Raw genomic sequence first — 56,857 nt, forward strand, 5'->3', positions numbered from 1 at the left:
CCGCCGCCAGCCCGAACAGGGCGCGGAAGAAGCCGATGACCAGCGGATGCACCTCGCCGGCCAGCAGCCGCACGATCACCGCATCCAGCCCGGCCAGCACCGCCGCGGCCAGCATCAGCCCGGCGGCGAGCAGCCCCGAGCGGCCGGTCATGCCCCGGCGGCAGCCGGGACCGGGATGCCGGGTCACTGCCGGGACAGCGGCTCGGGCGCCGCGACGCCCAGCCGCTCGGCATGTCTCGCCAGGCGTTGCCAGTCGTTCCCGGCCACCGGCACGCCCAGCCGCAACGCCTCGCGCCGCCTGGCCGCGGCCGCGTCGCCCGGCACCCGCACCGCGCCGCTGTTCCAGGGCGCCGGCGGATTGCTGCGGCAGGCCTCGGCCAGCCAGTCGGATTGTCCGGTAAAGGCGTCCAGCCCGGCGAAGAAAGCCGGGTCGATGACCTGCAGGAAGGCGCTTTGCGCCAGCGGGCCGGGCGCCTGGGTATTGGCGCGGCCCTTGCCCGACAGCCCCTGCCCCAGCAGATCGACGATCAGCGCCAGGCCATAGCCCTTGTGCCCCTTCGACGCGCCGCCCAGGGGCATCATGGTGCCGCCGCGCTCGGTGATCTCGCGCGGGTCGTCGGTGGGCTGGCCCTCGGCGGTCAGGCCCCAGGGCTCGGGATAGCGTTCGCCCCGCTTGGCCAGAAGCTGCGTCATCGTGGTGGTGGTGATCGACGAGGACAGATCCACCAGGATCGGATCGCCCGAGGTCGGGAAACCCATGGCCAGCGGGTTCGGCGTCAGCACGGCCCGCGTGCCGCCATAGGGCGCCATCCGCCGCGCCGCCGGGTTCGACACCGACAGCTGCACGATCAGCCCCCGATCCGTCGCCCGCCGCATATAGGCCGAAAGCGCGCAGGTATGGTGGCAATTGCGGATGGCGGCGCCGACGATGCCGTGGTCGCGCACCCGCTCCATCGCCTGAGCCAGCGCGCGGGTCAGCAGCCAGGCGCCGGGCAGCAGCCGCCCGTCCCAGACGAAGCCCGCGCCCTTGTCGGCCACCACCTCGTAGCTGCCGATACCGTTCAGGCTGCCCTCCGCCAGGCATTCCAGATACCAGGGCATCAGCTGCAAGCCATGGGTGTCGTGGCCGATCATGTCGCCCTCGATCAGGATCTCGGCGGTGACGGCGGCCTTGTCGGGCTCCATCCCGGCGCGGGTCAGCAGGGCTTCGGCATAGGCCAGCAGCTCCGAGCGGTCATAGCGCATCGGCATCTCCTCTCACGGGGGCGGGCCGGGCGGTCCCGGCCCGGCTGCCGGTTACCTGAAGCGGATCTGCTGCAATTGCAGTTCCGAATTGGTGGCGATGGTCGGCTTGAAATCCAGCCGCGGCGAGACGCGGGTGAAGCCGACCATGTGGAACATCGGCACATCGGCGATGATCTCGGTATTCACCTTGGTGAACAGCTGCTGCCACAGCGTCGTGCGCGCCTCGCCGGTGGCGGCGCTGGCCTCGGCGATCAGCCGGTCCACCTCGGGGTCGCGGACCATGGAATGCGCGCCGTCCGAGGCGTATTTCACATGCGCGGTAAAGACCGGATCGCCGGTGGCGTTGTCGTGCTGGGACTGGGTCAGCGTCGCCCCGGCATCGGCCACGAAGGGCGAAACGAAATAGTTGTTCCAGACCGAGACGTCATAACTGTCCAGCGCGACGTTCAGGCCGATGTCCTGGAACATCGCCATCATCGCCTCCATCGTCTCGGTGCCGTTGGGATACATGCCGTTGCGGCCGATGATGCGGATGGGCGCGTCGACGTTCACGCCGTCGGCCTTGGCTGCCTCGACCAGGTCGCGGGCGCGGTCGGGATCATAGGGCCAGGCGGGAACGTCCGGATTGTAGCCGATGGTGGTCGGCACGACCAGATGCGTGGCGATCTGCGCATCCGCCGGGAACAGCGTGCCGATCATCGCCTGCCGGTCCACGGCCAGGTTCAGCGCCTCGCGGATGCGACGGTCGTTCGTGGGCTCCACCCGGGTGTCGATGCGCAGCGAGGTGGTTTCCGAATTCGGATAGCTGAAATCCGTCTCCGGGTTGTTGGCGTCCTGCAAGGCGATCGAGGGCACGATATCCGCCTCGCCCGTCTCGACCATCGCGGCGGCGACCGCGCTGTCCGAGCGGAACAGGTAGGTGGCCTTTTCCACCTGCGGCTGCTCGCCCCAGTAATCGGGGTTGCGGGTCAGGTTGATCGACTGGCCGTTCTGCCAGTCGCTGAAGACATAGGGGCCGGTGCCGTTCGGCTTGCGGTCGAACTCGCCGGCCGGCGTGGTCGCGGCCGATTGCACCGGCATCACCGACAGCAGCAAGGGCAGGATCGGCTGCGGCGGGGTGGTGGTGATGCGGATCGTGTGGTCGTCCGGCGTCTCGAAGCCGAACTCCATGCCGCCGAAATACTTGCCGCCGGTTTCGCAGGACAGGTCGGCGTTCTTGTTCCGCTCGATGCTGAACTGCACGTCCTTGGCGGTGAAGGGGCTGCCGTCGTGCCATTTGACCCCGTCGCGCAGCCTGAACTCCCAGGTGTCGGCGTCGACCTGGCTCCATTCCGTCGCCAGGCGCGGCTTCAGCCCGCCGTTCACATAGTCGAACTCGATCAGCATCTCGTTCACGTTTTCCGAGATGACGCGGCCGACATCCTGGCGCGCGGCCATGCAGGGCTCGACCACGCTGACGGTTTCGGACAGCACGACCGTCACGTCGCGGCCGCCCTCCTGCCCCAGGGCCGGCGACAGGCCGGCGGCCAGGATCGTCCCCGACAGAAAGATGGCTTTGGTGTTCATGGATCCTCCCTTGCCCGGTTGGGCTGTTTTCATGGCCCGGCGCGGCGGCTGCTGGCGTCCGCTCGCCCCGATTCCGTTTCGCAGTCTAGCCTGTCCCGTATTTACATACATTAATATTTCAGTTTTGCGGCAATCCGGCGCGACGCAGGAAGTCGGTCATGCGCCGCTGCTGGATCTCGGTCAGCGGCCAGGCGGCGGGCGGGCGGGTCGGGCCGCAATCCTGGCCCATGGCCTGCAAGGCCGCCTTGACGCCGGTGACATTGGTGCCGTTCAGTTCCTGCGCGCGGATCTCCTCGAAAGCCGCCATGCCGGCGATCAGCGCCCGGGCCGCGGCATAGTCGCCGCTCTCAAGCGCGGCATGGATCGCCAGCGAGCGTTCGGGCCAGATGTTGACCAGCCCCGAGGTGAAGCCGCGCGCCCCGACCGCGTAAAGCGCCGGCGCCCAGACCTCGGCCAGCCCGCCGACCCAGATGATGCCGGGGACGGCGCAAAGCGCGGCGATGGCCGCGGTGCCGATGGCGTCGTTCCTCAGATACAGCATCAAGGGCAGGCCGCCGCCCGCATCCGCGACGCGGCGGACGTAATCCACCACGCCGCGCGGCGCCGCGAAAGGATCGGGCGGCTGATGCACCATCAGCCCCGCCGCCCCGGCCCGCGCCGCCGCCGCAGCCAGCCGGCAGGCGTCCTTGACCGACCGCCCCACCCCGGCCAGCACCGGCGCCCGGCCATCGATCATGGCGCAGAGCTCGGCGCAGATCGCCTCGGCCTCGTCCACGGTCAGGCTGTAGAATTCGCCGGTATTGCCGTTGACCACCGGCACATGCAGCCCTGCCGCCAGCGCCCGGTCAAGGATCGGTCCCAGCCGCGCCGGCGCGATCCGGTCCTCGGCATCGAAGGGCGTGACCAGGATGCCCGAGATGCCGGTCAGCGCGGATTGCAGCGTCATGGCGCGCTGTCGATCAGGGCCTGCATCATGCCCATCTCGTCCTCGGTCAGGTCGGTCAGCGGCGCGCGCACCGGGCCGGCATCGAAGCCGCGCAGCCGCACGCCCGCCTTGACGGCCGCCACCGCATAGCCGGCCTTGCGGTCGCGGATCTTCGCGAAGGGATAGTAGAAATCGCGCAGCATCCGTTCGCAGGTGGCGTCGTCGCCCGCGGTAAAGGCCGCATGGAATTTCAGCGCCGTTTCCGGAACGAAGTTGAACACCGCCGAGCTATAGGTCGGCATCCCCGCGCCCTTGTAAGCCTGGGCGAACAGCTCATGCGTGGGCATGCCGCCGATATAGGACAGCCGGTCGCCCAGCAGCACCGTGACGCGGCGCACCATGTCGATATCGCCGGTGCCGTCCTTGAAGCCGATCAGGTTCGGGCATTCGTCGGCCAGCTGCGCCAGCTGTTCGGCGCTGACCCGCGCCTGGCCGCGGTTGTAGACGATCACGCCCATCCGGGTGGCGTTGCAGACGGCACGGATGCGGTCGGCGATGCCCTCGGCCGGGGCCTCGGTCAGGTAATGCGGCAACAGCAGGATGCCGTCGCCGCCGGCCGCCTCGATCTCGCGCGCCATGTCGCAGGCGATGCGGGTGCCGTAGCCGCAACCGGCGATCACCGGCTGATCGCCCGAAACCTGCCGCGCCGTCCGGACCACCTCGACCACCTCGCCCGGGGTCAGCGAGAACAGCTCGCCCGTGCCGCCGGCGACGATCAGCCCGGCCACGGGATAGGAGGACAGCCATTCCAGATGCGCCGCGAAGGGCCTGGGGTTGAAGCGGTCCTGATCGTCGAACGCGGTGACCGGAAATGACAGCAGGCCGGTGCGGATGATCTCGCGCAGCTGGTCGGGGGCGATCATGGGGACATCCTTCATTGCAGATCCTCGGGCAAGAGTTCTTCGGGGAAGTTCTGATAGGCGACGGGGCGCAGGAAGCGGCGGATCGACAGGGTGCCGACCGAGGTGGCGCCGAAATTCGTGCTGGCCGGATAGGGGCCGCCATGCACCATGGCGTCGCAGACCTCGACCCCGGTCGGGAAGCCGTTGACCAGCACCCGGCCGGCCTTGCGTTCCAGAACCAGGCGCAGCGCCTGCGCCTCGGCCAGATCGGCCGCGTCCATGTGGATGGTCGCGGTCAGCTGGCCCTGGAAGCCGCGCGCCAGCCGCAGCATCTCGGCCAGGTCGCGCACGCGCACCACCAGACCCAGCGGCCCGAACACCTCCTCGCCCAGCGCGGGGTCCTGCAGCCAGGCCGCGGCCGTGGTCTGGTAAAGGTTCGGGCTGGCCGCGCGGCCATGGCTGTCGGTGGTCAGGACCGGCGTCACCGCATTGCGCGTCTCGAAGCGCGCCTGGCCGTCGCGATAGGCGCGCGCGATGCCCTTGGTCAGCATGGTCTGCGGGGCAACGGCTTCGAGCGCCGCCTTGGCGGCGGCGACGAACCGGTCGGCATCCGCGCCGTCGGCGACCACCGCGATGCCGGGATTGGTGCAGAACTGACCCACGCCCATGCTCAGCGAACCGGCCCAACCGCGGCCCAGATCCTCGGCCCGGGCGCGGGTGGCATGGGGCAGCAGGAACATCGGGTTGACCGAGCCCAGCTCGCCGAAGAACGGGATCGGCTCGGGCCGCGCGGCGCAAAGATCGAACAGCGCCCGGCCCCCGGCAACGGAGCCGGTGAAGCCCACCGCCTTGATCAGCGGATGCTGGACCAGCGCCGCGCCCACCTTGCGGTCGCCGCCCTGGATCAGGCTGAAGGTGCCGGGATGCGTGCCGGTCTTTGCGATGGCGGCATGGATGGCCTCGGCGACGATCTCGCCGGTGCCGGGATGGGCGGAATGGCCCTTGACCACCACCGGGCAGCCGGCGGCCAGGGCGGCGGCGGTGTCGCCCCCCGCCGTCGAGAAGGCCAGCGGGAAGTTCGAGGCGCCGAACACCGCCACCGGCCCGATCGGGCGCTGCACCATGCGGATATCCGGGCGCGGCAGCGGCTGGCGGTCGGGCAACGCGGCATCGTGGCGGCGGTCGAGATGATCGCCCTTGCGGATATGCTCGGCGAACAGCCGCAACTGGCCGACGGTGCGGCCGCGCTCGCCCTGCAGCCGCGCCTCGGGCAGGCCGGTCTCGGCGCTGCCGATCTGGGTGATCGCCTCGGCGCGGGCCTCGATCTCCTCGGCGATGGCCTCCAGCAGCGCGGCGCGGGTCTGGCGCGAGGCATTGCCGTAGCTTCGGAAGGCATCCTCGGCGGCCGCGCAGGAACGGTGCACCAGATCGACGGTGCCGACCGAAAAGCTGCAGGCCGGGCCATGGGCCGGCTCATTGGGAAATTGCCGTTCCGTGGCGATCCAGTCGCCGGCGATCAGGTGCTTGCCATGGGGGGTGTAACGCATCGGAAGTCCTTTCCGCGGCTGCGGGCGGCCAAGGGCTCAGCGGCCGGTGCGGGCGCGCCAGTCCTGGTATTTCTGCCGGTTCTCGTCCCTGGTGCAGGGATAAAGGCCGATGATCGCCGCGCCGCCCTGCACCTGTTCCAGCACGAAATCCTCATAGCTTTCCATGCCGGTGCATTCCTCGGCGATCTCGTCGGCCAGATGCGCCGGGATCACCATCACGCCGTCCTTGTCCCCCACCATGATGTCGCCCGGAAACACCGGCGCGTCGCCGCAAGAGATCGGCACGTCGATGTCCAGCGCCTCGTGCAGCGTCAGGTTGGTGGGCGCCGAGGCCCGGGCGAAATAGGCGGGCATGTCCAGCCTGCCGATGCCTTCGGCGTCGCGCATCCCGGCATCGGTGACCACGCCCGCCGCGCCGCGCAGCGCCAGCCGGGTGATGAGGATCGAGCCGGCGGTGGCGGCGCGGGCATCCTTGCGCCCGTCCATGACCAGCACGTGACCGGCCGGGCAGGTCTCGATGGCGACGCGCTGCGGGTGGTCGGCGTTGCGGAAGACGGTGATCGGGTTGCGATCCTCGCGCGCCGGGATATAGCGCAGGGTGAAGGCCGGGCCGACCATGTTCTCGTCCTTGGGCGCGACCGGCACCACGCCCTGGATGAACTGGTTGCGCAGGCCCCGCTTATACAGCGCCGTGGCGATGGAGGCGGTCGAGACCGTCTTCAGCTTGGCGCGGGTTTCGTCGGAAAGCGGGTGTTCGGTCATGGTCATGCCTCAGAAAATGTCGGGCTCGCCGGCCGGGCGGCCGAAGTCGGTTTGCAGGAAATCGAAGTCGCAGCCCTGGTCGGCCTGGGTGACGTGCTGCAGGAACATCCAGCCATAGCCGCGCTCGAACCGGGGCTGCGGCGGGGTCCAGGCGGCGCGGCGGCGGGCCAGCTCGGCCTCGTCCACCAGCATGTCCAGGCGGCGCGCGGGCAGGTCCAGCCGCACGGTATCGCCGTTCCGCAACAGCGCCAGCGGTCCGCCGACATGGCTTTCCGGCGCGACATGCAGGATGCAGGCGCCGTAGCTGGTCCCCGACATGCGCGCGTCGGAAATCCGCAGCATGTCGCGATGGCCCTGCCTGATCAGCGCCTTGGGGATCGGCAGCATCCCCCATTCCGGAAAGCCCGGCCCGCCCTGCGGCCCGGCATTGCGCAGCACCATCACCGTGTCCGGCGTCACGTCCAGGTCGGGGTCGTCGACGGCCTTCTTCATCTCGGGATAGCTGTCGAAGACCAGCGCCGGGCCCTCGTGGAGGTGAAAGCGCGGATCGCAGGCGGCGGGCTTGATGACCGCGCCGTCCGGGCACAGGTTGCCCTTCAGCACCGCGAGCGAACCTTCGCGATAGACCGGGTTCGACAGCGGCCGGATCACGTCGTCATTATAGATCGCCGCGCCTTCCAGGTTCTCGCCCATGGTCTGACCGGTGACGGTCATGCAGGACAGGTCCAGCCGGTCCTCGATCCACTTCATCAGCGCGCGCAACCCGCCGGCGTAATAGAACCCACATTCTCCAAGTAAGTCGCTGATTTCGCTGTCGTAATCGTGATATTTCGCATATAAATCATGGCGTTGACGGCTGCGAGGGGCGCGTTTCATGGATCACCTGGAGGGTGCGGGCTTGGCGCGGGGAGATCGGGTTGATTTCGACCGCCGTGTGCGTCTGGAGTTCCGTGGTGCGCAGATCAGTTCAGACGGTGGCCTGCTGGTGATGCGCGAGCTTGATGACGTGCTCGGCCTGTCCAATCTGGCGTCGGAGGCGCTGCGAGACAGCCGCACCGGGAAGAACACGCTCCATCGGCTTGACGGATTGTTCCGGCAATCGGTGTTCGGACGACTGGCCGGATACGAGGATGTGAACGATGCCGACCGCTTGGCCCTCGATCCCGTGATGCGTCAGGTCGTTGGCGGCAGGGCCGTCGAGGCGCAAGCTGCTTCGGCATCGCAGATGGGACGGTTCGAGACCGAGACGCTGGCTCTGGCCGCGAACCGGGCGGCGCTGGCCGATCTGAACGGCCAATGGATCGACCGGTTTCATGACCGCAACGGGTTGAAATACATCGTGCTGGACATGGACAGCTCGGTCAGCCCCACCCACGGCGATCAGGAAGGTGCTGCCTGGAACGGGCATTTCGACTGCACCTGCTATCACCCCATCTTCTTGTTCAACCAGTTTGGCATGCTGGAGCGCTGCGCCCTGCGTAACGGCAATGTCCACAGCGCCGATGGCTGGCGGGATGTCCTTGATCCCGTCATTGCCCGATATGCTGGCCGCGACCTTGGTGGACGCTTCTTCCGGGCCGACGCTGCCTACGCGATCCCCGCGATCTATATGCGGCTGGAAGAAGCCAGGTTCTTCTACGCCATCCGTCTGCCCGCCAACGCCGTCTTGCGCGAGAAGATCGCGCATCGGCTGACACGGCCCGTGGGACGGCCTTCGCTGACCAAGGTCAAACGGTTCTTCGAGGACTTCGAGTATCAGGCGGCGTCCTGGGACAAGCCGCGCCGCGTCATCGCCAAGATCGAATGGCATCCGGGCGAGCTGTTCCCCAAAGTCGGCTTCATCGTCACCAACCTGCCGATGGAGCCAGACTGGGTGGTGAGGTTCTACAACCAGCGCGGCACCGCAGAGCAGCACATCAAGGAAGGCAAATATGCCTTTCGCTGGACGCGGCTGTCATGCCGGAAGTTCCGGCACAACGAGGTGCGGCTGCAACTGCACGCGCTGGCCTACAACCTGGCAACCTTCCTGCGCTGCATCGAACTGCCCGAGGCCATGGCGGACTGGTCGTTGACCAGCCTGCAACTCAAGCTGATCAAGATCGGCGCCCGCGTCGTCCGCCACGCCCGCGCCATTACCTTCCAGTTGGCCGAGGTCGCCGTCACCGGCCCGATGGTGCGGGCCGTCCTTGCCGCCATCCGCCGTCTTCGAACGCCTCCGTCATGCGCATGACCACGATCCATGCCCAAGCTGAACGAAAGCGGCAGGACAGGTCCGTCTGCCGCGCGGAAAAGCGGCTCTGCCGGGCCAGAATGCTGCGGGTTCGAGGCTTGATCCACCCGACTTCGGCCGTTTGCGCGACGACAGACACCGCTCGGGGCGAAAAACGCTTGCCCAGCGAGCAAAATCAGGCGATCTTGAAGTCAAGCGGCAGGCCACTTGGGGAATGTCGGATAGAAATCCTCCATCAGGTAGTCCTTGCCCGAGGGCCGGACATTGGCGATCAGCGGCGTGGTGCGGCCCAGCGCGTCCATGTCGTCCAGCGTCAGGTCGATGCCCGCGCGCCGCGCCATGGCGATCAGATGGACCACGGCATTGGTCGAGCAGCCGGTCGCCATCGCCACCACGGCGGCATTCCTGACCGCGGCCTCGGTGACGATCCGGTCGGGGGTCAGATCCTCCCACACCATCTCGACGATGCGGCGGCCACACTCGGCGCCCATGCGCTGGTGGTTGGCATCAACGGCAGGGATGGACGAGGCGCCCGGCAGGGTGATCCCCATGGCATCGGCGATGGCGGTCATGGTCGAGGCCGTGCCCATGGTCATGCAGACCCCGGCCGAGCGCGCGATGCCGCCCTGCAGCCCGATCCATTCCTGATCGGTGATATTGCCCGCCCGGCGCTCGTCCCAGTATTTCCAGGCATCCGACCCGGACCCCAGGATGCGCCCGGCATAATTGCCGCGCAGCATCGGGCCGGCCGGCAGATAGATCATCGGGATGCCCGCCGAAATCGCGCCCATGACCAGCCCCGGCGTGGTCTTGTCGCAGCCGCCCATCAGCACCACCCCGTCCAGCGGGTGCGAGCGGATCATCTCCTCGGTCTCCATCGCCAGCATGTTGCGATAAAGCATCGAGGTCGGCTTGGTGAAACTTTCGTCGACCGACAGCGACGGCATCTCGACCGGCAGGCCCCCCGCCTGCAGCACGCCCCGCGCCACGTCCTTGGCGCGTTCGCGGAAATGCGCATGGCAGGTGTTCAGCTCGGACCAGGTGTTCAGGATGCCGATCACCGGCTTGCCGTGGAAATCCGCCTCGCCATAGCCCAGCTGCATCATCCGCGACCGGTGGCCGAAGCTGCGCAGATCGTCCGGCGCAAACCAGCGGGCCGAGCGCAGCTCGCCGGCGGCTTTTTGTCTCGACATGACCCCTCCTTCGCGCCGGAATCACTTGGCGCCTCGTCAGGAATACTAATATTTCAGTTCAACAACTATATCAATAGCGTTATTTCTGTTGTTGACGCCCTGCCCAGCGCTTAGGCTTCGGGCGATCGAAGGAGTGTTCGGAATGGCGACATCGCTTGCGGCCAGCCTGGGCTTGCCCGCCACCCCCAGCCAGGCGGGGGGCGGCACCGTGCAGCGCGTCTATGAAAGCCTGCGCAAGCGCATCATCACCCTGGAACTGCCGCCCGACACCACCCTGTCGCGCACCGACCTGACCGAGACCTATGGCGTCAGCCAGACCCCGATCCGCGAGGCGCTGCAGCTGCTCAAGCAGGAAGGGCTGGTGCATATCTTCCCGCAATCCAAGACCACGGTGACGCGGATCGACATCCCCCGCACCTACGAGGCGCATTTCCTGCGCGTGGCCCTGGAAACCGAGGTCTGCCGCCGGCTGGCGGCCGAGCGCGACGCCGAGACCGTGACCCGCGCCCGCTCGATCGTGCGCATGCAGGAAGCGATCGCCGACGATTCCAGCCAGATCGCCGTGTTCCAGGAACTGGACGAGCTGTTCCACCAGACGCTGTTCGCCGGCCTCGGCCGCGCCGGGCTGCATCAGCTGGTGCGCGAACGCTCGGGCCATCTGGAGCGCATCCGCCGCCTGCACCTGCCCGAAAAGGGCAAGGTGCTGAACATCCTGGCCGGGCATTACGCCATCCTGGACGGCATCGCCTCGGGCGATCCCGAGGCGGCGATGGCGGCGATCCGCGACCATCTCAGCCAGACCGTGGCCAAGGTCGAGGAATTGCGCCAGGAATTCCCGGCCTATTTCGACTGAGCCTGCCGCGCCTGCGCCTTGCCGCCGGGCTCGGCCGTGGCACCGATGCGGTGCCGGCCGATGGGCAGCATCATCGGCCGGCCCGAGATCGGATCGGTCACCACGCGGCTGTCCAGCCCGAAGACGGCGCGCAAGGTCTCGGCGGTCAGCACCGTCTCGGGCGGGCCCGAGGCGTAAAGCCGGCCCCGGCGCATCGCCACCAGCAGGTCGGCATAGCGCGCCGCCAGGTTCAGGTCGTGCAGCACCATGACGATGGTGGTGCCGCGGGTCAGGTTCAGATCGACCAGCAGGTCCAGCACCTCGACCTGGTGGCTGACATCCAGGAAGGTCGTCGGCTCGTCCAGCAGCAGGATGCCGGTCGCTTGCGCCAGCGCCATGGCGATCCAGACCCGCTGGCGCTGGCCGCCTGACAGCTCGTCCACCGGCCGCTCGGCCAGCTCGGCGGTCCGGGTGGCGTCCAGCGCCGCGGCGACGGCGCGGTCGTCCTCGGCGCTCCAGCGGCTCATCAGACCGTGATGCGGGTGGCGGCCGCGGCCGACCAGCTCGGCCACGGTGATGCCCTCGGGGGCGATGGGCGATTGCGGCAGCAGCCCCAGCGTCCGCGCCAGCTCGCGGGCCGGGATGCGGTGGATGGCGCGGCCGTCCAGCGTCACCTGGCCCTGCGCCGGGGCCAGCAGCCGCGCCAGGCTGCGCAGCAGCGTGGACTTGCCGCAGGCATTGGCCCCGACGATGGCGGTGATGCGGCCCGGCGCGACGGCAAGGTCCAGGTCGCGCAGGATGGCGGCCTCGCCATAGCCGGCGGTCAGCCGCTCGGCGATCAGTCGGTTCTCGGCGGTCACAGCGAGCCTCCTGCGCGGTTCACCCGCACGATCAGGTAGATCAGATAGGGCGCCCCCAGCGCCCCGGTGACGACGCCGACCGGATAGCGGCCCGGCATCAGGAACTGCCCGCAATAATCGCCGGCCAGCACCAGCGCCGCGCCGACCAGCGCCGAGGGCAGCAGCAGCGAGCCGCCGCTGCCGACGATCCGCGCCGCGATCGGCCCCGACAGGAAGGCGACGAAGGCGATGGGCCCGGTGATCGCCGTCGCCACGGCGATCATGCCCACCGCGCAGCCGATCACCAGCGTCCGCGTCGGCCCGACCCGGACGCCAAGCGCGGCGGCCATGTCCTCGCCCATGCGCAGCGCCTCGAGGTCGCGCGACCGCGCCAGCAGCGCCCCGCCCGCCAGCACCAGCACCGCCAGCAGCGGCAGCGCCTGGTCCAGCCGGGCGCCGTTGACGCTGCCGGTCAGCCAGCGCAGCGCCTGCTGCAGATCCCAGGCCGGGGCGCGCGACAGCGTATAGGCAATGACGCTGTGCAGCATGGCGGCGACGCCGATGCCGACCAGGATCAGCCGGGTGCCGGCGACGCCGCCGCGAAAGGACAGCCCGTAGATCGCCAGCGCCACCGCCAGCCCCGCCGCCACGGCCAGGATCGGCACCGCCGGCCCGCTGATCCCCAGCACCACGATGGCCAGCACCGCCGCGGCGCTGGCGCCTGAGCTGATGCCGATGATGTCGGGGCTGGCCAGCGGATTGCGCAGCATGATCTGGAAGGCCGCACCGCCCATGCCGAAGCACAGCCCGGCCAGCACCGACAGCACCGCGCGCGGCAGCCGCAGCTGGCGCACGGTGAAGCCGGCGCCCGGCACCTCCTCGCCGGCCAGCACGCGGATCACCTGCCCGGGCGGGGTGAAGGATTGGCCCAGCATCAGCGTCAGCCCCAGCATTGCGGCGATCAGCAGCGCCAGCCCGGCCAGGATGGCCCGGCGCCGGCGGCAGCGGCGCTGCCGCGCGGCGGCGATGGCGGCAAGCGTAGGGGTGTCGGCCATGGTCACAGCGCGCGCAGCCGCTGGCGGCGCACGATCCAGATGAAGAAGGGCGCACCGACGAAGGCGGTGACGATGCCCACGTCCAGCTCGCCCGGCCGGGCCAGGATGCGGCCCAGAATGTCCGAGACCAAGAGCAACCCCGCCCCGGCCAGCGCCGAGAAGGGCAGCAGCCAGCGGTGATCGGTGCCGACCAGCAGCCGGCAGCAATGCGGCACCACCAAGCCGACAAAGCCGATGGGGCCGCAGACCGCCGTGGTCGCGCCGCACAGCAGGATGGCGCCCAGCCCGGCGATGGCGCGGGTGCGGGCGACATTCTCGCCCAGGCCGGCGGCCAGTTCGTCGCCCAGCGCCAGCGCGTTCAGCTTGCGCGCCCAAAGCAGGCTGATCGCGAAGCCCGCCGCCAGGAAGGGCAGTACCGGCGCCAGCCGCGCAAAGGTGGCGCCGCCGACGCCGCCGATCTGCCAGGACTGGATGCCCCCGGCGATGTCGCCGCGCGGCAGCACCACCGCGATCACCAGCGACGAGAAGGCCACCGAGGTCGCCGCCCCCGCCAGCGCCAGCTTCAGCGGCGTGGCGCCGCCCCGGCCCAGCGAGCCGATGACATAGACGAAGACCGCCGTCAGCCCGGCGCCCAGGATCGCCGCCCAGATATAGGCCTCGGCCGAGGTGATCGAAAGCCAGGCCACGCCCACCACCACCGCCAGCGCCGCGCCCATGTTGATGCCCAGAATGCCCGGATCGGCCAGCGGGTTGCGGGTGACGCCCTGCAGCAGCGCCCCGGACAGGCCCAGCGCCGCCCCGGCCAGACCGGCCAGCGAGGTGCGCGGCAGCCGCGCGGCGACGGCGGCCTGGCCGATGGTCTCGGCCCGGCCGGCCAGCGCGGCGGCGATGTCGTCCCAGCCCACCTCGCGGGTACCGATCGCCACCGACAGCCCGCAAAGCAGCGCCACCAGCAGCAGCGCCGCCGCCAGCCCCAACGTGTTGCGCGCCGTCCGGCGGCACGGCAGGACGCCGGCCTGCATCGTCATCGGGCCTTGCCGGCGGCGGCCTCGGCCAGCCGCGCCACGTAATCGTCCAGCACCCAGGGGATCGACAGCGGCGTCGGGTTGGCCGCCGTGCCCAGGGGATCGCTGCCCAGCATCACCAGCGCATCGTTCCGGACCGCCGGCATGTGCGAGATCAGCGGATCCTGCCGCATCGCCTCGAACAGGTCGCGGCTGCCATAGGTCACCAGGATGTCCACATCGTCGAAGCTGTCGATCCGCTCGGCGCTGACCTGACCCGAGAAACTGCCATCCGCCGAGGCCGCGACCACGCTTTGCGGCGAGCGCAGCCCCAGATCGGCGAAGAACTGCACCCGCGTGTCATGGGTGGTATAGAAGCTGACCAGGCTGAGATTGGTGGTGTCGAGATGGGTCACGAACATCGCCGATTTTCCGGCCAGCTGCGGATGTTTGGCCAGCGTGCCGGCGATCCGGCCCTCGATGCGGGCGATCAGCGCCTCGCCCTCGGCCTGCAGGCCCAGGCCGGCGCTGTTCAGCCGGATCATCTCGCGCCAGTCCGTCGCCCAGGGCGTCTCGGGATAGGCGACGACCGGGGCGATCTGGCTCAGCGTGTCGTAATCGGCCCGGCTGAGCCCGGAATAGGCGGCCAGGATGACATCGGGGCGGCTGGCGGCGACCGCCTCGAAGTCGATGCCGTCGCCCTCGTCGAACAGGGCCGGGGTTTCGGCGCCCAGCTCCTGCAGCCGCGCCTCGACCCAGGGCAGCACGCCGTCGCCGTCGTCATCGCCGAAACGCGCCGCGGCGAAGCCGACCGGCACGATGCCCAGCGCCAGCGGCACCTCGTGATTGGCCCAGGCCACGGTGGCGACCCGCTGCGGCCTGGCGGGGATGGTGGTGGTGCCGAAGGCGTGGCGGATCTCCAGCGGAAAGCCCGCCGGCGCCGGGGTCTCGGCGCGGCCGGCCATCGGTGCCAGCGCGGCCAGCAGGGCCCAGGCCAGCACGGGGCGGATTCGGTCTCGGGGCATGATGCGGTTCCTTCCACGGGCGGCGGCCAGGGGCGGTTTCATGCCGCCCGGCGCGAGTCAAGACAGGGCCGGTCCGGACAAGGACACGGATCCGCGTCCCGGCCGGCGACGGGCCGCCATCGCAGCGGCGACACGCAGATCGGATCCTACCAGCGGTGGCGCAAGGTGGCCTGCACGCTGCGGCCGTCGCCATAGAAGATCGAGGTGTTGGTGAAGTTGTATTCCGAGATGTATTTCCGGTCGAACAGGTTCGACACGTTCACCGCCAGCTCGGTCTTGTCGGTCAGCGGATAGCTGGCCATCGCGTCGAAGACCACCGCCGAACCGATCTTGACCGTATTGCCGTCATCCGACCAGCGCGAGCCAAGGAAACGCGCCCCGCCGCCCAGCCGCAGCCCGGCCGCCGGGCTGTTGTCCGCGAAGGTGTAATCCGCCCAGACCGAGGCCAGATGCTTCGGCGTCAGCTCGGGGGAGTTGCCGGCATTCGGGCCGCCGACGATCTCGGAATCCCAATAGGAATAGGAAAACAGCAGGTTGGCCTGGTCGCCGACGGGCATGCGGCCCTCGATCTCCAGCCCGCGCACGTCGATGCGGCCGACCTGCGAATAGGTGAAGTCGTCGTTCACCCGCGGCACGTTGGTCTGGCTCAGGTCGAACAGCGCCGCGCTCAGCAAGGCATCGCCCCCGGCAGGCCGGTATTTCATTCCCAGTTCGTATTGCCGCCCCTCTTGCGGCTCGGGCGCGTCGGTCAGCGCCGGCACATAGCCCGAGGAGACCGGCTCGAAGGATTCCGAATAATTGGCATAGACCGCCAGGTCGGGATTGATCTTGTGGGTCAGGCCCAGGCGCTTGGTGAAGGCGTCCTGCTCGTTCGTGCCGGCAGCGGCGCCGGTATCGGTCCTGACCGTGTCGTAACGCCCGCCCAGCGTCAGGATCCAGCGGTCGCCGAAGGTCAGTTCCTGTTGCAGATAGATGCCGGTCGACTTCTGCGTCATGTCGTAGATGGTGCCGCCCGCCGGGGCAAGGCAGCGCAGGCCGCAGGGCACCGGGTCGTCGATATCGACCGAAGGCACGGTGAAATAATCCACGGCCTCGTCAAGGTCGTCCTTGACATATTCCACGCCCAGCAGCGAACGGCTGCCGACATTGCCGAAGTCGCGGTCGTATTGCAGCTGGTTGTCGATGGCGAAGCGCTTCAGCTCGCCATCGACCTCGTAGGCCGAGCGCAGGACGTCATCGCCGCTGAGCCCGCTGACATAGGCCTGCTTCAGGTTCATGTCGAAAGAGGAATAGCGCGCGTTCTGGCGGAAGGTCAGGCCGTTGCCGAAATCATGGCTGAACTCATAGCCGAAGCTGCGCTCGATCCGGTCGAGCGCATTGAAATCCGGCTCGCCGAAATAGGTGTCGCGCGACACGGCCGAGCCGACGGGAATGCTGTTTCCGGCATTGCCGTCGATGTCGTAGTAATTCGCCAGCAGCGTCAGCGCCGTCGCATCGCCGGGCTTCCAGGTCAGCGCCCCGGCAAGATAGGCGCGGTCGTCGTTCAGCGCCGGGCTGCCATCCTCGCTGTCCTGCAGTTTCGCGGTCAGGCGATAGGTCCAGGTCCCGTCCGCGTCGATCGGGGCGCCGAAATCCACGCCGGTCTCGGCGATGCCGTCGCCGGCGGTCACGAAGACCTCGCCGAAAGGATCGCTTTGCGGCCGCTTGGTGATGACATTGACCAGCCCGCCCGGCCCGTTCAACCCGAACAGGCTCGAGGTCGAGCCTTTCAGCACCTCGATGCGCTGGACCGAATAGGGCTCGATCCGGCCGCCGGTGAAGTTGAAGGTGCGCAGCGGCAGGCCGTCGCGATAGGTGCCGGATGCCGAAAAGCCGCGGATGCGATAGAAGTCGTAACGGTTGTCGGAACCGTATTCGTCAACCGAAACGCTGGACGTATAGGACAGCGCCTGCATGAGGGTCCGCGGGTCGCGGGTCCGAAGATCGTCCTCGGTCACCACCGAGACCTGCGCCGGCACCTCCACCAGTTCGGTCGGGGTTTTCGAGCCGGTGGCGGTATGGCCCTCGACGATGGAATTGTCCGCCGCCCGGATCGCGCCGCCGGTCAGGGTCACGGTCTCCAGCACGATGGGTTGGGATTCCACGCCGTCCTGCGCCATTGCGGTGCCTGCCAGCACAAGCGCGGTTCCCGACCAGAGCAGCGACCGGGCGGCACGATGGGACAGGGGTTTGTTCCGGGCGAAGCCGGTTCGTTGCACGGCCATGAGGCACTCCTGTAGTATGATCCTGCTGGCAATGCTGATCTGGCTGGCTTCGACAGGAACGAAGGACTGGCTGGGTCGTTTACCGCAAGCCGGGCGGTTAACCGTCTTGCCGGCACCCGTCTTGAAGGATGCTGCGGTTTTTGTCCAAAGCTGCGGTCCCGGCCGGGATTGGCAGGGCCTGTTGCACATCTACCACCGCGTGTTCCCCCTGCCCCGCCAGCCGCGCCCGCCGCCACGCCGCAGGCGGCGTGCCGCAGGATTTGCGGAACACCCGCGTCAGATGCGCCTGGTCGGAAAAACCCAGCTGCGCGGCGATGTCGGCCAGCCGCAGCTCGGGATCCAGCAGCAGCCGCTGGGCCAGCCCGATGCGCTGGCCCAGTTGCCATTGCAGCGGCGTCGTGCCGGTGGTGGCCTTGAACACATGCGCGAACCAGCTGTCCGACAGGCCGACGCTCTCGGCCATCTCGGCCACCGTCAGCCGCCGGTCGGGCCGGGCCGCCAGCCGCGCCCGCAGCCGCTTCATCTGCGCCGGCGTCAGCCGCGCCGCCGGGCACGCCTCGGCCTGCTGCGGCAGGTCCAGCAGGGCGCCGAAGATGCTGCCGACCAGGCTTTCGGCATAAAGCCCGTGCCGGCGCGGCGCCGCCACCTCGTCGACCAGCAGCCGCGCCAGCGCGTCGATGGCGGCGGCGTCCTGGGTCTCGACCGGGCGGCGCAGGACCGCCATGGCCTCGGACCGGCCCAGCGGCGGCGACAGGAAGCGCAGCAGCCGGTCCTGATGCACATGCAGGTCCAGATGCGAAAACGCGTGCGGCGCGGTGAAGCGGGTCCAGATCGGCAGCCCGGCCGGCACATAGATCGCCCGCGTCATCGGCCGGCAATGGCGACCGATGCCGCCGTCGCGGTTGGAAAGCCGGATCTGCGAGGCGACGTCGTTGAAGAAGAAGACGATGCGCGGGTCCGGCGACAGGTAATAGCCCCGGGCGCCGGTCTGGCCCTCGGCCTGCCAATAGACGCTGACCAACCCGTCCAGGCCGCGCCATTGCACGGGCGTCGTGGGCCGGATGCCCTCGGTATGGCAGGTCATGGAGTGGCGATAACTCATCGCATGCGGCTCGGCTGGGCCTTCGGGCCTGAAGGCGCGGATGAAAGGGATAACCTACCAAAACCATCAACCATTGCAACCCCTCCCGGCGCCGCCCGGCCGGGATCGGGCGCGGCCCTGTCGCAATTATGCAGCACCTGAACGGCCTGCTCCGGCCGCCGCGCGCGATACCGGGCCGCCAGGGGGGCAACAGCCGCATTGCGCGGCCCGGTCAGCAACGCCCCGGCCGCAGGGCAACGAACGACAGCCGCGACGCCAACCGGCATGGCGGCGCCGAAGCCCCGCCGCGCCACGCGCCGATCCTGTCGCGCTTCCTGGTCTGGCGCATCGGCATCGTCTCGGCGCTGTTCACGCCCGGCGCCCTTGGAATATTCGAATATGCGCAAAGACGTGGATATGACGGGCGGGCGGCCCGCTGCAGGCCCGCCCGCCCTCTCCGTTGTCCAAAGGCCGCTTGCAACGGCGCCGCTCGCACGGCCTTTCTCTCAGGCAGGCGGCCTGCCCCCTCGCCCGCCGCGCCGGCCCATTCCCCGGCGCCTTCCCGGCCACCGCGATCTCCGGATACGCAGCGACCCGCTGCGCTGTCGATTGCGCCGCGCGGCCCCCGGGACCGGCCGCCTTTCCGTCTGCCGGATCCCCAGCCATCCGCGCCATCCTGCCCGGGGACGCACAGCGGCGACTGCCCCACCGCCGGGGCGGCCCGTCCCCTTCTTCACCGTTGCGCGACTACCCGTCCGGCCAGCGTGCGCCGGCGCCTCCCGCCAGCCGAACCCCCAGGCATGGTTTTTTACCGCGCCAGCAACCGGCAACGAATCCCGGCGCGCGCCGCGCTCAATCCGCAGAATTTTGTGAATGTGCGGATCACCCGGATGTCCGCTTCCCTGCCCCGTCGGCGACCTGACCGGCCGCTGCCCAAGCATGGCCCAACATGCCATGCCCCGGCCCGGCGATCAAGCCGGGCCGGGGCATGCGCCAGGGTTTCGCTGCGAAACCGTCACTTTTCCAGCAGGGCGCGGATCTCCAGCATCAGGCTTTCCATCAGCTCGTCGTCCAGCAGGCTGCCCTCCAGACGCAGGATGTGGCCCTTGCCGTCCCGGGCCCGGCGGATCAGGATGCCGCTGGTGGTGCGGATGGTCATGTCGTCGATCCAGCCATAGCCCCCCTCCGGCCGGGACCGCGGTCGCCCGCCCCGGCTCGGCTCGCGCGGCGCGCTTTCCAGCGCCTGCAGCACCGGCTCGATCAGGGCCCATTCCTCCTCGGCATCGGCGGGGACGCGCACCGACAGCGCCTGCCGCAGCCCGGCCTCGGCGCCGTTGCGCAGCGCCGCCGACAGCCGCAGCCCGCGCCGTTCGGTCAACGCCTCGGGAAAGCGCAGCATGTCGCCCAGCTCCTCGAAGATCAGCGCGAAGGACCGCACCTTGGAGCGCTTGGCCTTCGAGCCGGTGGCGAACAGCTTGTTCACCGCATCCTCGGTATTGGCGAAGGCGCCCTGGTTGGCGGCGATGACGGCGATGCGGCCGCGCTCGAAATGGCTCAGCTCCTCGCGGACCTCGTTCTCCTCGACCATGGCGACGAAGGCCGCGTCGGTCTCGGTGCGGGGCCGGATCAGGGCGCGGATGCGGCTGTGCTTCTCGGCCTCGGTCAGCTCGTGCAGCGCCCGCACCGCATGCAGCCGGCGATAGCCCGAGATGAGGCCGTAGCGCGGTCCCTGCCCGTCCGGCGCCTCCATCTCGAAGACCTCGATCGGCAGCCGCAGCCCATGCGCGGCGATCGACAGCCGCAGTTCCTGCATGTCCTCGTCGTTCATCACCAGGCGGTCGCGGATCATCGCCGTCTCGTCGATCTGCTCAAGGGGCAGCTCGACGATCAGCAGCCCCTGCTCCTGCGCCGTCCGCAGCCGGGCGGCGTCGACCTCGGTCCGGGCGCGGGCGGCGCGGCTCTCGGTGCTTTCGGCGCTGGTCAGGGCGGCGCTGTCGGCGGCGACCTGGGCGATCGGCGCGATGCCGCGGCCCAGGGCCGGACGCTCGAAGGTTTCGCTGCGAAACTGTTCCTCGATCCGGTCCAGATCGGCGCTGCTCGGGGTCTCCAGCCTTCTGCGCTTAGCCATGCGCCTGCTCCTTCACCTGCGCGGCCCGCTCGGCCTGTTCCATCTGCAGATCGCGCCACCAGGTGCCCAGGATCAGCTCCTTGACCTCGGCCCAGGTGCGGTCGAAGGTCTCGCGGCCGCGCACATAGGTCTCGCGGTTGAACTCGCGATAATCGGCCTCGTAGATGCCGTTCACCTGTTCGCCGGCCTGGCCGACCATGGCGGTCAGCTCCTGCCGGTAGGTGGTCATGAAATCGCCGAAATAGGCCTGGATGACATTGGCCAGGTCGGTCTGCTGGCCGGCGTCGAAGCGGGTGATGATCGCCCGCACCGCGTCCCATTCGAAGCGCATCTCGGGCAGGCCGTCGCGGCGGCGGGCGGCGTTCTCGCCTTCCTCGACGCTGGCGAAGGTCGAATAGAGCATGTCGAAGAAGCGCCCGGTCGAATCGAATTCCAGGAACGAGGCGCCCAGCGGCACCAGCAGGATATCGGCCGCCGCCAGCGCGTTGATGGTCAGGTAGCCAAGCGCCGGCGGGGTATCCAGGATGATGATGTCGTAGTTGTCGACGATGCGGTCGTTGACCAGCGCATTGCCAAGCGCGTCCCAGAGCGGCCAGCCGCGCAGGCCCATGCGCCAGACCGGCACCTGGAACTCGGCCCAGTAGAGGTTGAGCTGGGCGCCGAGCAGATCGATGTTCGGCCAATGCGTCTTCTGGATCAGATCCTGGGCGGTGATCTTCAGCGCCTCGGTCAGGGTCTCGTCGAAGGGCAGGGGGGTCTGGCCCGCCGCCTCGCGCACCCGGTTCTCGTCCTGCAGGGCCAGGGCGTAATCCTTGGCCAGCAGCGGGAAGGCGGTGGACCATTCGTCGGCCACCTTGCCGCCCATGATCGAGGTCATGCTGCCCTGGCTGTCGAGGTCGATCACCAGCACCTTGTAGCCGTCCAGCGCCGCCGACATGGCCAGATGCGCGGCGGTCGAGGTCTTGCCGACCCCGCCCTTGAAATTGGCCACGGCGATGGTCTTGGCCGGCAGGCCCTCGGGACGCCAGGGCCGGTATTCGCGGCCGGCCGCGCCCTCGGCCGCGAAATGGTCGCGCAGCCGCAGCACGTCGTCGAGGCTGAACCATTTCGAGTTGCCCTCGCCCTGGCCCTGCGGCAGGTCGGGATTCTTCAGCAGCACGCGGCGGAAATGCGCCGGCGCCACCGGGATCAGGTAGCGGCAGACCTCCCAGGTCGAGAAGCGGCGCAGGCGCTTCCTGCCGTCCGGGGCGTAGCCGCGCTCGGCCAGGTCCTGGCGGCCCTTGGCGGCGAAGGCGGCGGCTTTTGCGAATCGGGCGGTGTCGATAGGCTCGGACAGCCGCTCGGCGGCCCGGGCCGGGTTGATGTTGAAATAAGGGGGAAGGGGATCCTTGCCTGAGGACATGTCACTACCTCTGCGATGTGCTGCTTCGATGGGTGTTTTGGCGAAACTATTACACATCGCCGGGGGCAAGTGAATCGCCCTGCGAGGTTTCGCAGCGAAATTCCTGAAAAATCAGCAGAAAGCAGCAGCATAAAGCTTGTGATTCCTTTCAGGACTTTAGAATCTTTCCATCGTGAAAATCACGATATTTCAGGATGATACGGGCAATCCGGCACCCGTTTTCAGGATCACGGGCACCCGTCTGCGGGACGAAGGGCACCCGATTCCGGGATGGCGGGCACCGATTCGCGGGAACAGGGGTTTCCGGCTGCGGGATCGGCCCGGATATGCGGTTTTCGGCCCGGTTTCGCCCGGATATGCCACCTGCGCCTCCTGTAAACGGGTGCCTTATCGGCCGCGGCGGCGCAAAGGAACCCGTCTACGGGACCCGCCGGCGGCGGTGACGGGAACCCGGATAGCTGTTGTCGGAAGGTACCTTATCCGTCATAATCCGGGTAACGATAAAAAGGGCAGGGCGATGGACGATATTCCTCGCGACCAGCTTTCGGGCGCGCTGCGCCGGGGGGCGGTCAAGAAACATGTGGCGGCGATCCATGTCTCGGGCAAGCTGACGCTGCTGCAGCGCAAGCTGTCGAACGTGCTGCTGCTCAATGCCTATGACACGCTGACCAGCCGCACCCGCCACCAGATCGACGCGCGGACGCTGTGCCTGATGATCGGCTATAACAGCAACGACATGGATACGCTGAAGCAGTCGCTGCGCGGCCTGGCCGAGACGGTGGCGGAATGGGACATGCTGGACGAGAAGGGCCAGCAGGAATGGGGCGTGTCGAGCCTGCTGAGCTATGCCAAGCTGAAGGGCGGGATCTGCGAATACGCCTATTCCCCGGCGCTGGCGGAAAAGCTGAACGATCCGAAGGTCTTCGCGCTGATCAACCTGAACATCCAGCGCCGCTTCACCAGCGGCCACGCGCTGGCGCTTTACGAGAACTGCTATCGCTTCGTCAGGACCGGATCGACCGGCTGGTGGCCGCTGGACCTGTTCCGGCGGCTGATGGGGGTGGATGGCAGCGCCTATTACGAGACCTTCAAGCATCTGAACGCCAAGGTCATCAAGCCGGCGGTGGACGAGGTGAACCGCACCAGCAACATCCTGCTGACCCCCGAGACCAAGAAGCAGGGCAGGGTGGTGACCGATATCCGCTTCCGCATCAAGGAGAACCCGCAGCTGGCGATCCTGGACATGGACGACGGCGAGGGGATGCGGCATGGCGCGGTCTATGCCCGGCTGCGCGGCCTGGGGGTCAGCGACCGGCTGGCGCGGCAATGGCTTTCGGCGCATGGCGAGGAGCAGGTGCTGGAGAAGCTCGACTATGTCGAGACCCGCAAGAATGTCAAAAGCAAGCTGGGCTATCTGACCGCGGCGCTGGAGGGCAATTTCGGCCCGGTGCCCGAGCGGGCAGGGGAGGGGGGCGGCCCGAACCCGCGGGCCGAGCGGCTGCGCCGCATCCTCGAGGCGGTCAAGGCCCGCACGCCCACCCAGCGCGACGCCGACAAGCGGCTGTTCCTGGCGCAGCTTTCCGATGCGCGGATGCGCGATGATTTCGAGAAGCACGGCTGGATGTCGCCGCTGAACAGCACCCGCATCGCCGCCTTCTGGGAGGAGATGTCGCCGGGGCTGCTGGAGGGGCTGGAGGAATAGCCTGTCGCTGTCCTGTCCGGCGGGCGGGGTGATCGGGCGCCGGCGGTGGAAGCCCGTACCGGCCGGCTTGCGCGTCATGCTGCAAGCGCGGCATTTTCCATACCGATTTCGGTATGAAGAATGGTGTCAATGTAATTTTATCATCATGTCCTTGGCTTGCTATCGTCCCGGCATGGCCCATGCCGGCGGGCGCGGGCAACGGGCGGCCAGGCGCCGCCGGGCGGAGGAAGACATGACATTCGCAGCCGCTGCATCGACGACCGTTTTTCCCTGTCCCGCCGGTCCCCGGTCCGTCGGCCGGGCCGGGCGGCGGCGACCGCCGCACCATCCACGCCAAGAATCGAAGGGTGTTCCATGTTCCTGTCGCAACTGAGACTGACCGATGGCCGCCGCGCCGTGGCGCTGCGCGACGGCGGCGGCGCCCATCTGGTGCCGGGGGTGGACAGCAGCCGCGACCTGGCGCTGGCCGCCATCGCCGCCGGCCATGGCCTGGCCGAGGAGGCGCGGCGGCGCGGGCAGGGCGCCGCGGTCGATCTGGCCCAGGCCTTGGCCGAGGGGCGGATGCTGCTGCCGGTCGATCACCCGGACCCCGCGCATCTGCACCTGACCGGGACCGGCCTGACGCATCTGGGCTCGGCGGCGACGCGGGACGCGATGCATGGCGACCCGGATGCGGACGAGCTGACCGACAGCATGAAGATGTTCCGCATGGGGCTGGAGGGCGGCAAGCCGCGCCGCGGCGAGATCGGCGTGCAGCCGGAATGGTTCTACAAGGGCAACGGCCATGCCGCGGTGGCGCCGGGGGCGGCGCTGGCCTCGCCCGGTTTCGCGCTGGATGCCGGCGAGGAGCCCGAGATCGCCGGCCTCTATGTCATCGGCCCGGACGGGCGGCCGTTCCGCATGGGCTTCGCGCTGGGCAACGAGTTCTCGGACCATGTGACCGAGCGGGGCAACTATCTGTGGCTGGCGCATTCCAAGCTGCGCCCGGCCAGCTTCGGTCCCGAGATGCTGCTGGGCGCGCTGCCCCAGCATGTCGAGGGCAGAAGCCGCATCCGGCGCGACGGCGCGGTGATCTGGGAAAAGCCCTTCCTGTCGGGCGAGGCGAACATGAGCCACAGCATCACCAATCTGGAATACCACCATTTCAAATACGGGCTGTTCCGGCAGCCGGGCGACGTGCATGTGCATTTCTTCGGCACGGCGACGCTGTCCTTTGCCGACGGCTTCCAGGCCCGGCCCGGCGACTGTTTCGAGATCGAGGCGGCGGCGCTGGGCCTGCCGCTGCGCAACCCGCTGGAGGGCGCCGCCGGCGCCGGTTCCGCAACCGCCATGGTCGAGGTGCTGTGATGGGCAATCGTTTCACCCCCGCCCCCTGGCCGCGCCGGCTGCGCTCGCAGGAATGGTATGGCGGCACCTCGCGCGATGCGATCTATCATCGCGGCTGGATGAAGAACCAGGGCTGGCCGCATGACCTGTTCGACGGCCGCCCGGTGATCGGCATCCTGAACACCTGGTCGGACCTGACGCCCTGCAACGGCCATCTGCGCGAGTTGGCGGAAAAGGTGAAGGCCGGGATCTGGGAGGCCGGCGGCTTCCCGGTCGAGGTGCCGGTGTTCTCGGCCAGCGAGAACACCTTCCGCCCGACCGCGATGATGTTTCGCAACCTCGCGGCGCTGGCCATCGAGGAGACGATCCGCGGCCAGCCGATGGACGGCGCCGTGCTGCTGGTCGGCTGCGACAAGACCACGCCCAGCCTGCTGATGGCGGCGGCCTCGACCGACATTCCCTCGATCATCGTCACCGGCGGCCCGATGCTGAACGGCTATTTCCGCGGCGAGCGCGTGGGCTCGGGCACGCATCTGTGGAAGTTCAGCGAGGCGGTGAAGGCCGGCGAGATGACGCAGGAGGAGTTCCTGGAGGCCGAGGCGAGCATGTCCCGCTCATCCGGGACCTGCAACACCATGGGCACCGCCAGCACCATGGCGAGCATGGCCGAGGCGCTGGGGATGGCGCTGTCCGGCAATGCGGCGATCCCAGCGGTGGACAGTCGCCGCCGCGTCATCGCGCAGCTGTCCGGCCGGCGCATCGTGCAGATGGTCAAGGACGACCTGAAGCCCAGCGACATCCTGACCAAGCCGGCCTTCGAGAACGCGATCCGCACCAACGGCGCCATCGGCGGCTCGACCAATGCCGTGGTGCATCTGCTGGCGCTGGCCGGCCGGGTCGGGGTGGATCTGACGTTGGACGACTGGGACCGCTGCGGCCGCGACGTCAAGACCATCGTGAACCTGATGCCCTCGGGGGAATACCTGATGGAGGAGTTCTTCTATGCCGGCGGGTTGCCGGTGGTCATCAAGCGGCTGGGCGAGGCCGGGCAGTTGCACAAGGACGCGCTGACCGTCAGCGGCGCCACGATCTGGGACGAGGTCAAGGACGTGGTGAACTGGAACGAGGACGTGATCCTGCCCGCCGACCGGCCGCTGACCGACCAGGGCGGCATCGCGGTCCTGCGCGGCAACCTGGCGCCCAAGGGGGCGGTGCTGAAGCCCTCGGCCGCCAGCCCGCATCTGCTGGTGCATCGCGGCCGCGCCGTCGTCTTCGAGGATATCGACGATTACAAGCGCAAGATCGAGGACGAGGCGCTGGATATCGACGAGACCTGCGTCATGGTGCTGAAGAATTGCGGCCCCAAGGGCTATCCCGGCATGGCCGAGGTCGGCAATATGGGCCTGCCGCCCAAGGTGCTGAAAAAGGGCATCACCGACATGGTGCGGATTTCCGACGCGCGCATGTCGGGGACGGCTTACGGCACCGTGGTCCTGCACACCTCGCCCGAGGCGGCGGCGGGCGGGCCGCTGGCGGTGGTGCGCGACGGCGACATGATCGAGCTGGACGTGCCGAACCGCCGGCTGCACCTGGACATTTCGGACGCGGAACTGGCCGAGCGGCTGGCGGCGTGGAGGCCGCTGCCCGACCAGCCCGCCAGCGGCTATGCCTGGCTGCATCAGGTGCATGTCATGGGCGCGGATACCGGCGCGGACCTGGATTTCCTGCGCGGCTGCCGCGGCAACCCGGTCGGAAAGGACAGCCACTGATGAAACTCGCGCTCGTCGGCATCGGCAAGATCGCGCTGGACCAGCACGTTCCGGCGCTGGCCTCCAGCCCGGACTGGGAACTGGCCGCGACGGTCAGCCGCCATGGCCGCGCCCCGGGCATCGAGGCCTTCCCGCGCATCGAGGACATGCTCGACGCCCGCCCCGACATCGGCGCGGTCAGCCTGTGCCTGCCGCCCGTGCCCCGTTTCGAGGCCGCGCAGGCGGTCTTGCGCGCCGGGCGTCACCTGATGCTGGAAAAGCCGCCCGGCGCGACGCTCTCCGAGGTGCATATCCTGCGCGATCTGGCACAGGCGCAGGGGGTGACGATCTTTGCCACCTGGCATTCGCGCATGGCCCATGCCGTTGCCGCCGCCAAGGCATGGCTGGCCGATCGCGTGATCCACGAGGGCCGGATCATTTGGCGCGAGGACGTGCGCAAATGGCATCCCGGCCAGGACTGGATCTTCGAGGCCGGCGGCATGGGCGTCTTCGACCCCGGCATCAACGCGCTGTCGATCCTGACCGAGATCCTGCCGATGCCGGTGCATCTGCGCGCCGCCGAGCTGGATTTCCCGGAAAACCGCCAGGCCCCCATCGCCGCGCGGCTGGCGCTGTCGGCCAATATCACCGCCGATTTCGACTTTCGCCAGCAGGGCCCGCAGACCTGGGACATGGAGTTCCGGACCGACGCCGGCCGCCTCGCGCTGCGGCTGGGCGGCAATGTGCTGGAGATCGACGGCACCGAGGCCGGCGGGCAGGCCAGCATCATGGGCGAATATCCGGCGCTTTACGCGCGCATGGCGCGGCTGGTGCGCGAGGGCGCATCCGAGGTGGACCTGTCGCCCATGGTGCTGGTGGCGGATGCCTTCACCCTTGGCAGCCGCAACACCGTGGACGCATTCGACTTCTGAAGGAAAACCGATGGGCTGGACACCGCAAGGCAAGCATCTGATCGCGGGGGCATGGATCGGGGGCGAGGCGCGCTTCCGTTCCGCCCCCGCGCATGGCCCGGCGCATGGTTTCGCCGGCGGCAGCGCCGATCTGGTGGACCGCGCCTGCGCGGCGGCCGAGGAGGCGTTCTGCACCTATGGCTGGACCGCGCGCGAAGAACGCGCGGCTTTCCTTGACGCCATCGCCGGTGAAATCGAGGCGCGGGCCGAGGCGATCACCGCCATCGGCACGCAGGAAACCGGCCTGCCCGAGGCCCGCCTGCAAGGCGAGCGCGGCCGCACCGTCGGCCAGTTGCGGCTGTTCGCGGACCATATCCGCAAGGGCGATTACCTCGACCGCCGCCACGACAAGGCGCTGCCCGACCGCCAGCCGCCGCGTCCCGACCTGCGGCTGATCCAGCGCCCGATCGGGCCGGTGGCGGTGTTCGGCGCCTCGAACTTCCCGCTGGCGTTTTCGACGGCGGGCGGCGACACCGCCTCGGCCCTGGCGGCGGGCTGCCCGGTGGTGGTCAAGGGCCACCCCGCCCATCCCGGCACCGGCGAAATCGTGGCCGAGGCCATCCATGCCGCGATCCGCGCCACCGGCATGCCCGCCGGCAGTTTCGGCTTCATCCACGGCGACCGGCATGAGGTCGGCGCGGCGCTGGTGCAGCACCCGCTGATCCGCGCCGTGGGCTTCACCGGCAGCCTGCGCGGCGGCCGGGCGCTTTACGACCTTTGCGCGGCGCGGCCCGAGCCGATCCCCTTCTTCGGCGAGCTCGGCAGCATCAACCCCTGTTTCGTGCTGCCCGGGGCCTTCGCGGCGCGGGGCGCGCAGATCGCCCGCGACTGGACCGCCAGCCTGACCATGGGCGCGGGCCAGTTCTGCACCAATCCGGGCCTGCTGGTGCTGCGCGCCGAGGATGCCGACACCTTCACCGCCGCCGCCGTCGAGGCGCTGGCGGACGCCCCGGAACAGGTCATGCTGACCGAGGGCATCGCCGAGGCCTATCGCGCAGGCGCCGCCCGTATCGGAGCCCATGCCGCGGCGGTGCTTGAACAGGACAGCCGGGGCCGCAACGCGCGGCCCGGCATCTACCGGAGCAGCGCGCGGGACTTCCTGCACAGCCACGACCTGGGGGAAGAGGTCTTCGGCCCGCTCGGCCTTGTCGTCACCACCACCTCGGACGACGAGATGCTGGGCCTTGCCCGCGCGCTGGACGGCCAGCTGACCGCCAGCTTGCAGATGGAGGCCGGCGACACCGCGCTGGCCCGGCGGCTGATGCCGGTCCTGGAACGCAAGGCCGGCCGGGTGCTGGCCAATGGCTGGCCCACCGGGGTCGAGGTCTGCGACGCCATGGTGCATGGCGGGCCTTACCCAGCCTCGACGAATTTCGGCGCCACCAGCGTCGGCACTCTGGCGATCCGCCGCTTCCTGCGGCCGGTCTGCTTCCAGAACCTGCCCGACGCGCTGCTGCCGGAGGATTTGCGGGGCTGAGAGGAGCGGCCCCGACCACAACGGTCATAACAGGGAGGAAACCATGACCAGATTCCTGATGAGCACCGCCGCCGCTGCCGCGCTGGCGATCTCGGCCACGGCCGCGCTGGCCGAGGGCGAAACCATCGGCTTTTCCCAGATCGGCTCGGAATCCGGCTGGCGCGCGGCCGAGACCACGCTGACCAAGACCCAGGCCGAGGAGCGCGGCCTGAAGCTGCAATTCTCGGACGCGCAGCAGAAGCAGGAAAACCAGATCGCCGCGATCCGCTCCTTCATCGCGCAGGGCGTGGACGCGATCCTGCTGGCGCCGGTCGTCGCCACCGGCTGGGACGCCGTGCTGCAAGAGGCCAAGGAGGCCGAGATCCCGGTCGTGCTGCTGGACCGGCAGGTGGACAGTTCGGACGACCTCTATCTGACCGCCGTCGGCTCGAACCTGGTGCATGAGGGCGAGGTCGCCGGCAAATGGCTGGTCGATACCGTCGGCGACAAGGAATGCCGCGTGGTCGAGCTGCAGGGCACCACCGGATCGAGCCCGGCCATCGACCGCAAGAAGGGCTTCGAGAACGCGCTGGCCGGTCATGACAACCTGAAGATCGTGCGCAGCCAGACCGGCGATTTCACCCGCGCCCAGGGCAAGGAGGTGATGGAGAGCTTCCTGCAGGCCGAGAACGGCGGCAAGGACATCTGCGCGCTTTACGCCCATAACGACGACATGGCGGTCGGCGCGATCCAGGCCATCAAGGAGGCCGGGCTGAAGCCGGGCACCGACATCCTGGTCGTCTCGATCGACGGCGTTCCGGACCTGTTCCAGGCCATGGCCAATGGCGAGGCGAACGCCACCGTCGAGCTGACCCCGAACATGGCCGGCCCGGCCTTCGACGCGCTCGCCGCCTATTGGAAGGACGGCACCCAGCCGGCGAAGTTCCTGCAGACCGAGTCGAAGCTCTATACCCAGGCCGACGATCCCGCCGGCGAATACGAGCGGCGCAAGGGCCTGGGCTACTGACAGCCAGCGGCCGGGCTGCCGTCGCGCGGCCCGGCAACCGGCAGAAGGGGGGCACGATGCTGCTGACCATCCGGTCTTTGACCAAGACATTCCCGGGAACGAAGGCGCTCGACGCGGTGGATTTCGACCTGGCCGCGGGCGAGGTCCATGCGCTGCTGGGCGAGAACGGCGCCGGCAAGTCCACGCTGATCAAATGTCTGACCGGCGCCTATCGCCGCGACGGCGGCACCATCACCCTGGACGGCGCGCAGATCGACCCGCAATCCACCGTCGAGGCGCAGGAGCAGGGCATCGGCACCGTCTACCAAGAGGTGAACCTGCTGCCCAACCTGACCGTGGCGCAGAACCTGATGTTCGGTCGCGAGCCGCGCCGCTGGGGGCTGATCGACAACCGCGCCCTGCGGGCCGAGGCGCGCGAGACGCTGCGGCCCTATGGCCTTGACATCGACGTGGATCGCGATCTGGGCAGCTATTCCGTCGCCATCCAGCAGATCGTCGCCATCGCCCGCGCCGTGGCGCTGTCGGGCAAGGTGCTGATCCTGGACGAGCCGACCGCCAGCCTGGACGCGGCCGAGGTGCGCATGGTCTTCGACGTGGTGCGGGGGCTGCGCGAGCGCGGTCTGGGCATCGTCTTCGTGTCGCATTTCCTTGACCAGGTGTTCGACCTGACCGACCGGGTGACCGTGCTGCGGAACGGCCGCAAGATCGTCACCGAACGCACCGCCGAACTGGACCGGGTAAAGCTGATCGAGCACATGCTGGGCCGCGCGCTGGAGCATGAGGTGGCCGGGCAGGCCGCCCGGACCACCGCCGCCCGCCCGCCCTTGCTGGAATTCCGCGGCTTCGGCCGGCGTGGCGTGGTCGAGCCCTTCGACCTGACCGTGGGGCAGGGCGAGGTGGTGGGGCTGGCGGGCCTGCTGGGCTCGGGCCGCACGGAAAGCGCCGAGCTGATGTTCGGCGTGCGTCCGGCGCAATCGGGCGAGGCCAGCGACGCGCAATCCCGGCTGGACCTGTCCAGCCCGCGCGCCGCCATCGCCGAAGGCTTCGGCTTCGTCCCCGAGGAGCGCAAGACCGACGGCATCGTCGCCGAACTGTCGATCCGCGAGAACATCATCCTGGGCCTGCAGGCCCGGCGCGGCTGGGCGCGCAGGATCCCACGCGCCGAGCAAAACCGCATCGCCGACGACTATATCAAGCGGCTCGACATCCGCACCTCGGGCCGGGAAAAGCCCATCGGCGAGCTGTCCGGCGGCAACCAGCAAAAGGCCATCCTTGCCCGCTGGCTGGCGATGAACCCGCGCTTCCTGATCCTGGACGAGCCGACGCGCGGCATCGACGTCGGCGCCCATGCCGAGATCCTGCGCCTGATCCGCGAACTGACCCAGGCCGGCATGTCGATCCTGCTGGTCTCGAGCGAGATCGACGAGCTGGTCGCCAGCGCCGACCGGGTGATCGTGCTGCGCGACCGCCGCCATGTCGCGGAGCTGGCCGGGCCGCGCGTGACCGGGGCCGAGATCATGCGCGCCATCGCCGGCGGGGGGGTGGCGGCATGACCCTGCTGAAACGCATCGCCCCGCAACTGGTGGCGCTGGCGCTGCTGGTGGCGCTGGTGACGGTGTTCTATCCGGGGTTCCTGAAGATCGGCATCAGCGGCGACCGGCTGGTCGGGCCGATGATCGACGTCTTGAAGCGCGGCGCGCCGGTGGCGCTGCTGGCCGTGGGCATGACGCTGGTCATCGCCACGCGCGGCATCGACCTGTCGGTCGGCACCACCATGGCGATCTGCGGCGCGGTCGCCGCATGGGCCGTGGCCGGCGGCTGGGGGCTGGTGCCCGCGCTGCTGCTGGCGCTGGCCGCCGGTGCGCTCGCGGGGCTGTGGAACGGGCTCTTGGTCGCCGTGGTCGGCATCCAGCCCTTTGTCGCGACGCTGATCCTGATGACCATGGGGCGCGGTATCGCCCAGCTGATCACCGAGGGCCGCATCCTGACCTTCAACGACGCCGGCTTCGCCTTCTTCGGCTCGGGCAGCCTGCTGGGCCTGCCGGTGCCGGCCTGGCTGTGGCTGGCCTGCGGCCTCGGCATGGCGGCGCTGATGCGGCGCAGCGCGCTTGGCCTGCTGGTCGAATCCATCGGCATCAATCGCCGCGCCAGCGCCCTGGCCGGGGTGAACGCCACGGTGCTGCTGATCGCGGTCTATGTCGTCTTGGGGCTTTGCGCGGCGCTGGCCGGGATCGTCGTCACCGCCGACATCCGCGGCGCCGACGCCAACAATGCCGGGCTGTGGCTGGAGCTGGACGCCATCCTTGCCGTGGTGATCGGCGGCAATTCCCTGCTGGGCGGGCGGTTTTCCATCATCGCCTCGCTTCTGGGCGCGCTCATCATCCAGACCATCGACACCGGCATCCTGCTGGCCGGGTTCCCGTCCGAATACAACCTGGTCATCAAGGCCGGGCTGGTGCTGGTGATCCTGGTGCTGCAATCGCCGCGCATCGCCGGGGAATGGCGGCTGTGGCGCGACAGCCACCGCGCCAGCCGCGAGGCCGCGCTGCACCGAGGAGCCGCGAAATGAACACCCGCGCCCTGCCGCTTTACGCGACCGTCGTGATCTTCCTGCTGGCCTGGCTGCTGTGCTGGCTGCAATTCCCGAACATCCTGTCCACGCGGGTGGTGGGCAATCTGCTGACCGACAACGCCTATCTGGGCATCGTCGCGGTCGGCATGACGCTGGTGATCCTGTCGGGCGGCATCGACCTGTCGGTGGGCAGCGTCATCGCGTTTTCCGGCGTCTTCATCGCCGTGATCCTGCGCGAGACGTCGCTGCACCCGCTGGTGGTCTTCGCCCTGCTGCTGGCGCTGACCACCGCCTTCGGCGCGGCCATGGGCTTTCTGATCGACCGGCTGGCGATGCCCGCCTTCATCGTCACGCTGGCCGGCATGTTCCTGGCGCGCGGCGCGGCCTATATGCTGTCCATCGACTCGGTGCCGATCGCGCATCCCTTCTACAAGACCCTGCAATCGGCCTATTGGCTGATGCCGGGCAAGGGCCGGCTGACGCTGATCGGCGTCGTCATGCTGCTGACCGTGCTGGCGGGCATGGTCGTCGCCCACAAGACCCGCTTCGGCGCCTCGGTCTATGCGCTGGGCGGCGGCGAGGCGACGGCGCGGCTGATGGGCGTCCGGCAAGGCCGCACCACGATGCTGGTCTATGCCTTTTCCGGGCTGATGGCGGGGCTCTCGGGGATCGTGTTCTCGATCTACACCGGCTCGGGCTATTCGCTGGCGACGGTGGGGACGGAACTGACCGCCATCGCGGCGGTGGTGATCGGCGGCACGCTGCTGACCGGCGGCGCGGGCTATATGTTCGGCACGCTGGTCGGCGTGCTGACCATGGGGCTGATCCAGACCTATATCGTCTTCGACGGCACGCTGTCGAGCTGGTGGACCAAGATCGTCATCGGCGTGCTGCTGCTGGTATTCATCCTGCTGCAGAAGGGCCTGCTGAAGCTGTCGCAATCCCGGCTTGCCGCCGGGGCCTGAGGGCGCATGTGCCGGGGACCGGTTTCCCGGCCCCGGCTGGAGCTTGACCGCCGGGTTCGGAGCCTTCCGGCGGCGACCCGGGTGCGAGTGCGGCCCGGCGCCCGCCCAGCACCCCGGCCGGCCGCGCTGCCCAGGGCCGCGATTGCAGATCCGTCGGACTTGCTTGTCTCTTTGCGTCGAGCCGTTTTTCCGGCCCATGGCCCTTGCGCGGCGGGCCGGTTGCGGACATCAAGCGGGCCAGACCAACCGGAAGCCGAAACCGCCCGCCATGCAAGCGACCGCCGACCTGCGCCATGCCGTCCAGCTGGAGGATCTCGGCTACGAGGTGGCGGGGCGGGTCATCCTGTCGGGGCTGACGCTGCGCAGCTCGGCGCGGCGCATCGGCGTGGTGGGGCGCAACGGCTCGGGCAAGAGCACGCTGGCGCGGCTGCTGGCCGGGCTGCTGGCGCCGAGCCGCGGCACGCTGCGGGTCGAGGGGATCGACGTCCAGGCCGACCGCAAGGCGGCGCTGGCCACCGTCGGCATCCTGTTCCAGAATCCCGAGCACCAGATCATCTTCCCCCGCGTGCAGGAGGAGATCGCCTTCGGCCTGCGCCAGCAGGGCCGGTCGAAATCCGAGGCGGCGGCCGAGGCGCTGCGTGTTCTGGCGCTGTTCGACAAGGCGGGCTGGAAGGACGCGCCGATCCAGTCGCTGTCGCAGGGCCAGAAGCATCTGGTCTGCATGATGGCGGTGCTGGCGATGCGGCCGCGGCTGCTGATCCTGGACGAGCCCTTCGCCGGTCTCGACATTCCGACCAAGATGCAGCTTGGCCGGCATCTTGACCGTTGCGCCATCCGGCTGCTGCATATTTCGCATGATCCCGGCGATCTGCGCGGCTATGATGAGGTGCACTGGCTGGACCGCGGGCGGCTTGTCGCCTCGGGGGCGGCCGATCTGGTGCTGCCGCGCTTTACCGCGGAAATGATCCGTCAGGGTGGTCTGGATGATCTCTCTCAGCTCTCCGATTAGGACGCGCGCGCATGGCTGGCCGGCGGCGGCCAAGCTGGCGGCGCTGTGCCTGGCCTCGACGGCGCTGTTCGCGGTCGAGGCGCTGTGGTTCCAATGTGCCGCGCTGGGCCTGGCGCTGGTGCTTTACGCGCTGCCGGGGCCGGTCTTCCTGCGCGCGGGGCTGGCGGCGCTGCGCATCGTGCTGCCCTTCGTGGGGTTGGTGCTGGTCTGGCACGCGCTGTCGGGCAGCCCGGCCGAGGGCGTGTTTCTGGCGCTGCGCATGGCGACGGCGGTGGCGCTGGCCAATCTGGTGACCATGACCACCTCGCTCGAGGATCTGACGGATGTGGTGCGCGCGCTGGGCCGGCCGCTGCAACGGCTGGGGCTGCCCATGCACCTGCTGGAGACGGCGATTCCGCTGGTCATCCGCTTCACGCCGGTGCTGATCCAGAAGGCGGGCGCGCTGGTCGAGGCCTGGCGGGCGCGCTCGGCCCGCCGGCCGGGGCCGCAACTGGTGCTGCCGCTGGCGCTGCTGGCGCTGGACGATGCCGATCATGTCGCCGAGGCGCTGCGGGCGCGCGGCGGCCCGCTGCGATAGAGCTTCGATAGAAAGGTTCGGGGAATGGAAAGAAACCTTGCCCATGTGGCGATGTTCGCGGCGCTGATCGCGGCGCTGGGGCTGGTGCCGGCGATCACGCTGGGCTTCGGCGTGCCGATCTCGGCCCAGACGCTGGGGGTGATGCTGGCGGGCGCGGTGCTGGGCTGGAAGCGCGGCGTCGCGGCCTGCCTGCTGTTCATCCTGCTGGTGGCGCTGGGTCTGCCCTTGCTGGCCGGCGGGCGCGGCGGGCTGGGCGTGTTCATGGCGCCGACCACCGGCTTCCTGCTGGGCTGGATCCCGGCTGCCGCCGTCACCGGCCTGTTCGTCGAGAAATCCGGCATCCGCCACCCGGGCCTTGCCGCCGGCCTGGGCGCGGTGCTGGGCGGCGTGCTGGTGCTTTACGTCTTCGGCATCGCCGGCATGGCGCTCGCGCTGAAGAAATCGCTGGCCGAGGCGACGCTGCTGTCGGCGGCCTTCATCCCCGGCGACCTGCTGAAGGCGGTGGTGACCGGCCTGCTGGTGCAGGTGCTGGCGCAGGTCCGGCCGCAAAGCATCGCCTGGCAGCGCCGCGACGGCGCCTCCTGACGCGGATTTCGGCGGGGCATCCGGGCGGCCGGAATCATGCCGCCCGGGGCCGGTGCGGGGAAGCCCGGCTCAGTCCGTCTCGCCCACCGCCTTCCAGACCAGCGCCCCCAGCACCGCGCCGAGCAGCGGCGCCAGCCAGAACAGCCAGAGCTGCCCCAGCGCCCAGCCATCGGCGAACAGCGCCTGGCTGGTCGAGCGCGCCGGGTTGACCGAGGTATTGGTCACCGGGATCGAGATCAGGTGGATCAGCGTCAGGGTCAAGCCGATGGCCAGCGGCGCGAACCCGACCGGCGCCCGGCCATGCGTGGTGCCCAGGATCACGAACAGGAAGATCGCGGTCAGGATGATCTCGATCACCAGGGCCGAGGTCAGGGAATAGCCGCCGGGCGAATGCTCGCCGTAACCGTTGGCCGCGAAGCCGCCCGGCGCGAAGCCGGCCTTGCCGGAGGCGACCAGGTAGAGCGCCGCGGCGGCCAGGATGGCGCCGACGAGCTGCGCGGCGATATAGGGCAGCAGCCGTGCGGCCGGAAAGCGGCCGGCCACGGTCAGGCCGACCGAGACGGCGGGATTGAAATGCCCGCCCGAGATGCCGCCCACGGCATAGGCCATGGTCACCACCGTCAGGCCGAAGGCCAGCGCCACGCCGGTGAAGCCGATGCCCAGGTCGGGAAAGGCGGCGGCGAGGATGGCGCTGCCGCAGCCTCCGAAGACCAGCCAGAAAGTGCCGACCGTCTCGGCGGCCAGTTGCTTACGCATGATTGGGAACTCCATAATTGAAAACACGGCCGCCGGCATCGCGAGGCGGCGCCGGGACAAGACGAAGTGCAGCGCAAGTCCCGAATTTTGGCAAGAAAATTCCGATGCCCCGGCCAGCCCCCGGGTGCCGCGGCGGCGCCGGAATTTCCGCGGCGGTCGCGCAGGGCCGGCCCCTGGACCGATTGATCTGTCATATCCAGATGATGACGGTTGCCACGAGGGCCATGGCGGAGAGGAAGACCTTCGGGGATCTGTCGTGGCGTGTTGCGAGCCTGCGCCCGTCCTTCAGGCGGCCGAACATGATCCCGATGCGGTAGCGGCGTTCTTAGCGGTGCCGGTCATATCTGCCGGATTGGCCGCGCGACTGCCTGGCGGGATGCAGGGCTTGATCCCCGTGCTTTGCCGGGCTTCGCGGAACCAATCGGCATCACAGCCGTGATCCGCGAGCAGCCAATTCAGCAACGCGGTTCGCGATACGGCCCATTATGCCAAAGTCTTTGCCGGCACATGCAAAACATCCTACCATAATCCGGCGTGGCAAGATCAATTGGGCGCTCTTACGGCCGAATCCCTACTCCGTTGTTTTCCCGACCCCGAGATAATCTCCTCATGCAAGAGCAAGCCGACTTACCCCGCATGACACGCCTATCCCGAGACTGTAATCGTCCAAAAGAGAGTTGTTGCCGAAAATAGCCCCCGCCGATATGAATGGGACGCATAACCGCAGTTCCGTTTTTGATCACCGTTAACAAGGCAAGGAAAATACCAGTCTGTTCTTGAATAGTAGCCAGGGTTCAAAAGTATGTCAGACATTCCTCAGGCCCAAGGCACAACGATCAGCGTCGTCGTGCCGGTTTATTGCGGCAGCGATTACCTGGAGACATTGGTCGGGGCGCTCGACAGCCTGCGTCGCGAATGGCAAGCCCAGGCGGCGCCTTTTTTCCTGGCTGAGGCGATCTTCGTCGACGACGCCGCCATCGACCAGTCCGGAAAGCTGATCGACCGATTGGCGCAGCAGCATCCCTGGATCGTACCGCTTCACCTGTCGCGCAACTTCGGCCAGCACCCGGCCACCATCGTCGGCATCCTGCACAGTTCCGGCGATTGGGTCGTCACCATGGACGAAGACCTGCAACACCGGCCCGAACTCATCAAACCGCTCTTGCGCAAGGCGGTGACCGAACATACCGACATCGTCTATGCCAAGCCCGCCTCGGCCGTGCACGAGGCCGCATTCCGCGACTGGACCTCGCGCAGTTTCAAGCGGCTGATGCAATGGTTGACCGACAATCCCAATCTGCCCGACTTCAACAGCTTCCGGTTGATCCGCGGTCCGGTGGCGCGGGCGGCGGCCAGCGTCTGTTCGCATGACACCTATCTGGACATCACATTGGGCTGGTTCACCCAGAGCATCGGCGTTCTGCGAGCCGAGATGAAGGACGAGCGCTATATCCGCACCAAGCGGAGCGGCTATAGCCTGAAGGCGCTGTTATCGCATGGCTGGCGGATGATCTTTTCCAGCCAGATCAAGCTTCTGCGCATCGGATCGGTGCTGGGTCTTTCGGCGATGATATTCTCGGTGCTGGCAGCGGTCTATTTTCTGGTAAAACGGATCTTCTTCCCGATGGACATCGCGGTACAGGGCTGGACCTCGCTGTTCCTGGCGATCACCTTTTTCGGCGGACTTTCCGCCCTGATGCTGGGGATCGCGCTGCAATACCTGTCCTCGATGATCCTCAAGGTCCATGGCAAGCCGACATTCTTCACCATAGACCGCTCGGGGGACGCCATGGCGGTCCGATGGCTGGAGCAGCATCCGGACCCCCAGCCATGAAGCTGCTGCACATCGGCGAGCGGGACGGGCTATCGATCCTGATGTTCGGCCTGGGCCTGATCGGCGGGGCGGTGGACCGCGCCCTGCAGCTGCGCTGCCATACCCGGGCCGGGCAATTTCCCTATGATTGGCGCCATGACATTCTGCGGCGGGCGCAGCGAGCGGCGATCCGGGCCGAGCTGCGACCTCGGGACAGGATCGCCATGGTCTGGACCGGCGGGCAGAGCGGCTTTGCCTCGACCGAGATCGAGATGGCAAAGGAAACGGCCCTGGTGGCCGAATTGGTCGAAATGGCCGAGTCCCTGGGACGGGACGGACGGCAGGTCGATTTTCACATGCTGAGCTCGGCCGGCGGGCTGTTCGAGGGCCAGACCCATTGCGGGCGCATCGGCGTGCCCCGTCCCCTGCGCCCCTATGGCGAGGGCAAGCGGCAGCAGGAAAAGATACTGGCCCGGGCTGCCGGGCTGAACCGGCGCCGCATCTACCGGCCAAGCTCGGTCTATGGTGTGACCCGCTCGCGGCGGGTGGGCTTGGTCGCGGCCCTTGTCTCGAACGCGATGCGCGGCACGACCACCCGGATCTACGGCAATCCGAACACGCTGCGCGACTATGTCCTGGCCGACGATATCGGCCATTATATAGCCCGCAGCATCCTAAAATCGGGCAGCGGCGAACCCGTGGAAACGCGGCTGTTGGCCAGTGGCCGGCCGGCCTCGGTCTTCGAGGTGATCGAACGCGTTCGCGAGCGGATGGGGCGGCCCCTGCTGCTGCAGTTCGATCCGCACCCTTCCAATGTCCGCGACATGAGTTTCCTGCCTTCAGCCCTGCCCGCCGATTGGCAGGCGACTTCGCTGGCCAGCGGCATTGCGGGCATCGTCACATTCTTCCGCAGCGGTTCGGCCTGAAGGAGCCCATCCGATGTCCGCAGTTTCCCACACAAAGACCCACTTCGGGCCCGGCCTGGCGTTTTTGCGCCCCGGATTGGCGCTGCTATGGCTGGCCTCGACGCCGGTCCTCTGCATTCTCTATCTGAAGATCGAACCGTCCCCGGACCAGGCCCAGTTCGACTATATGGGCTGGCTGGCAACGCAGGGCCGCCCGTTCTATGCCGGCAGCTTCGACATGAACTGGCCGGGCGGAATGCTGCTGCACGAGGCGGCGATCCGGCTGTTCGGCCCGGTCGCCTGGTCATGGCACCTGCTGGATTTCCTGTTGGCCGAGCTGGCGGCGATGGCGGCGGGGCTGTTCCTGTGGCGCGCCGGCTTCCGGCTTGCGCCCTGGATCATGCTGGTGCTTTATCCCCCGCTCTATGTCACCGCCGGGGCCTGGATGGCCGGACAGCGCGACATCGTCGCCATGGGCCTTATGATCATAGCCTGCTGTGCCATGCTGGCCCCGGCGAAGCGTGAGGGGCGGGCGTTGTTCTTGGCCGGGGCTCTGGTCGCCTGTGCGGTGCTGGTCCGCCCCACCTACCTGTCGGTGCTGGCCGGGCTCCTGATCCTCGAGGCGCTGCCGCGCGAGTGGCTGCGTCAGCCCCGGCGCAATGGCATCTCTGTCCGGGTGCTGGCGCTTGGCATGGGCTTTGCGACGGTGATCCTGGCGGCACTGGCCTGGGCGGTGGCCGTCGGCAATCTGGACGACTGGTATCAACAGTCGGTGCAGTTCACTGCCCAGGTCTATTACGTCGAGCCGCCGATGGATCTGATCCAGACCCTGCTCACGCTTTTCACCCGCTGGTGGCACTGGCTGAGCCTGGGCGGGCTGCTCGGGCTGGTGCTGTGGATCCTGCGCGACCGGTCCGTCGGCTATCCGCTGGCGCTGGTGCTGGGCCTCGGCTGCGCCATTCTGCTGTCCTATTTTGCCCAGAACAAGGGCTTCGGCTATCACATCGCCGGCTTCATCCCCCTGCTGGCGATGCTGACCGCCGTAGCCATCGACCAGCTGGCCGCACGGGCAGGCGACGCGCCTGGCCCGCGCCTCGGCTGGCTGGCCGGCGGCGCGGCTGTCGCGCTGGCGGGGCTTGCCGTGCTGGGAACCGCCAGCAAGCTCGCCAGCAATGGCGGGCTGTTGCGCGACTATCTGCGGAACGGCATCGCCCCCGTGGCCGGCGGCTACGGCATTCCCGCAGCCGACCAGGCCCGGATGATCCAGATCATCCAGACCGAAAGCACCCCCGAGGACAGGCTGGCGCAATATGGCACCGCCCATCATATCCCCTATCTGGCCCAACGGCTGCCGCCTCATCGCTTCATCACCCCAGCGATCGAGCTGATGACCCCGGATTTTGCGCTTTACCAGCCTTGGCTGACCGAGATTCGCGATGGGTTGCGCGGCAATCCGCCGGCGTTCGTGCTGATTACCGGGATACATCTTGTCCCGACAGAGGCGGGACTGTCCGCGCCGAACACCACTGCACCGGCGCTGGCCGAGCTTCTTGCGTTCATGGGCCAGGATTACGCGCCGCGCGTGCAGGGCGATTACGGCGCGCTGTTCCAGCGAGTGGCCAGATGAGCCCGGCCTGGGCTGCGGCTCGGCAGCCGCTGAGCTTCCTGGCCGTCGGCGCCTCCTCGACCGGGCTTTATTTCCTGCTGCTGTGGCTATTGCGGGATCGGGTGGACGGCACCCTGCTGCTGACCGGCCTCTGCTATGGTGCCAGCATGGTCTACAACTACCTGCTGCAGAGCGGGCTGACCTTCCGCGCCGGCCCGCCGACCCGGCGCAGCGTCTTGCGTTTCGTGGTCATGCACCTGACGGCCATGGCGCTGAATTCGCTATTGATGGCGGGCCTGGTCGACGGGCTTGCCCTGCCGCTATTCAAAACGCAACTGGTGGTGACGGGCTTCGTTTCCGCGATGATATTCCTGGTATCGAAATATTGGGTCTATCGCCGATGACAGGCAGTTGCGAAGTCCGGGTCTAGACTGAGGGCAAGCGGACGCACAAGGACGAATCCGGGCGCCCGTCCGGATCCCGGCCGAAGCGACCGTCAGCATGCCCGGCGCGGGAAGGCCGCACAGCGGCTGGAATTGGAAGGTGAAGGCCGACAACGAAAAAGAAGCGCAAGAAGCGCTGTGATTTCGAGGGGCCGATCGCCCGTGCGACCGGCTGCCCGCGTCGGGGTGCAATTCCGGACCAGCCGCGGCCGGGCTTCGACCCGCAACGAACATGGCGGTTCGAATCGTCAAGGAGAAGACAGCCCTGCATCCGGCAGAGCCTCATCGTCGGCGCCATGGCGCTGGCGCGATGGCATCGACATGCTGTCGCTTACCTTTTCGCGGATGATGGCGATGAAGTGATGCAATGTCGGCGACGGATCGCCCTGGCGGGAGATGGCATATAGCGGCACCTGCGGCGGTTCCGGGGCGATGGGCCGGAACATCACATTCGCCCAGGCCAGACCCCGCATGCTGGCGGGCAACAGCGCCACGCCCATGTTCGCGCCGACCAGGCTCAGCAGCGATTGCACCTCGACCACCTGCTGGCGGATCTGCGGGGTGAAACCGGCCTGCAGGCAGCACTGATACAGGTAGTCGGCAAAACGCGACTGCTGCAGGCCGAACATCACGAAGGGCTGGTCGCTGAGTTCGGCCAGCGCCAACCGGTCGCGGGCGGCCAGCGGGTGCTGGCGCGGAAGCGCGATCATCACATCCTCGCGCATGATCATCTCGCGCTGCAGCCCTTCGTGCTCGGGCGGCATGCGGAAGATGCCGACATCGATGCGCCGCTCGATCAGCGCCTCGATCTGGGCCGAGGGCGTCAGCTCGTGCAATCGCCACTCGACCTCGGGATAGCGCTGGCCGAAACTTTCCAGAGCCGCCGGGATCACCCCCACCAGCGACGAGCTGATGACGCCGATCTCCAGCCGCCCCACCTGGCCGCGTGCGACCATGCGGGCATGGGTGATGGCCTTGTCCAGCTGTTCAAAGACCAGCGGCACCCGTTCAAGGAAGGCGCGGCCCGCTACGGTCAGTTCGACGCTGTGATGGCTGCGGCGGAACAGCTCGACCTCCAGCGCCTCCTCGAGCTGGCGGATCTGCTGGCTCAGCGGCGGCTGCGACATGTTCAGCCGCCGGGCGGCGCGGCCGAAATGCAGCTCTTCGGCCAGCACCAGGAAATAGCGCAATGTCCGCAGGTTGAACTGGCGCGGGTCGATGCGGTCCATATCGGAAACCTCTCACCAAAGCATGAAAGCGATATTATACGTCTTGTTCGCGCCATGCCAGTCTGACCGAAGGAAGCCGCTGCCGTCGGTAAGGTCGTCCGCCGGACGCGTGGGGGGCGCAGCGGTTTTCCCGACCATCGCGGCCCCCTTGGGGAGCCGGGCAGAAGGAGGACCACATGATCATTGATACCAGCTGCTATCCGACCGATCTGGTCGATCTGGCGTGGCAGCACGACGGCGACCCGTTCAGCGGCGAGCGCCTGATCCAGATGATGGACGGACCCTACACGATCAACGGCAAGCCGCGCCGGGTCGACAAGGCCTTCATCCAGCCGCCGCAGGGCAACACCATCTACACCTGGACCGATGGCGCGCTTTCCGGGCGCGAATCCATCGACGCCTACATGGCCTATACGCTGAAGATGGTTCAGAAATACCCGGACCGCTTCATCGGCTGCTTCGTCTACAATCCGCGCTGCGGGGTGCAGAACGGCGTCGAGGCCATCGAACGCTATGTGACAGAGCATGGCTTCAAGATGGTGCAGTTCCAGGCGAACATGCACGCCTATCGCCCCGACCGCGCCAAGGACTGGCTGCGTCCGGCGCTGGACAAATGCGCGGAGCTCGGCGTGCTGGTGAAGGTCCATACCGGCGACGGGCCCTATTCCATCCCGTCGGAATGGATCCCGCTGATCAAGGAATATCCGCAGATCAATTTCATCATGGCGCATTTCGGTGTCCAGACCGGCGGCGTCTACACCTTCGAGCCGTTCCAATGGGCGATGGAGCTGCCGAACGTCTATTGCGAAAGCGGCTGGTGCCTGCAGTCGCGCATCGTCGAATTCGCCAAGGACCTGCCGACGCACAAGATCCTTTATGGTTCGGACACGCCGCCGAACGAGCCGGGCATGTGGCTGAACCTGCTTGAGGTGCTGTGCCACGAACCGCCGCAGGGCATGAATCTCAGCGAGGAGGTGCTGGAGGATTACCTGGGCAACAACCTGGCGCGGATGATCGGGATCGAGCCGACGCCGCATCCCGCGACCTATGAGGAGGCGGTGGCCGAGCTGGACCGCCACGGCATCGAGAACAAGCACTACCTCGCCACGCTCGTCTGAAAGACCGGAGAAGAACAATGATCATCGACACCCACCTGCATCCCACCAATCTGGTGGACGAGGCATGGCGGCATACGGGCGAGCCCTTTACCGGCGAACGCATGCTGAAGCTGATGGACGGCCCCTATATGATCAACGGCAAGCCGCGCCGGATCGACATGGGCTTCATCCAGCCGCCGCCCGGCAATACCGGCTATCGCGATGGCAACCGCCGCGGGCGCGAGGGCATCCGCGACTACATGTCCTATGTCGCCGAACTGTGCCAGAAATACCCCGACCGCTTCATCGGCAACTTCAACTTCAACCCGCGCTGGGGGCCGGAGAACGGCGCCGCCGAGCTGGAGTTCCACGTCAAGGAATACGGCTTCAAGATGCTGAAGCTGCATTCCAACATGCACGGCTATCGTCCCGACCGCGCGCTGGAATGGCTGCGCCCGGCGATGAAGAAATGCGCCGAGCTGGGCGTGGTGGTGCTGATCCACACCGGCGACGGGCCCTATTCGATCCCGACGCAGTTCTATCCGATCATCCGCGAATTCCCGATGGTCAACTTCATCATCGGCCATTTCGGCATCCAGACCGGCGGCAACTATTCCTTCGAGGCCTTCTGGATGGCGATGGATACCCCGAACGTCTATTGCGAATCCGGCTGGTGCTTCCAGTCGCGGATCGTGGAATTCGCCAAGCAACTGCCGCCGAACAAGATCGTCTTCGGCACCGACTCGCCGCCGAACAACCCCGGCATGTGGCTGCGCGAACTGGAGGTGCTGTGCTCGCCCGAGCCGCAGGGGATGAACCTGCATGAGGACATCCTGGAAGACTACCTGGGCAACAATATCGCCCGCCTGATCGGTCTCGAGCCGACCAAGCCTCCCAAGGACTTGGCCGAGGCCGAGAAGCGCCTCAAGGCGACCTACGTCTGAGGACAGGGGTGCGGGGTTCCCGGCCCCGCACCTTTCCCCGAACCGAACGGACAAGAGCATGCGTCAGGATTTTCAAGATTTTGCCCGCGACTACCGCGCCCGCTTTCCGCAGGACGTGCTGCATGTCCCGGCCCCTCTGGGCTGCGGGCAGGACGTGACGGCGCTGGTCGAGGATCTGGCCCGGCAGGGCCGCGCCCCGATGCTGTCTTTCGACAGCGTGCCGGGCTGCGCCTACCCGCTGGTGACGAACGTCTTCGCCTCGCGCGACCGCATCGCCCGGATCATGGGCACGGATCTGGCGAACCTGCATGCCGAATACCAGCGCCGCGCCAATGCGCCGATCCCGCCTGTCCCGGTCGACAGCGGCCCGGTGACCGAGGTGGTGGCCGAAGGCGATGCCGTCGATCTGGAGCAGATCCCGATGATCCGGCATTTCGACAGCGACCGCGGCGCCTATGTCACCAATGCCATCATCGTCGCCGAAGACCCCGAGACCGGGGTGGCGAACCTGAGCTATCACCGCTCCATGCGCCATGCCCGCAATGCGCTGGCGACCAGCCTGCATTCGCGCGGTCATCTGTGGCGCATGTATCAGACCGCGCGCGAGGCCGGCCGGCCGCTGCCCGTGGCCATGGTCATCGGCGCGCATCCGCTGTTCATGATGGCCGCCTCGGCCCGCGTGGCCTTCGGCACCGATGAGCGTGCCATCGCCGGCGCGCTGATGGGCGAGGCCTTGCAGGTCGTGCGGACGCCCCGCCATGGCATCGGCGTGCCCGCCGCGGCCGAATTCGTGCTGGAGGGCGAACTGGACCCCGAGGCGCATGTGGCCGAAGGCCCCTTCGGCGAGTTCTCGGGCTACAGTTCGGACCGCTCGACCAACACGCTGTTCCATGTCCAGACGGTGCTGCGCAAGCGCGACCCCTGGCTGGTCGACGTGGTCGGCGGCGCCACCGACGAACACCTGAACCTGGCCCGCCTGCCGCGCGAGGCCGAGATGTTCGAGAAGATCAAGGCCCGCTTCCCGGCGGTGACGCGGCTGCATTACCCAACCTCGGGCACGCATTTCCACGCCTATGTCGCCTTGAGGCAAAGCCGCCCGGGCGAGGCGCGGCAGGTCATGCTGGGTCTGCTGGGCTGGGATCCCTATCTCAAGACCGTGATCGCGGTCGATGAGGACGTGGACGTGGCGCAGGACAGCCAGGTGCTTTGGGCGCTGGCCACGCATTTCCAGCCGCATCGCGACATGTTCAGCATCGACGGCCTGCCCGGCAGCCCGCTGGACCCGTCCTCGACCGCCGACGGCACCACCTCGCGGCTGGCGCTGGACGCGACGCGGGGGCCGGATTTCCATGGCATCCGCGCCACCCTGTCGCCCGAGGCGCGGGCGCGGGCGGCGGCGATCCTTTCGGGGGCGCAGCCATGAACGCCTATGCCATTCCGCGCGGGCCCAGCCGCCCCCGGATGGCGGTGGGAATCAGCGGCGCCTCGGGCGTGGTCTATGGGTTGCGCCTGCTGGAGTTGCTGCGCGAACTGGGGGTCGAGACGCATGTCACCGTCAGCCGCGCCGCGCTGCTGACCATGATGCATGAAACCGACCTGAAGCTTTCGGACATCGAGGCGCGGGCGGATGTGCTTTATCGCTCGGACGACGTGGCGGCCTCGATCTCCAGCGGCTCGTTCCGCACCATGGGCATGATCGTCGCGCCCTGCTCGATGAAGACCCTGGCCGAGATCGCGCAGGGCGTCACCTCGGGTCTGATCAGCCGCGCGGCCGAGGTCACGCTGAAGGAACGCCGCCGGCTGGTGCTGCTGGCGCGCGAGACGCCGCTGGCCGAAAGCCACCTCAAGAACATGCTGGCCGTGACGCGCATGGGGGGCATCATCGCGCCACCGGTCCCGGCCTTCTATGCCCGGCCTGCCGGCATCGACGCGATGGTGGACCAGACACTGGGCCGGGTGCTGGACCTGTTCGACCTCGATTGCGCCGGCGTGCGGCGCTGGGTCAAGGCGCCCTGAATTTTTCAACCTTGGGAGGGTATGAGACCGATGCAGAAGACCATCAAGGACAAGATCCCCGTCACCGTGCTGACCGGGTTTCTCGGTTCGGGCAAGACCACGCTGCTGAACTACATCCTGCGGGAAAACCACGGCATGAAGATCGCCGTGATCGAGAACGAATTCGGCGAGATCGGCATCGACGGCGGACTGGTCGTGGGCAGCACCGAGGAAATCTTCGAGATGACCAATGGCTGCGTCTGCTGCGTGGCCGAGGCGCGCGACGACCTGTTGCGCGTCATCCGCCAGCTTCTGGACCGGCCCGAGCGGCTGGACCATATCATCATCGAGACCAGCGGCCTCGCCGATCCCTATCCGATCGCGCAGACCTTCTTCCTGGACGATCCGATCCGGGACGAGACCAATCTGGACGGCGTCATCGCGCTGGTCGATGTCAAGCATGTGCTGCGCCACCTGGACGACAGCCTGATCGAGGCGCATGACAATCAGGCCGTGGACCAGATCGTCTGCGCCGACCGCATCGTGCTGAACAAGGTCGACCTGGCGTCCGAGGAGGAGATCGCCGCCGTTTCGGCCCGCGTCACCGGGCTGAACGAGACCGCCGAGCAGGTGCGTTCCAGCTTTGCCCAGATCGACCTCGGGAAGATCCTGGGCCTCGCTGCCTTTGACCAGAGCCGCAAGATCGCGGCCGAGGTCGATGCCAGCCACGACCATCACCATCATCAGGCACCCTGGCTGGGCGACGCGAGCCACGACCACGACGCTTCGGTCGGTTCGGTCGGGATCGAGCTGCAGGGCCACATGGACCCGGCGGCAATGCAGGCCTGGGTCGAGGAGATGCGCGGACAGGACCTGAACAACCTGTTCCGCATGAAAGGCATCTTCTCGGTCAAGGGCGACGACTATTGCTATGTGCTGCATGGCGTCCACGACCAGATCGAGTTCCGGCCGAACCATCCCTGGGCGGACGAGCCGCGTTGCAACAAGATGGTGTTCATCGGCCGTAACCTGGACCGCGTGGCCCTGAAGGAGCGGCTGGCGGCCTGCATGGCGGCGTGACCGGGTCACGGCCAACATGAAGCAATGGCGCGGACCTGGGAGGAGACGGGACCGCGCCGTTTTTTGTTCGGCCGTCGGCCGGGCGGGGAGAGGAGACCCGATCAATGAAGGGGGGAGAGAATATGACAAGCACAGTTCATCCGGTGGATGAGATACTATCGGCGCGCAGGATGATCGCGCTGGCCTTGCAGCATGTCGCGGTGTCCTATGTGGGCTCGGTCGCGGTGCCGCTGATCATCGCCAATGCCCTGGGCTTTTCGCAGCGCGACACCGTGCTGCTGATCAGCGCGACATTCTTTTGTTCCGGCCTGGCGACGCTGGTGCAGACGATCGGATTCTGGCGCTTCGGCGTCAGGCTGCCGATCATGAACGGTGTCGCCTTCAGCAGCGTCTCGGCGATCATTGCCATCGGCACCATGCCGGGCGTCGGCATCGCCGGCATCTGCGGCGCGGTCATGATGGGCGGACTGTTCATCATGGCCATCGCGCCTCTGGCGGGACGGCTGCGCCGGTTTTTCCCGCCGGTCGTCACCGGCTGCATCATCACCGCCATCGGATTGCAATTGCTGCCGGTCGCCTATCAATGGGCGGGTGGTGGCCATGGCAGCACCGATTTCGGCGATCCGGCCTTCCTGGCCGTCGCGCTGCTGGTGCTGGCGGTGATCCTGGTGCTGACCCGGCTGGGTACGCCGCTTCTGCGCAACCTTTCGGTGCTGATCGGCATGACCGTGGGCGGTCTCGTGGCCTGGGGCCTGGGCATGGGCAGCCTGGCGGCGGTGCACGAGGCGCCCTGGCTGGTGGTGCCGACGCCCTTCCAGTTCGGCGTGCCGACCTTTGGCTTTCTGCCGTTTCTGACCATCGCCATCGTCATGGTGGTGCAGACGGTCGAGAGCATGGGGCTGTTCGTGTCGATCGGCGACATGGTCGAGAAAGAGGTGACGCCGGCCGATGTCGCCGATGGCGTGCGGGCGAACGGCTTGGCGAGCTCGGTCGCCGGGATGTTCGCGGGCTTTCCCTTCATCGCGCATATGGAGAATGTGGGCCTTGTCATCCTGAGCGGCGTTCGCAGCCGCTGGGTGGTGGCGCTTTGCGGGCTGATCCTGTGCGTGGTGGCCTTCCTGCCGAAGTTCGGCGCGGTGCTGGCTGCGGTGCCGGCCCCGGCGCTGGGAGGCGCGGCCATCGCCATGTTCGGCATCGTTGCCGCGGCCGGTATCCAGGCGCTGGCCAAGGTCGATTACGTGAACAACGACTACAACATGCTGATCGTCGCGCTGACCATGGGCATCGCGCTGATCCCGACGCTGTTGCCGACGCTGTTCGGCCAGTTGCCGGAATGGGCGCAGTCGATCCTGCACAGCAGCGTGGTGGTCGCCTGCCTGGTCTCGGTCACGCTGAACCTGGTGTTGAACGGCACCGGCGATGGCGATGCGGAAGACACCCATCTTCCCGGCCCGGACGCACGCCGCGCCGAGGCCTGAACCTATCCGCGGGGCCGCTTGGCCGGCTCCGCGCTTCCGCCGCTTGCACAAGAGGAATACCATGAACCAAATGCGCTCCAATCGCCAGACTCCGCCGCTGTTGATCCGCGGCGGTTTGATCGTGCCCGAGGACGGCTTGCACGGCCCCGCCGATGTTCTGGTCGGACAGGACGGCCGCATTGCCGCCATCGCCGCCCGCATCGATCCGCCCGAAGGCGCGCAGCTGGTCGAGGCCGCGGATTGCCTGGTCATGCCGGGTCTGGTCGACATGCACCAGCACCTGGACAAGACGGGCGTGCTGCGGCTGGCGCCGAATCCATCGGGCACCCTGCAGGGCGCGCGCGACGCCTTTGCGGCCTATGCGCGCCAGGCACCGCCGGGCGATGTCACCGCCCGCGCCAGCCGCACGCTGGCCCGCTGCCTGTCGCATGGCACCACGGCGATCCGCAGCCATGTGAACGTCGACAAGGACGCCGGCTTTGCCGGGATCGAGGCGCTGGCGCAGCTGCGTGCCGATTGGGCGGACCGCGTGCGGCTGCAACTGGTCGGCTTCATGACCCCGCATCCAGGGCAGGATCTGGACTGGCTGCGCGCCAATATCGACCGCGCTGCACAGCTCTCGGACGCCATGGGCGGCACCCCCGCCGTGGCCGAGGATCCCGACCGCTATCTGGACATCATCTTCGACGCCGCCGCGCGCCATGGCCTGCCGGTGGACCTGCATCTGGACGAGCATCTGGACGCCTCGCGCCAGCTGTTCCCCAAGGTCTTCGACCGGGTGCGGCGCCACGGCATGCAGGGCAGGGTGGTGCTGAGCCACTGCTCGGTCCTCAGCGCCATGCCGCGCGAGGATTTCCTGCCGATCATGGAACAGATCCTTGCGCTGGACCTCGGCGTGGTAACCTTGCCGGCGGCGAACCTCTATCTGCAGGGCCGCGAGGCCGCGATGCTGCCACCGCGCGGCCTGACCCGCGTGGCCGAGATGATCCGCGGCGGCGTGGCGATTGCCAGCGCCTCGGACAATATCGAAGATCCCTTTGTGCCCACTGGCTCGGGCGATCTGCTCGAGATCGCGCGCTGGACGCTGCTGGCCGGGCATCTCAAGGGCAACGAGCTGGCGCTGGCCTGGCGCATGATCGAACGGATCCCGGCCCGGCTGATGGGGCTGGACGACCACGGGCTGCGGCCCGGTGCCCGCGCCGACCTGCTGATCGCGCGGGCCCCCGACATCCCCGCGCTGGTCGCCGGCGGCACCGAGCATCTGCGGGTGCTGTCCGCTGGCCGGCTGGTGTCGGAAACCGCGCTGTGCCAGCAGTTCGAGCCCTGCCTGCAATGACCGCATGGCGCCCGGGCCCTGGAAGGCTCCGGGCGCCGCCCGGAAAGATCCCCTGTCCGGCGCCGCGCGGTCCGCATCGGCTGGCGACGCTGCGGATGCGCTCCGCGGCCGGCTGCGGACGGGCGTTGAACGACGGGTTCAACGCGGGTGCCGAATGCGTCCCGACCAGGATGCGGCTGGGGGGCCAGACTAGACCTGGGGCGGCGGGGCGCTGGCCGAGCAGGCGCTTTCGCGGCCCGCAAAATTAACCGGTAGAGCAAAGGAACAAGGGTGATCATTCTGTTGGCCGAGTTCTGCGCCAGAGCCCGGGAACAGATCACCCGTCCTTGGCCAGGGGCCGAAAGCGGCGCAAGAACCTTAGAAAGATGGTCAGTTCTTCAGAACCATTGCCATGTTCCCAGACGGCGGTTATCGGCAATTTTGCCGGCATGTCGACCAACTGGCGGATGGCGATGCCTTGCCGGGGCATGTTGCCGATCGCGCTGGAATAGATCGCGACACCGGCGCCGGCGATGACAAGGCCGAAGATGCCATCGCTGTTGGTCGCCTCGAGCGATATTTCTGGCAGGAACCCGCGGGCCCGGCATTCCGCAAACACTTGGTTGCGAAAGATCATCCAGCTGTCGCCCGTCCCGAATACGAACTTCTCGGCTTTCAGGTCGCTCAGCGCCAGTTGATCGCGCTCCGCCAGGTGGTGGTTCACGGGTAGGATGGCAACGTAATCGTTCTCGTCGAAAAGCAGGCTGTTGATCGGCTGCTGGTCCGAGACCCCGTAAAGAAAGCCGATGTCGATGCGATGGTGCAAGATCGCCTCGTGTTGATGGATCGTCGGCATGAAGATCAGGTCCAGGTAGATATCGGCATGGGCCTCGTTGAAGGCGCGCAGGAAATGCGGCAAAGCGCCATTGATCGCGAAATCGGTATAGGCGATGCGCAACTCGCCCCGGACGCCGCGCGCCGCCTTGCGGGCGCGTTCGACCGCCCGGTCGATCTGCCCCGTCACATCCGCGATCTCGGCCAGAAAGACCCGGCCCGCCTCGGTCAACTCGACCCGGCGTGTCGAGCGCACCAGAAGCGGCGTACCGACATGGTCCTCCAACTGCTGGATCGTCTTGGTCAACGCAGGTTGCGCCACGCGCAGGCTTTCCGAGGCGCGGCGGAAATGCAGTTCCTGTCCAAGCGTGGCGAAGGCCCGCAGATGTCGAAGATCAAGGCTCATGTGGCGCCCAAATTATTTCCTACTAGTTATCAATAATACCGGATTCGATATTTTACAACGAAGGCACGGTCGTGGATCATCCGGGTATCGCGGGCGACAGAACCTGCGGGAAAACCAGTTCAACAGCTTCAGGGAGTGCACGAATGACAGGCGATCGCATATCGCTGCATGTCCGGCGCAAGTTATCGGATGTTTCCGCGCCACAAGCTGAGGCAAGCTAGAGACGATCCGAAAGGGCCCCTTTCGGCCATAAACCGCGGGCAGAACCACAACCGCTGTCTCGGGCGCGGATGCCATTTCTCGCAAAGGCAAACCGCTCCGCTCCATGGTTTGGGGCGGCAGGGCGCCGGTATGCGCATCCGCATCCGCATCCCCACCAGCCGCCACTGCCCCGCGATGCCTCTCGTCCTTGTTTCTCGAATGAAGAAAGGTCAGACATGTCAGCACGACTTCAGGATCAGACATCGGCTCCGGCGCTGCGCAAGGTCATCAGCGCTGCCGCGATGGGCAATTTCGTCGAATGGTTCGACTTTGCCGTCTATGGATTCCTGGCGACGATCATCGCCAGCCAGTTCTTTCCCAGCGAAAGCGTCAGCCTGGGGCTGCTCAAGACTTTCGGGGTCTTTGCGGTCGCATTCGCCATGCGCCCGTTGGGAGGGATCTTCTTCGGCGTCCTGGGCGACCGGCTGGGCCGCAAGGGTGTCCTGTCGCTGACGATCCTGCTGATGGCCGGGGCCACCACCCTGATCGGCCTTCTGCCGGTCCATGCAAGCTGGGGCATAGCGGCACCCATCCTGCTGACGTTTCTGCGTTGCCTGCAGGGCTTTTCGGCGGGCGGCGAATATGCCGGCTCGATCGCATATGTGATGGAGCACGCGCCGAACGACAGGCGCGGCTGGTATGGCAGCTTCATCCCGGTATCGACCTTCCTGGCTTTTGCTTCGGCCGCGCTGCTGGTCTTTGCCCTGGAAAGCAGCCTGACGGCCGAGGCGATGACCGCCTGGGGCTGGCGCGTGCCTTTCCTGCTTGCGGCGCCCCTGGGACTGGTCGGCCTGTATCTGCGCTGGCGCATGGAGGAAACGCCCGCCTTCAAGGCGATGGCTGCCGACGACAACGTCCATGCCCATTCGCCGCTTCGCGAAACCCTGAAAAGCCAAAGCCAGTCGATGCTGCGGCTGGGAACCTTCATCTCGCTGACAGCCCTGTCATTCTACATGTTCACCACCTACTTCTCAACCTATCTGCAGGTGGAGGGCGGGTTCACGCGGCCGCGGGCCTTGCTGGTGACGATGATCGCCCTGATCTTTGCCGCGCTGTTCTGTCCGGTCGCGGGGCGCATCTCTGACAGGATCGGCCGGCGCAACACGATCCGCTTCGTCTGCGCATGGCTGTTCGTCATGGTGGTTCCGGCCTATCTGCTGGCCAGCTCCGGCGCGCTGTGGAAGGCTATCCCCGGTGTCCTGCTGCTTGCGACTGGTGCGCTGACGGCCAATGTGGTGACGGCGACGCTGCTGTCCGAGACCTTTCCCACGCGGACGCGCTATACCGCCTCGGCCTTCACCTACAATGTCTCATATACGCTTTTCGGTGGCACGGCCCCGCTGATGGCGACCTGGCTGATCGACACGACCGGCAACAACCTTGCCCCGGCCCTTTACCTGATGGTCATTGCGGTTCTGGCTGGCCTTGGCGGGCTGGCCTTGCGCGAAACCTCGCGGATCTCGCTGATGGATGACGCCGCGCTCCTGCCGGATGCGGGCCTGTCCCTTTACTCTGCCCAGCAAGCCGCAAGATGACCCGGGCGGGCTCCCTGGTCCTGCTCCAGGGAGCCCGCTTCTTCAACGCTAACCCTCTGATCCAAGGATGAATGACATGCAGCCCGCTGTTCAGATCGACGTGGACGAAGCCAGTGGTATCTGGCGCACCGATGGCCTGCCCATGGTCTATGTTCCGCGACATTTCATGGTGAACATGCACAAGGAAATCGAAGAAACCCTTGGACGCGATGCCTATGAGGCGATGCTGGACCGCTCTGGCGCCAAGTCCGCTTTTTACTGGTGCAAGCGCCAGTCCGAACTGCTGGGCGCGTCCGAGCGCGATGTCTTCGCGCTTTATCTGCAGCGGCTTTCGGAACGGGGCTGGGGCCGCTTTTCCATCGAGCAGCTGGATCTGGACCAACTGACGGCTCGGATCACGCTGCGAGAGTCGATCTATGTGCTCGAGTCGGAAGGGCAGGCCGCTGCACCCGCTTGCTATATGTTCGAGGGTTTCCTGATCGGCGCCATGCAGTTTGCCTGTGCCATGCGCGGCATCGAGCCGCAGGAGATCACCTGCCGCGAGGTGCAATGCGCGGCCATGGGCGCCGCCGAATGCCGCTTCGAGGTCGCCTGCATCCTGACGGACTGAACGCGCGCCTTGGGCTGCCCGGCACGCGGCGCAGCCCGGTCATCATATATCTTATCGAAATGGAAAACATCATGAAGGACAAGGCCAGCACGATCTATGAGAACGCAGTCGTTATCGACGGTCTCATCATCTCGAAATGGAGCGGCGATCTGTTCAGGGAAATGCAGCAATCGGGCCTGACGGCCGCGAACTGCACCTGCAGCGTCTGGGAGAACTTCGGCGATACCGTCAACAATATCGTGCAATGGAACCGCTGGTTCCGCGAATTTGGCGACCATATCGTCAAGGCGGAAAGCGCTGCGGATATTCGCCGCGCGAAGGCTTCTGGAAAGACGGCGGTCGTTCTGGGCATGCAGAACACCTCGGCTTTCGAAGACAAGATCGGTTATGTCGAGATCCTCAAGACCCTTGGGGTCGGCATCGCGCAGATGACCTACAATACCCAGAACTGGGTCGGCAGCGGCTGCTATGAAAGCCGCGACAGCGGCTTGTCGGATTTCGGCCGCGAAGTCGTGGCCGAGATGAACCGCGTCGGAATGCTGTGCGATCTCAGCCATGTGGGGCCGAAGACGTCGCGGGATGTGATCGACACCTCGACGGTGCCCGTTGCCTATTCGCATTGCCTGCCCACGGGGCTCAAGGCGCATCCTCGCAACAAGTCGGACGAGGAACTGCGCTATATCGTCGACAAGGGCGGTTTTGTCGGCGTGACGATGTTCCCGCCCTTTCTGGCCAATGGCGTCAATTCGACCATTGCCGACTACGTCTCTGCGATGGATTACGTCATCAATATCGTGGGCGAGGATGCTGTCGGCATCGGCACCGATTTCACCCAGGGCTATGACCAGCCGTTTTTCGACTGGATCACGCATGACAAGGGATTTGGCCGTCGGCTGACCAGCTTCGGCGAGATCGTCAACCCGGCCGGTTTCCGCGAGATCCGGGATTTTCCGAATATCGCGGACGCCATGGCCGATGCCGGCTGGACCGAGGCGCGGATCGAAAAGATCCTGGGCCTGAACTGGTTGAACCTGTTGCAGGCGGTCTGGGGAAAGTAAGGCCGAAAAGCACATATACCGGATCGCGAGCCGGGGGTAAGCCCTGGCGCTGGAATGCGCATCTGGCCCACCAACAGAGGGCGCCGCCGTTGTCCGAAGCAGGAGCGGCGCGCCCGGTCAGCCACATCACCGCGACATTTCGCCCGGCCTCGCGTTCGAGGCGTCGGCTTGACGGGATGGCGGCTCGTTTCGCCGGGGTCGTGCAATGGATTGGGATCGGAGACGAGTTGCGTGCCCGGCGCGTGCAATCGCGGACGGATGCCCGGGCATTCCGCAGGCTGCCCGGGCGCGAATGTCCCGACCGGCCTCGCTATGTAAAACCCTTGTAGGCTTGCCGGAGCGCGGCTTGGTGGATCATCCCCGACAGCGTCACCAGGTCGAACACCGGAAGCGCCAGGGCCTGCTGCAGGCTGAAGGCAAAGGGTGGCAGATCGGTGCATTCCAGCACGATCGCGCGGATCGCCGGATTGCGGGCGACAAGGGCGCGTCCCGCGGCGATGACCTCGGCCTCCACCTTGTCCAGATCCATGTCGTTGCGTTCATTGCGCAGGATGACGCTGGCGAATTCCTGCGTGTCCTCCAACCCCTGGATTTCCAGCGGTATCCCATCCGCGCCGACGCCGGCCAGATGGCGCGGTGTCAGGGCGGCGGCCGAGGCGGTCAGCACTCCGATGGGCGCCCGCGTCATTTGCCAGACCAGCGGCACCTGGATCAGCGACGACAGAAAGACGGGAATGCGCACGGACTCGGCGATTTCGCGCTGGAACAGCGCCAGGAACCCGCAGGAGCCGGTAATCGCATGGACACCTTGGCGTTCCAGCCGTTGCGCTGCCTCGATCAACCGTCCGACCATGGCCGGGCTCGGGCGGTTCAACAGTTCCGGAACGGTGATGCCGTCGAGAATCTCGTAGGCCGTGGTGAACGGCAGGCTGGACGGGTTCTTGATATGCCCCGGCGGCTTCGGGAAATAGCTTTCCAGCGAAAGCACGCCGATGGAAATGCCGCAGATGTTGCGGCCGCCGCGTTGCAAGGTCATGCCGACTTCTCCTGTGAGCCAAGGAAACGGAAGCGGTCGGCGCGGAAGGGCGCAAGATCGACCGAAGGTATTTCGCCCGCCGCGAGCTGGGCGATCAACCGGCCGGTGGGGGCACCCCCCGAGAGGCCCAGATGGCTGTGGCCGAAGGCCAGCAGGATGTCGGGACAGCCCGGCATCCGGCCGATCACCGGCAGCGAATCCGGCAGCGACGGGCGATGGCCCATCCACTCGGTTGCGTTTTCCACATTCAGCGCCGGAAAGATCTCTTGACCCAGAATCGCCAGGTTTCGGGCGCGGCGATAGTCCGGTGAGGCGCTCAGGCCCGCCAACTCGACGGTTCCCGCCAGGCGCAGGCCGCCTTCCATGGAATTGGCCACGACCATGCGGCCGGCCTCCATCAGCGTATTGTTGACACGCACCCCGGGGTCGGGGACGGTCAGGTGATAGCCCCGCTCGGTTTCCAGCGGGATGGTCAGCCCCAGAGGCCGCAGCAGCTTCGCCGACCACGCGCCGGCCGC

The 56,857-nt window shown here is 67.6% G+C and carries 48 protein-coding genes and 3 pseudogenes (2 of these 51 cut by a window edge); 28 read left to right on the plus strand and 23 right to left on the minus strand.

Going from position 1 to position 56,857, the window contains the following annotated elements:
• The 8 genes and pseudogenes from NBE95_RS18180 to NBE95_RS18215 form a co-directional block, all read right to left on the minus strand.
• Positions 1-151 carry the start of a DMT family transporter gene (locus NBE95_RS18180; protein ID WP_289896445.1) on the minus strand. It extends 725 nt beyond the left edge of the window, so the window shows 151 of its 876 coding nt (coding positions 1-151); the start codon lies at positions 149-151; its stop codon lies beyond the left edge, outside the window.
• A gap of 32 nt (positions 152-183) precedes the next feature.
• Positions 184-1,251, minus strand: a complete 1,068-nt coding sequence (locus NBE95_RS18185; protein WP_289896446.1) for an Ldh family oxidoreductase — start codon at positions 1,249-1,251, stop codon at positions 184-186.
• A 45-nt stretch (positions 1,252-1,296) separates the two neighbouring features.
• A complete protein-coding gene (locus NBE95_RS18190) occupies positions 1,297-2,811 on the minus strand; it encodes an ABC transporter substrate-binding protein (protein WP_289896447.1) in 1,515 nt (504 codons plus the stop codon).
• A gap of 118 nt (positions 2,812-2,929) precedes the next feature.
• Positions 2,930-3,757, minus strand: coding sequence for a dihydrodipicolinate synthase family protein (locus NBE95_RS18195; protein WP_289896448.1), 828 nt, complete (start codon positions 3,755-3,757; stop codon positions 2,930-2,932).
• Positions 3,754-4,659 (minus strand): 5-dehydro-4-deoxyglucarate dehydratase, encoded by a 906-nt coding sequence (locus tag NBE95_RS18200; protein WP_289896527.1) that lies wholly within the window; start codon positions 4,657-4,659, stop codon positions 3,754-3,756. Before NBE95_RS18200 ends, NBE95_RS18195 begins: the two co-directional genes overlap by 4 nt.
• Positions 4,660-4,670: 11 nt before the next feature.
• Positions 4,671-6,185, minus strand: coding sequence for an aldehyde dehydrogenase (NADP(+)) (locus NBE95_RS18205; RefSeq protein WP_289896449.1), 1,515 nt, complete (start codon positions 6,183-6,185; stop codon positions 4,671-4,673).
• Between the two features lie 36 nt (positions 6,186-6,221).
• On the minus strand, positions 6,222-6,947 hold the full coding sequence (locus NBE95_RS18210) for a ribonuclease activity regulator RraA (protein WP_289896450.1): 726 nt from the start codon (positions 6,945-6,947) through the stop codon (positions 6,222-6,224).
• A gap of 9 nt (positions 6,948-6,956) precedes the next feature.
• Positions 6,957-7,727 (minus strand): annotated as a pseudogene (locus NBE95_RS18215) (dihydroxy-acid dehydratase); the annotation flags it as partial.
• A gap of 94 nt (positions 7,728-7,821) precedes the next feature.
• On the opposite strand from NBE95_RS18215, the gene NBE95_RS18220 reads away from it, so the two are divergent.
• Positions 7,822-9,177, plus strand: a complete 1,356-nt coding sequence (locus tag NBE95_RS18220) for an IS1380-like element ISPme1 family transposase (protein WP_012112698.1) — start codon at positions 7,822-7,824, stop codon at positions 9,175-9,177.
• Between the two features lie 221 nt (positions 9,178-9,398).
• Here NBE95_RS18220 and NBE95_RS18225 read toward each other — a convergent pair.
• Positions 9,399-10,370: pseudogene (locus tag NBE95_RS18225) on the minus strand (dihydroxy-acid dehydratase); the annotation flags it as partial.
• A gap of 142 nt (positions 10,371-10,512) precedes the next feature.
• Between NBE95_RS18225 and NBE95_RS18230 the strand changes: the two are divergent.
• Positions 10,513-11,223: a GntR family transcriptional regulator gene (locus NBE95_RS18230; RefSeq protein ID WP_289896451.1), complete on the plus strand. Its 711-nt coding sequence runs from the start codon at positions 10,513-10,515 to the stop codon at positions 11,221-11,223.
• Here the strand turns inward: NBE95_RS18230 and NBE95_RS18235 are convergent.
• The 8 genes from NBE95_RS18235 to NBE95_RS18270 all read right to left on the minus strand — a co-directional run bounded on the left by NBE95_RS18235 (position 11,211) and on the right by NBE95_RS18270 (position 22,000).
• Positions 11,211-12,062, minus strand: a complete 852-nt coding sequence (locus NBE95_RS18235; RefSeq protein ID WP_289896452.1) for an ABC transporter ATP-binding protein — start codon at positions 12,060-12,062, stop codon at positions 11,211-11,213. The genes NBE95_RS18230 and NBE95_RS18235 overlap by 13 nt on opposite strands.
• Positions 12,059-13,096: an iron ABC transporter permease gene (locus NBE95_RS18240; protein ID WP_289896453.1), complete on the minus strand. Its 1,038-nt coding sequence runs from the start codon at positions 13,094-13,096 to the stop codon at positions 12,059-12,061. The genes NBE95_RS18235 and NBE95_RS18240 overlap by 4 nt, the downstream gene beginning before the upstream one ends.
• Positions 13,097-13,098: 2 nt before the next feature.
• A complete protein-coding gene (locus tag NBE95_RS18245) occupies positions 13,099-14,124 on the minus strand; it encodes an iron ABC transporter permease (protein WP_289896454.1) in 1,026 nt (341 codons plus the stop codon).
• Entirely contained in the window at positions 14,121-15,065 is a 945-nt protein-coding gene (locus NBE95_RS18250; protein ID WP_289896528.1) for an iron-siderophore ABC transporter substrate-binding protein, read from the minus strand. The genes NBE95_RS18245 and NBE95_RS18250 overlap by 4 nt, the downstream gene beginning before the upstream one ends.
• Positions 15,066-15,271: 206 nt before the next feature.
• On the minus strand, positions 15,272-17,389 hold the full coding sequence (locus tag NBE95_RS18255; protein WP_289896455.1) for a TonB-dependent siderophore receptor: 2,118 nt from the start codon (positions 17,387-17,389) through the stop codon (positions 15,272-15,274).
• A 97-nt stretch (positions 17,390-17,486) separates the two neighbouring features.
• Positions 17,487-18,491: an AraC family transcriptional regulator gene (locus NBE95_RS18260; RefSeq protein ID WP_289896456.1), complete on the minus strand. Its 1,005-nt coding sequence runs from the start codon at positions 18,489-18,491 to the stop codon at positions 17,487-17,489.
• 994 nt (positions 18,492-19,485) lie between these two features.
• The gene (locus NBE95_RS18265) at positions 19,486-20,598 is read right to left on the minus strand and encodes a ParB N-terminal domain-containing protein (RefSeq protein WP_289896457.1); all 1,113 of its coding nucleotides are present in this window, start codon (positions 20,596-20,598) and stop codon (positions 19,486-19,488) included.
• Complete coding sequence (locus NBE95_RS18270) at positions 20,591-22,000, minus strand: AAA family ATPase (protein WP_289896458.1); 1,410 nt, start codon at positions 21,998-22,000, stop codon at positions 20,591-20,593. Before NBE95_RS18270 ends, NBE95_RS18265 begins: the two co-directional genes overlap by 8 nt.
• A 517-nt stretch (positions 22,001-22,517) precedes the next feature.
• Between NBE95_RS18270 and NBE95_RS18275 the strand changes: the two genes are divergently transcribed.
• The 12 genes from NBE95_RS18275 to NBE95_RS18330 all read left to right on the plus strand — a co-directional run bounded on the left by NBE95_RS18275 (position 22,518) and on the right by NBE95_RS18330 (position 35,938).
• On the plus strand, positions 22,518-23,702 hold the full coding sequence (locus tag NBE95_RS18275) for a replication initiation protein (protein WP_289896459.1): 1,185 nt from the start codon (positions 22,518-22,520) through the stop codon (positions 23,700-23,702).
• A 354-nt stretch (positions 23,703-24,056) separates the two neighbouring features.
• Positions 24,057-25,049, plus strand: a complete 993-nt coding sequence (araD1, locus tag NBE95_RS18280; protein ID WP_289896460.1) for an AraD1 family protein — start codon at positions 24,057-24,059, stop codon at positions 25,047-25,049.
• Positions 25,049-26,797, plus strand: a complete 1,749-nt coding sequence (gene araD, locus NBE95_RS18285; RefSeq protein WP_289896461.1) for an L-arabinonate dehydratase — start codon at positions 25,049-25,051, stop codon at positions 26,795-26,797. Before araD1 ends, araD begins: the two co-directional genes overlap by 1 nt.
• Positions 26,797-27,708 carry a Gfo/Idh/MocA family oxidoreductase gene (locus NBE95_RS18290; protein ID WP_289896462.1) on the plus strand — a complete coding sequence of 304 codons (912 nt, stop codon included), beginning with the start codon at positions 26,797-26,799 and terminating at the stop codon, positions 27,706-27,708. Before araD ends, NBE95_RS18290 begins: the two co-directional genes overlap by 1 nt.
• 10 nt (positions 27,709-27,718) lie before the next feature.
• On the plus strand, positions 27,719-29,224 hold the full coding sequence (locus NBE95_RS18295) for an aldehyde dehydrogenase (NADP(+)) (protein ID WP_289896463.1): 1,506 nt from the start codon (positions 27,719-27,721) through the stop codon (positions 29,222-29,224).
• Between the two features lie 43 nt (positions 29,225-29,267).
• Positions 29,268-30,230 (plus strand): galactofuranose ABC transporter, galactofuranose-binding protein YtfQ, encoded by a 963-nt coding sequence (gene ytfQ, locus NBE95_RS18300; RefSeq protein WP_062563921.1) that lies wholly within the window; start codon positions 29,268-29,270, stop codon positions 30,228-30,230.
• A gap of 56 nt (positions 30,231-30,286) precedes the next feature.
• Positions 30,287-31,783, plus strand: coding sequence for a sugar ABC transporter ATP-binding protein (locus NBE95_RS18305; protein WP_289896464.1), 1,497 nt, complete (start codon positions 30,287-30,289; stop codon positions 31,781-31,783).
• Positions 31,780-32,799, plus strand: coding sequence for an ABC transporter permease (locus NBE95_RS18310; protein ID WP_289896465.1), 1,020 nt, complete (start codon positions 31,780-31,782; stop codon positions 32,797-32,799). Before NBE95_RS18305 ends, NBE95_RS18310 begins: the two co-directional genes overlap by 4 nt.
• Complete coding sequence (yjfF, locus tag NBE95_RS18315) at positions 32,796-33,767, plus strand: galactofuranose ABC transporter, permease protein YjfF (RefSeq protein ID WP_289896466.1); 972 nt, start codon at positions 32,796-32,798, stop codon at positions 33,765-33,767. The genes NBE95_RS18310 and yjfF overlap by 4 nt, the downstream gene beginning before the upstream one ends.
• 268 nt (positions 33,768-34,035) lie before the next feature.
• Positions 34,036-34,776, plus strand: coding sequence for an ABC transporter ATP-binding protein (locus tag NBE95_RS18320; protein ID WP_289896467.1), 741 nt, complete (start codon positions 34,036-34,038; stop codon positions 34,774-34,776).
• The gene (locus NBE95_RS18325) at positions 34,751-35,353 is read left to right on the plus strand and encodes a CbiQ family ECF transporter T component (RefSeq protein WP_289896468.1); all 603 of its coding nucleotides are present in this window, start codon (positions 34,751-34,753) and stop codon (positions 35,351-35,353) included. Before NBE95_RS18320 ends, NBE95_RS18325 begins: the two co-directional genes overlap by 26 nt.
• Positions 35,354-35,377: 24 nt before the next feature.
• Positions 35,378-35,938, plus strand: a complete 561-nt coding sequence (locus NBE95_RS18330) for a biotin transporter BioY (protein WP_289896469.1) — start codon at positions 35,378-35,380, stop codon at positions 35,936-35,938.
• A gap of 69 nt (positions 35,939-36,007) precedes the next feature.
• Here the strand turns inward: NBE95_RS18330 and aqpZ are convergent, their stop codons facing one another.
• Both aqpZ and NBE95_RS18340 read right to left on the minus strand, forming a co-directional pair.
• Positions 36,008-36,694, minus strand: coding sequence for an aquaporin Z (aqpZ, locus tag NBE95_RS18335; RefSeq protein WP_289896470.1), 687 nt, complete (start codon positions 36,692-36,694; stop codon positions 36,008-36,010).
• Positions 36,695-36,884: 190 nt separating this feature from the next.
• Positions 36,885-37,150, minus strand: a pseudogene (locus NBE95_RS18340) (transposase); the annotation flags it as partial.
• A 346-nt stretch (positions 37,151-37,496) separates the two neighbouring features.
• On the opposite strand from NBE95_RS18340, the gene NBE95_RS18345 reads away from it, so the two are divergent.
• The 4 genes from NBE95_RS18345 to NBE95_RS18360 are packed head-to-tail and all read left to right on the plus strand — an operon-like array spanning position 37,497 to position 41,422.
• Positions 37,497-38,528, plus strand: a complete 1,032-nt coding sequence (locus NBE95_RS18345; protein WP_289896471.1) for a glycosyltransferase family 2 protein — start codon at positions 37,497-37,499, stop codon at positions 38,526-38,528.
• Positions 38,525-39,433: an NAD-dependent epimerase/dehydratase family protein gene (locus NBE95_RS18350; RefSeq protein ID WP_289896472.1), complete on the plus strand. Its 909-nt coding sequence runs from the start codon at positions 38,525-38,527 to the stop codon at positions 39,431-39,433. Before NBE95_RS18345 ends, NBE95_RS18350 begins: the two co-directional genes overlap by 4 nt.
• Positions 39,434-39,446: 13 nt before the next feature.
• The gene (locus tag NBE95_RS18355; RefSeq protein ID WP_289896473.1) at positions 39,447-41,039 is read left to right on the plus strand and encodes a hypothetical protein; all 1,593 of its coding nucleotides are present in this window, start codon (positions 39,447-39,449) and stop codon (positions 41,037-41,039) included.
• Positions 41,036-41,422 carry a GtrA family protein gene (locus NBE95_RS18360; RefSeq protein ID WP_289896474.1) on the plus strand — a complete coding sequence of 129 codons (387 nt, stop codon included), beginning with the start codon at positions 41,036-41,038 and terminating at the stop codon, positions 41,420-41,422. The genes NBE95_RS18355 and NBE95_RS18360 overlap by 4 nt, the downstream gene beginning before the upstream one ends.
• A 287-nt stretch (positions 41,423-41,709) precedes the next feature.
• Here NBE95_RS18360 and NBE95_RS18365 read toward each other — a convergent pair whose 3' ends face one another.
• A complete protein-coding gene (locus NBE95_RS18365; RefSeq protein WP_289896475.1) occupies positions 41,710-42,690 on the minus strand; it encodes a LysR family transcriptional regulator in 981 nt (326 codons plus the stop codon).
• A 176-nt stretch (positions 42,691-42,866) separates the two neighbouring features.
• On the opposite strand from NBE95_RS18365, the gene NBE95_RS18370 reads away from it, so the two are divergent.
• From NBE95_RS18370 to NBE95_RS18400, 7 genes are all read left to right on the plus strand, one after another.
• On the plus strand, positions 42,867-43,808 hold the full coding sequence (locus tag NBE95_RS18370) for an amidohydrolase family protein (protein ID WP_019351397.1): 942 nt from the start codon (positions 42,867-42,869) through the stop codon (positions 43,806-43,808).
• A gap of 17 nt (positions 43,809-43,825) precedes the next feature.
• Positions 43,826-44,731: an amidohydrolase family protein gene (locus NBE95_RS18375; protein WP_289896476.1), complete on the plus strand. Its 906-nt coding sequence runs from the start codon at positions 43,826-43,828 to the stop codon at positions 44,729-44,731.
• Between the two features lie 58 nt (positions 44,732-44,789).
• A complete protein-coding gene (locus tag NBE95_RS18380; RefSeq protein ID WP_289896477.1) occupies positions 44,790-46,154 on the plus strand; it encodes a UbiD family decarboxylase in 1,365 nt (454 codons plus the stop codon).
• The gene (locus NBE95_RS18385) at positions 46,151-46,747 is read left to right on the plus strand and encodes a UbiX family flavin prenyltransferase (RefSeq protein WP_289896478.1); all 597 of its coding nucleotides are present in this window, start codon (positions 46,151-46,153) and stop codon (positions 46,745-46,747) included. Before NBE95_RS18380 ends, NBE95_RS18385 begins: the two co-directional genes overlap by 4 nt.
• A gap of 30 nt (positions 46,748-46,777) precedes the next feature.
• Complete coding sequence (locus NBE95_RS18390; protein ID WP_289896479.1) at positions 46,778-47,806, plus strand: GTP-binding protein; 1,029 nt, start codon at positions 46,778-46,780, stop codon at positions 47,804-47,806.
• A gap of 122 nt (positions 47,807-47,928) precedes the next feature.
• A complete protein-coding gene (locus NBE95_RS18395; RefSeq protein WP_289896480.1) occupies positions 47,929-49,284 on the plus strand; it encodes a nucleobase:cation symporter-2 family protein in 1,356 nt (451 codons plus the stop codon).
• A 61-nt stretch (positions 49,285-49,345) separates the two neighbouring features.
• On the plus strand, positions 49,346-50,620 hold the full coding sequence (locus tag NBE95_RS18400) for an amidohydrolase family protein (RefSeq protein ID WP_289896481.1): 1,275 nt from the start codon (positions 49,346-49,348) through the stop codon (positions 50,618-50,620).
• 316 nt (positions 50,621-50,936) lie between these two features.
• Here the strand turns inward: NBE95_RS18400 and NBE95_RS18405 are convergent, their stop codons facing one another.
• Positions 50,937-51,839, minus strand: coding sequence for a LysR family transcriptional regulator (locus NBE95_RS18405; RefSeq protein ID WP_289896482.1), 903 nt, complete (start codon positions 51,837-51,839; stop codon positions 50,937-50,939).
• 437 nt (positions 51,840-52,276) lie between these two features.
• Between NBE95_RS18405 and NBE95_RS18410 the strand changes: the two genes are divergently transcribed.
• From NBE95_RS18410 to NBE95_RS18420, 3 genes are all read left to right on the plus strand, one after another.
• On the plus strand, positions 52,277-53,635 hold the full coding sequence (locus tag NBE95_RS18410) for an MFS transporter (protein ID WP_289896483.1): 1,359 nt from the start codon (positions 52,277-52,279) through the stop codon (positions 53,633-53,635).
• A gap of 76 nt (positions 53,636-53,711) precedes the next feature.
• Positions 53,712-54,245: a 4-vinyl reductase gene (locus tag NBE95_RS18415; RefSeq protein WP_289896484.1), complete on the plus strand. Its 534-nt coding sequence runs from the start codon at positions 53,712-53,714 to the stop codon at positions 54,243-54,245.
• 71 nt (positions 54,246-54,316) lie between these two features.
• Positions 54,317-55,303, plus strand: coding sequence for a dipeptidase (locus tag NBE95_RS18420; protein WP_289896485.1), 987 nt, complete (start codon positions 54,317-54,319; stop codon positions 55,301-55,303).
• A 310-nt stretch (positions 55,304-55,613) separates the two neighbouring features.
• Here the strand turns inward: NBE95_RS18420 and NBE95_RS18425 are convergent, their stop codons facing one another.
• Positions 55,614-56,339, minus strand: a complete 726-nt coding sequence (locus tag NBE95_RS18425; protein ID WP_289896486.1) for an aspartate/glutamate racemase family protein — start codon at positions 56,337-56,339, stop codon at positions 55,614-55,616.
• Positions 56,336-56,857 carry the 3' portion of an FAD-binding oxidoreductase gene (locus tag NBE95_RS18430; RefSeq protein WP_289896487.1) on the minus strand. It continues 756 nt past the right edge of the window, so 522 of the gene's 1,278 nt are visible here — the last part of the coding sequence; its start codon lies off the right edge, out of view — the gene reads right to left on this strand; the stop codon is at positions 56,336-56,338. The genes NBE95_RS18425 and NBE95_RS18430 overlap by 4 nt, the downstream gene beginning before the upstream one ends.

Source organism: Paracoccus sp. TOH (genome assembly GCF_030388245.1).
Classification (GTDB): domain Bacteria; phylum Pseudomonadota; class Alphaproteobacteria; order Rhodobacterales; family Rhodobacteraceae; genus Paracoccus; species Paracoccus simplex.

What these genes read in the sequence shown, in the direction of transcription:
- NBE95_RS18185 (WP_289896446.1), bottom strand. Translation starts at nt 1,251, where the DNA reads ATGCCGATGCGCTATGACCGCTCGGAGCTGCTGGCCTATGCCGAAGCC.
- NBE95_RS18190 (WP_289896447.1), bottom strand. Translation starts at nt 2,811, where the DNA reads ATGAACACCAAAGCCATCTTTCTGTCGGGGACGATCCTGGCCGCCGGC.
- NBE95_RS18195 (WP_289896448.1), bottom strand. Translation starts at nt 3,757, where the DNA reads ATGACGCTGCAATCCGCGCTGACCGGCATCTCGGGCATCCTGGTCACG.
- NBE95_RS18200 (WP_289896527.1), bottom strand. Translation starts at nt 4,659, where the DNA reads ATGATCGCCCCCGACCAGCTGCGCGAGATCATCCGCACCGGCCTGCTG.
- NBE95_RS18205 (WP_289896449.1), bottom strand. Translation starts at nt 6,185, where the DNA reads ATGCGTTACACCCCCCATGGCAAGCACCTGATCGCCGGCGACTGGATC.
- NBE95_RS18210 (WP_289896450.1), bottom strand. Translation starts at nt 6,947, where the DNA reads ATGACCGAACACCCGCTTTCCGACGAAACCCGCGCCAAGCTGAAGACG.
- NBE95_RS18220 (WP_012112698.1), top strand. Translation starts at nt 7,822, where the DNA reads ATGGATCACCTGGAGGGTGCGGGCTTGGCGCGGGGAGATCGGGTTGAT.
- NBE95_RS18230 (WP_289896451.1), top strand. Translation starts at nt 10,513, where the DNA reads ATGGCGACATCGCTTGCGGCCAGCCTGGGCTTGCCCGCCACCCCCAGC.
- NBE95_RS18240 (WP_289896453.1), bottom strand. Translation starts at nt 13,096, where the DNA reads ATGGCCGACACCCCTACGCTTGCCGCCATCGCCGCCGCGCGGCAGCGC.
- NBE95_RS18245 (WP_289896454.1), bottom strand. Translation starts at nt 14,124, where the DNA reads ATGACGATGCAGGCCGGCGTCCTGCCGTGCCGCCGGACGGCGCGCAAC.
- NBE95_RS18250 (WP_289896528.1), bottom strand. Translation starts at nt 15,065, where the DNA reads ATGGCCGGCCGCGCCGAGACCCCGGCGCCGGCGGGCTTTCCGCTGGAG.
- NBE95_RS18255 (WP_289896455.1), bottom strand. Translation starts at nt 17,389, where the DNA reads ATGGCCGTGCAACGAACCGGCTTCGCCCGGAACAAACCCCTGTCCCAT.
- NBE95_RS18260 (WP_289896456.1), bottom strand. Translation starts at nt 18,491, where the DNA reads ATGAGTTATCGCCACTCCATGACCTGCCATACCGAGGGCATCCGGCCC.
- NBE95_RS18265 (WP_289896457.1), bottom strand. Translation starts at nt 20,598, where the DNA reads ATGGCTAAGCGCAGAAGGCTGGAGACCCCGAGCAGCGCCGATCTGGAC.
- NBE95_RS18270 (WP_289896458.1), bottom strand. Translation starts at nt 22,000, where the DNA reads ATGTCCTCAGGCAAGGATCCCCTTCCCCCTTATTTCAACATCAACCCG.
- NBE95_RS18275 (WP_289896459.1), top strand. Translation starts at nt 22,518, where the DNA reads ATGGACGATATTCCTCGCGACCAGCTTTCGGGCGCGCTGCGCCGGGGG.
- araD1 (WP_289896460.1), top strand. Translation starts at nt 24,057, where the DNA reads ATGTTCCTGTCGCAACTGAGACTGACCGATGGCCGCCGCGCCGTGGCG.
- araD (WP_289896461.1), top strand. Translation starts at nt 25,049, where the DNA reads ATGGGCAATCGTTTCACCCCCGCCCCCTGGCCGCGCCGGCTGCGCTCG.
- NBE95_RS18290 (WP_289896462.1), top strand. Translation starts at nt 26,797, where the DNA reads ATGAAACTCGCGCTCGTCGGCATCGGCAAGATCGCGCTGGACCAGCAC.
- NBE95_RS18295 (WP_289896463.1), top strand. Translation starts at nt 27,719, where the DNA reads ATGGGCTGGACACCGCAAGGCAAGCATCTGATCGCGGGGGCATGGATC.
- ytfQ (WP_062563921.1), top strand. Translation starts at nt 29,268, where the DNA reads ATGACCAGATTCCTGATGAGCACCGCCGCCGCTGCCGCGCTGGCGATC.
- NBE95_RS18305 (WP_289896464.1), top strand. Translation starts at nt 30,287, where the DNA reads ATGCTGCTGACCATCCGGTCTTTGACCAAGACATTCCCGGGAACGAAG.
- NBE95_RS18310 (WP_289896465.1), top strand. Translation starts at nt 31,780, where the DNA reads ATGACCCTGCTGAAACGCATCGCCCCGCAACTGGTGGCGCTGGCGCTG.
- yjfF (WP_289896466.1), top strand. Translation starts at nt 32,796, where the DNA reads ATGAACACCCGCGCCCTGCCGCTTTACGCGACCGTCGTGATCTTCCTG.
- NBE95_RS18320 (WP_289896467.1), top strand. Translation starts at nt 34,036, where the DNA reads ATGCAAGCGACCGCCGACCTGCGCCATGCCGTCCAGCTGGAGGATCTC.
- NBE95_RS18325 (WP_289896468.1), top strand. Translation starts at nt 34,751, where the DNA reads ATGATCTCTCTCAGCTCTCCGATTAGGACGCGCGCGCATGGCTGGCCG.
- NBE95_RS18330 (WP_289896469.1), top strand. Translation starts at nt 35,378, where the DNA reads ATGGAAAGAAACCTTGCCCATGTGGCGATGTTCGCGGCGCTGATCGCG.
- aqpZ (WP_289896470.1), bottom strand. Translation starts at nt 36,694, where the DNA reads ATGCGTAAGCAACTGGCCGCCGAGACGGTCGGCACTTTCTGGCTGGTC.
- NBE95_RS18345 (WP_289896471.1), top strand. Translation starts at nt 37,497, where the DNA reads ATGTCAGACATTCCTCAGGCCCAAGGCACAACGATCAGCGTCGTCGTG.
- NBE95_RS18350 (WP_289896472.1), top strand. Translation starts at nt 38,525, where the DNA reads ATGAAGCTGCTGCACATCGGCGAGCGGGACGGGCTATCGATCCTGATG.
- NBE95_RS18355 (WP_289896473.1), top strand. Translation starts at nt 39,447, where the DNA reads ATGTCCGCAGTTTCCCACACAAAGACCCACTTCGGGCCCGGCCTGGCG.
- NBE95_RS18360 (WP_289896474.1), top strand. Translation starts at nt 41,036, where the DNA reads ATGAGCCCGGCCTGGGCTGCGGCTCGGCAGCCGCTGAGCTTCCTGGCC.
- NBE95_RS18365 (WP_289896475.1), bottom strand. Translation starts at nt 42,690, where the DNA reads ATGGACCGCATCGACCCGCGCCAGTTCAACCTGCGGACATTGCGCTAT.
- NBE95_RS18370 (WP_019351397.1), top strand. Translation starts at nt 42,867, where the DNA reads ATGATCATTGATACCAGCTGCTATCCGACCGATCTGGTCGATCTGGCG.
- NBE95_RS18375 (WP_289896476.1), top strand. Translation starts at nt 43,826, where the DNA reads ATGATCATCGACACCCACCTGCATCCCACCAATCTGGTGGACGAGGCA.
- NBE95_RS18380 (WP_289896477.1), top strand. Translation starts at nt 44,790, where the DNA reads ATGCGTCAGGATTTTCAAGATTTTGCCCGCGACTACCGCGCCCGCTTT.
- NBE95_RS18385 (WP_289896478.1), top strand. Translation starts at nt 46,151, where the DNA reads ATGAACGCCTATGCCATTCCGCGCGGGCCCAGCCGCCCCCGGATGGCG.
- NBE95_RS18390 (WP_289896479.1), top strand. Translation starts at nt 46,778, where the DNA reads ATGCAGAAGACCATCAAGGACAAGATCCCCGTCACCGTGCTGACCGGG.
- NBE95_RS18395 (WP_289896480.1), top strand. Translation starts at nt 47,929, where the DNA reads ATGACAAGCACAGTTCATCCGGTGGATGAGATACTATCGGCGCGCAGG.
- NBE95_RS18400 (WP_289896481.1), top strand. Translation starts at nt 49,346, where the DNA reads ATGAACCAAATGCGCTCCAATCGCCAGACTCCGCCGCTGTTGATCCGC.
- NBE95_RS18405 (WP_289896482.1), bottom strand. Translation starts at nt 51,839, where the DNA reads ATGAGCCTTGATCTTCGACATCTGCGGGCCTTCGCCACGCTTGGACAG.
- NBE95_RS18410 (WP_289896483.1), top strand. Translation starts at nt 52,277, where the DNA reads ATGTCAGCACGACTTCAGGATCAGACATCGGCTCCGGCGCTGCGCAAG.
- NBE95_RS18415 (WP_289896484.1), top strand. Translation starts at nt 53,712, where the DNA reads ATGCAGCCCGCTGTTCAGATCGACGTGGACGAAGCCAGTGGTATCTGG.
- NBE95_RS18420 (WP_289896485.1), top strand. Translation starts at nt 54,317, where the DNA reads ATGAAGGACAAGGCCAGCACGATCTATGAGAACGCAGTCGTTATCGAC.
- NBE95_RS18425 (WP_289896486.1), bottom strand. Translation starts at nt 56,339, where the DNA reads ATGACCTTGCAACGCGGCGGCCGCAACATCTGCGGCATTTCCATCGGC.